Origin of the sequence: Spirulina subsalsa CS-330, assembly GCF_028330765.1 — a bacterium.
GTDB lineage: Bacteria > Cyanobacteriota > Cyanobacteriia > Cyanobacteriales > Spirulinaceae > Spirulina > Spirulina subsalsa_A.
Map to the genome: position 1 here is coordinate 1 of NZ_JAQMTY010000288.1, position 53,220 is coordinate 53,220.

Sequence of the window (53,220 nt, forward strand, 5' to 3'; positions counted from 1 at the left end):
AGGATAAATCAATGGCGTTAGTCGTTGAGCCTAGCAACCCTCTGCAACTCTCGTTGTTTGAGTGGATAAATGGTCAGGTAACTGGCTGTTCAGAATCTCCCACTATAGCCCGTAGGGTTTAGTGGGGGAGTATGTCAACGATGCGATCGCGAGGTTGAGGTGATGAATCTCCCCGCAACGTTATCCGGGGAAACGGTGCTACCGGGGTTGAGTATGACGTTGGAATGAGCCGATTTGGAGCGTCGTCACAATACCAAATCATCCAATTCGGCGTAGTCGGGAAGGGTGCGATCGCTGGGTTTGCCGTGGTGGAGGACGAGGCGATCGTGTTGCGATCGCGCCAACAATTCGCTATACCGACGGGCCGTAAAAATCACCAAATCCGCCGAGCGCCCCGGTTCTAAGCGGTTTGTGCCTAACCCTAAACTCTGGGAAGGCTGATCATTCACCGTCTGAATCCAATCGCCATAGGGATAGTCCAGATGGGCGATGCGCACCGACTGCGTCCAGACTTCGAGCATATCGTGATCCCCAAAGCCATAGAAGGGGTCGCGGCAATTGTCGCTGGCGAATGATAGTGCAATCCCGGCTTGGCGGGCTTCGTGGGCCAATGTCACCCCACGCCAGCGGGGGGTTGTGCCATCGGTGCGGCGATCCTGGAGGAACAGATTACACATCGGCAAGCTGACCAGATCAATCCCGGCATCGCGCACAAGATTAAGGGTTATTTCAACCTCGTTGGGGGGCTGCATCGCGAGGCTACAGCAATGGCCGCAGAGAATGTGACCCTGGAACCGATGGCGCAGGGCGGCTTGGGCAACGTGCCGCAAACTCATGGATGCGGGGTCTTTGGTTTCGTCAACGTGAAAATCTAACTGTTGGATCTGGCGATCGCTGGCCAGTTGAAAGACAGTATCGAGGTGGGCATCAAGATCGGGATGGGGATAGATCACAGCCCCTAAGACTGCGCCCAAGTCGGCAATTTGATCCGCGACGGCTACCCCGGTTGGAGTGCGGAAATCCTCTAGGCCGATGAGGGAAACGAGTTGCAGGGTGATGCGATCGCGCCATGCCTCCCGCAGTTGGGCCGCAACGGGTAAGCTGATCGCCGCCTGACCCCCGCCACAGTCGATATGGGTGCGGATTGCCGTCGTGCCGTGGGCCTCGCTACAGCGCAGCCCGAATTCCATCCGTCGCCGCACATCCTCGCGATGCCAATGGGTGGCGGCATCGGTGCGGGTGGCATGGAGGGCGCTGGTAAATGTGCCGTCGGGATTGGGCGATCGCTCCCAAATATGGCCCTTGTCGAGGTGGGTATGGCTATCCACAAACCCCGGTAACACCATGCGCCGCTCTAGATCCACTGTGGGCAAAGGATCAGAGGGAAGCACGGCGGCGGGTTGGAGGGCGACCAGTTGACCATCGGCAATGCAGAGATTGACGAGGGTTAAGCCAGTGCGATCGCCCCCATCGGGCCAATGGGCCGGGAGCAGTGTGACCGGACAATGGGCATTGAGCAGCCAGTACCGGTCATGGTGAAGCACCGCAGGATTAAGCATAGTAGGTGAGATCTCGATGGGGTTCCTAGGGTGACGATGAACGGGATGGAACCGGGAGGGTTGCAGAGGTTGGTGGGCTGACGGAGGGATTTAACGCCGCGATTAACTGTGCTTCACACCAGGCCAAGCCTTGATTGAGGGTGGTGAATTGTTGACAGGTGGCGCTAGAGTCGAGCGCGTCGCCCCGTTGTAGCACGGTGACGAGGTCATCGGTGAGACCAAGATAGACTAAACGGATGTCCTGCTGGGTGGCGAGTTTGCGGATTTTGGTGAAATTGAGCGTCGCTGAGGAATCAATGCCGCTGACGAGGTGAAAATCGAGGACAAGGTAGCGTAGGGGTGGGGTCTGCTCAAGGCGATCGCGCACTGCTTCTAACAAATGATTGGCCCGGCCGAAAAAGATAAAGCCATGGAGTTGCAAAATATGGATGGCTTCACCGTGACGATCGAGAATTTCCTGTTCCTCTGGGGTGCGGGCGATCGCGCTTTGTTGATGAATCCCGGAAAATTGATCACGGGTGGCATGAATCCGACTGTAGTTCACCACAAACAGCACCACCGACATCACCAACCCCACGAGCACCCCTTGCAGAAAGCCCACATGATTAATCACTACCATGATCAAGAGGATGGTTAAATAATCCGCCAAGGGAAGTTTAAACGCCGATTTGTAGATCCATTGAATGAGTAAATCAATGCCCAAATAGAGAAGCAAACTACCGAGAATGGGTTTCGGAAAATAGGCGAGAAAGTCTGAGCCTAAAATGAGGACGAGGAGACAGGGAACCGTTTTAAAGACCCCGGCTAAACGATGATTGGCCTGCATTTTATGCACCAGCAAGGTGCTAGGCAGGGCTTGATTCCCGGCCATGCCACAGCCTAGCCCGGCGGCAAGGTTGGCTAACCCCACGGCTTGGAGTTCTTGGTTGATGTCAATGTCTTTTTCGACGGCTAACTCAATGCCGTTGTTGGTGAGCACTAGAGACAGCAAACTAATAAACATCAGAGTTGCGATCGCGCCCCCTTGCCCTACAATCACCCCCCAATCCACCTGCTGTAACTCTTGCCAACCCAGAGGATGCCACAGCCCCCCTTGGGACGAGGATTGCAACAACCAACCCGCCTCGCGGGCCACATCAACCGGCGTTTGCGTCACCCACAGCGCCCCGTAGAACGTCAGCAACATCAACACCAAACTCCCCGGCAAAATCAGGTAATGGCCAATCTGTTTCGTGACCCCCAGCAAGGCCACGCCGAGGAACACCCCCACCCCCCAATGCCAGGCCAGGGTTGGCTGGATTAGTTGGGGCAGCGTCGCCAGCGTCACCGGGAGATCACTCATCACCTGCACACCCCCCCGCACCAGGAGCAACCCCGTCCCCGCCATGAACCCCCCCACCACGGGATAGGGGATAAAGCTCACGGCTTGGCCAAGTTTCAACCGCCCCAGGATGCATAAAAAGAGGCCCGTACAGAGGGAGCCAATGGCGATCGCCGCCACCACCGTCAGCACCATAATTTGGGGATCGCCTGCTGCCATTTGCGCAGCGATCGCCGCCGCCATCACCGCGAGCACGGCCGTCGGTGCGGCGAGGGGCGTGGCGATCATCCCCGGCAGGGAACTAAACAGGGCCACCATAATACTGATAGCGGCGGTGCTAAAAATGGCGATCCCAACACCCACATTCAGGTACGGGGTCAACGTCCCTGAAAAAATGAGGGCGGCGTAGGAAATGCCGCGAATAATGCCAATCATGCCGGTGACACCGCCCGCGATCGCACTCGATAGCAGATGTTTGGGGCGTAGCTCTGTGGCGATCGGGGCCGGTAAAGACCAAGAAGAGGAAGGCGAAGTCATTAATCTGACAGGTGCTGATAGCGATTGTAAACAGAAGATGTGTTGCGGTGGGACGGTGTCGCCACCATCACCCGAGGAATAGCTTGGAAGGCTGTTTTTAGGGTGTCTAGTCCTGATTCTAGTCCATTGATTTGCTCTGAAAAGGTAGCCAATTGTGCTAACTGGGCGGTGAGTTCGGCATAGTTTTGTTGCGTTTTATGATGATTTTGATCGGAGTCTACTTGATATTGGTGCAGGGTTTGGGTGAGGGCGGCCTGTTGCTCATTGAGGACAGTTTGAGCCTGTTGACTGTGGGCTTGGTGGTCGTGAAACTGCGATCGCACCTGATCGAGTTGAGCGTGTAACTGCGTCAATTGCGCCTGAAGAGTTCCCCGAATCTGATCAAGCTGTGGGGCTATGTCCTGAAACTGCTGCTGCTGGGCGGTGAGAGCCTGCTGGATCATGACCTGCTGCTGCTCTAGGCGGTGTTCCGTTTGTCGCAGGGTTTCGGGTAGATGGGTGGTGATGCTTTGGATTTGGTGTTGGAGGTCGGTCTGTTGCTGGTGCAGTTGATTGAGGTGGGTGCTGGTTTGGGTCAGTTGGCGCAGCAGGGCAGCCGGGCCATGGTGAGGATCGCGGGCTTGGGCGGTGAGCGGTTCCACTTGACCTTGGAGGGTTTGGATCTGGGCGGTGAGGGACTGAAGTTCGGTGGTAGTTTGGGTTTGGTGGGTATTCACCTGACTAAAACGCCGCTGGTGATCGTGCAGTTGGGTGTTGTGGTCTTGGGCTTGTTGCGCGAGGATGTCCAATTGAGGCGCGATCGCCGCCCCTTGTGCTTCAACCGCTTCAACCTTCCCTTGCAGATGCTGGATCGTCTCAGTAAGCTGCTCCAGGGCTTGGGCTTGATGCTCCTGCTGCTGATGGAACTCGTGGCGAAGCTGCTCCAGGGCTTGGGCTTGATGCTCTTGCTGCTGATGGAACTCGTGGTGAAGCTGCTCCAGGGCTTGGCGTTGCTCCATCGCTTGGGCCGTGACGGCTTGGTCTATTTGCTCCTGTACCTCCATCGTATTCAGCATCTGTTCAACATGGCTCAGGCGTTGGCTCACTTGGCTGAGAGTCGCCTCGAATGGAGCCATGGGATCAGGCTGTTGGGCGACGGGTTCGGGCTGGATCTGGGCCTTGAACAGCGATCGCAGTTCCTCTAATTCCTGCTGGAGAGAGGCGATCGCCGCCAAGGGCAGATCCGGGGCAGACTCAGGCGCGATCGCCCGCTGCCATTCCGGCAGTTGCGCTTCACCCTCCCGCTGCGCCGTCAAGCGTTGCACCTCAGCCCGCAATTGCGACAGTTGAAAAAGAAGATGCGATCGTTCTTGATCCGCCTGGGTGAGACACCCCATGATCCACTCCATCGCCTCCGACAACGGCTCCTCCGACGGCAACTGCGCCACCGGCCCAGACGCTTTCGGCGACAACTGCGCCACCGTCGGTTCAGGCTCAGGCAATGATTGCGCTGCTTGGAGTTCTGCAATCCGTCGTTTTTGATGCTGAACCGTTGTCCACATATGCCGGGCCCACGCCTCAAACTGCATCAATGCAGTCCCAGAGAGTTTATGTTCCAGTCGCACCGGCCCCAGACGAGAGAACCCAGAATTGGACAGTTGCCAACCGCAGACATGGCAACGCTCTACCCTGCCCCTGAGGTATTGAGCTTGACACACCGGACATTCCGCCATTTTGTCTTCTCTCCCGCATTCAAGTCATGCTTCAGCACTCAAGTCAACAATTGACCGTATCTAGACCAAGATATTTAAGTACAAATTGGCCCTCTAGTGTACCGTGATTTCCCCGTCAACCCAGGCAGTCAATAAATTTCTGTGAAGCCGGTTTAATTGAACCCTAATCGTGTTTCAACTGGGTCTTCTTTCCCGTTCAACTGGATTACATGGGTGCATCCCAGTTATGCAATCTCTCACCCAACCCTCTCCCGCAGGAGAGGGCTTTTGGCTCCTTTCTCCTGGGGGAGAAGGGCTGGGGATGAGGATGCTCCCTGGCGAGCTATGGGAATCTGCAAAGGTGGGATGCACCCGATTACCTCTACAGCAATTCAAAATATTTCTAGTGCATTTCCGCTCCATCGGCTCCCAAAAATGGGACGATAATGGGGGGCATTCTCTAAGTACTAGACATACTTCACCGGGCGATCGACCCGGCTAAAGAGAAAAAGTCCCCCCATTCCATCGCTCTACAATGAGGCGAAAACGTGTTAAATCCCGGTCAACAACTCTATACCAAGCTACGCCACGAAGTAGCAGAAACGGGTGTCTTCAAACCCGACTGGAAGCATCTCTTGCGCCGTCTCACACTGTACGGCACGTTGCATATCCTATCGTATCTCGGTCTATTCTTCTGTGCAGATAGTGGGTGGCGTTGGGCCGCCATTATCGGCTTGACAATCAGCAATCTTCAGTTTTATTTCCTTAGTCATGATGCCGGACATTATTCCCTCTCCCGCCATCGTAACGTGAATCTCTGGCTCGGTGAAATTGGTGATACGTTCATCGCTGGCGGTAGTTTTCGCTTCTGGCAATACAAGCACAACTTGCACCATCGCTACTGTAATGATGAAGCCTTAGATCCGGATATGAAAGGGGATTTCATCAAATTCTATGTTGATGATCCCACTGAGCGTCCGGCCTGGATTCGCTGGATGGTGCGGCAACAGTCCTATTTGCTGTGGGTGTTGGCGATGTTTCATAACTTTGAGTTCCAGCGCATTAGTTGGATTTACATGCTCAAAAATCCCAAGCAATGCCGCATTGAATTTTTGCTTGTCCCGCTTCATTTTGTGGTGTATTTAATCATCCCGATCGCGCTGCTGGGTTGGCCGATGGCTTTGGTCAATTATGGAATTGTGACGATGATGTCCGGTTTGATCTTGGCGAAACTCTTTGCGGTGAATCACATTGGGATGCCGTCGGTATCGGGTGACCATGGCATGTCGTTTATTGAGCAACAAGTTGTGACATCCCGCAATGTGATGATTCCGCGTTGGTTGGACGATTACTTTGGGGGATTGAATTACCAAATTGAGCATCATTTATTCCCCTGGATTCCGATTAGTCGCTATCGCCAGATTAGCCCTCTGGTGAAGTCATTTTGCCAGCAACATGCGATCGCCTATGTCGAAGAAGACCTGATCGCCTCCCTGCGCAGTGTGACCCGCCATCTCGATCGGGTGGGACAAACGGAACGTTAAGGCCCAGGGGAATCGGACGATTTTCACCGCCCCGGCCCTTTGGCTGGGGCGGTCTGTTGTGGGGCGATCAAGATCCGCCCGGGTTGTTCTACGATGTGGGACGATGGCCGGATAATGGTCTGGATTATGTAATCTCCAAAAATTCATCCCCCATGCTGTCTGATCTGCCCCCCCTGACGACCCAAACCATTTGGGACATTATTAATGATGTGGTCGATGATGCGATCGCCAATCAACTGGTCTGGCAAGCCCTCGGCTATCGCTATGATCCTGACCGCCAAGCGTGGAACACCGAGGCGGTTGACCCCAGTTGGCGCGACGACTACCCCGAACCGCCGGACTTCATCGCCCATCGTCCCCCCACCGTCAAACTCACCCGCTCCATCCCCCAACCCGATAAACAATTACTGAAAGAGGAGTTGGGGTTTAAGGGCTACAAGCTCGGAGAATTTGGCCCGCGCCAAACCCGCCGCGCCACCCTTGCCAACTGGTTGCTGAGTTACCGGAAACAACAAGCCGAAGCGGAATAACAGGATGCAGCAATCGAGGCCCTGCGGGGTCTTTGCTGCGATCGCCATTGCACAATTTTCAGACAACTCGTAGCCAATCAGACAAGACGAAATTCGGATCATGCGCTACGGTGCAACTATTGTTACACCCTGAGCACCCTCCAGACCGGTCTAGTGGGTTGGTGCAAACGTTCGTTATTTTATGAAACCGAGATTATGGTGACTGTTGCCACAAAACCATCCATCCAGTTAGTTGAATCTGCAACCCATGAGTTACTCGCATGGGCCAACGCAGTTGATCATTCCTCCCTCACCATCTTTGAAAAAGGCTTAAAACTTGCCACTCGTCTCGGTGCGCATTATCGAGAGGATGGACTCGTGGAAATTGGCTTTTGGACACCGCAACTGATGGCCCAAGTGATGCGGAAACTCGAAATCTACTTTGAAGTCCTCACCCCGATCAGTCCCATTGATGTCAGTGTGCCGGAACAGGTGGTGCAATTTCGGCGCGATCGCCTCAACCTGATGCCGCAGGGCGAATTTCACTGGGGTGTGATTGAAGGGATGACCCCCGGCAACCAGGATCAAATCGGCTCGTTTTATTGGTTACGCTACATCGATCAAAACGAACAACTCCAAGCCATCCGTGATCCCCTGGCCCATTCACTCCCCTACGGTATCTTCGCCCCGGCGGAACTCTACGATGTCAACGCCTTACAGCGCGATCGCACCGACCTCGACTATATTCGGCGCACCAGCGCCTCCTCCCTCCCCGAAAGCGAAGGCATCCACCTCTCCGCCGGAACCAACCGCATTCCCCGCGTCCGCGCCCCCCGCAACATCCTCCAATTGCACATCGGCACCGCCTCCCAAGAAGGCACCTTCGCCGGACTCACCCGCATCTACCAAACCATCTCCGACAAACTCGCCCAAGGGGAAACCCTCTCCCCCGTCGAAGAAGCCTACGTGGGCTATGATGCGGTGCAATTTTTACCCACCGAACCCACCATCGAATACCGTGACGAATACAGCCCCGAAAGTGAATTTTTCTCCTTCCTTGGCGAAGACGATGGCATCATCGACATCGAACTGACCAAACCCAACACCCAAGATTGGGGCTACGATGTCCCGATTCTGGGATCTAGCACCACCAACGCCGCCCTCCTCAGCAGCCTCCGCCCCAATGAAGTGATTGACTTGATCAGCACGCTGCATAACTTTTCCACGGGGCCCATTCAGGTGATTTATGACCTGGTGTACGGCCATGCTGACAACCAATCGGAATTGCTGCTGCCCCATCAGTTCCTCAAAGGCCCCAATATGTACGGGCAAGATCTTAACCATCAACTCCCGATGGTGCGGGCGATTTTCCTGGAAATGCAGCGCCGCAAGATTAACACCGGAGCCGATGGGATTCGGGTGGATGGGGGTCAGGATTTCCGCTTCTTTAATCCCCTGTCGGGGCGGGTTGAATATGATGATGCCTACTTGCTCGCCATGAGTGATTTGGTTCAGGAAATCGAAGGGTGTCAACGACTGCTCTTCACGATCTATGAAGATGGACGACCCTGGCCCCAAGAAGGCTGGGAAGAGATTTCCACCTATCGAGAACTCGTGGAGTTAAAACCGGAGGCTTACCAATGGGGGCCGTTGATTTTTGCCCACAATACGCCGACGCTCAATCATGTCTGGGAAAAAAAATGGCGGCGCGTGTGTGAGGTGATGTACGAAGGCGATCGCTGGATTACCGGCTGCGCCAACCACGACACCGTCCGGCGCGGTAATCAAGTGGACACCAATGCCGATATCAACTGGAATTTAGGTAAAACCCTGCCGGAAGTGCTACGCAAAGCCTACGACAATCCCGCCGTGACCCTGTGGGTCTACGGGTTTAGTCCGGGGTTGCCGATGGACTTTATCAACGCCACCCTGCACGCTCCCTGGATGTTCTTTCGGAATACCGACGAACGCTACGGGGTGAAGGTGGTGTCGGAAGAGGCGGGCTTTTTAGATTGGCAGGTGACCCCGGATCTGTTCAAGCGCAAACATGCGTTTCGTCGTCTCAAGTCCTTGGGCTTTAAGCATATTGAAGAATTGCGCGAGTTTAGCCAAGCGCTCAATACGGTCATGGAGGAAAAAGACTACAACATTTCTGAAGTGGTCGAGGCCATTCGCCTCTGTGTGGAAGGGCGCGGTGACAGTTGCGAGATGCCTAAAATCAGAGGGTTACGCCGTCCGGGGATGTTGCGTTTTCTCAGTAAGATGGATCTCGATCGCCTCAAGCAGTTTGCCCGCTGGTTTATGGAAGATTGCTATGAGGTGTGTAATGTCAGCCATTATCCCCGGATGGTGAATGCGGCACAGACTTCCCATAATCTCAGTCTCCGCCAGTTCCGCCATCGCTATCCCTGGCTGCGTCATAACCTGTCGGGGACGGATCGGTTTAATAAGATGAGCAGCGAGAAAACGACGGTATTCTATGGGGTGCGGAGCAATCCGGAACGCCCGGATGAGCAGATCGCGATGGTGGCTCATATGGGGGGCAGTTCGACACAGATTAAGCTGGGCGACTTGCTGCAATTGGAGGGCAAGGATTGGGAGATGGCGATCGCATCTCCCGGCCTAGAGATTAAGAACCTCGATGCCTTTGAGTTACAGGATACCCAAGGGGTCTTACTCACCCAAAAAGAGATCACTTAATACCAATTTTCTAAAGGGGAACTCCATAGAACGTGATGCAGGCAAGGGGCTTAAGCCCCTTGTTCCGTAGCCTGAAGGCAAGGGGCTTAAGCCCCTTGTTCCGTAGCCTGAATTTTGAGCGTTGGTATAAGCGATCATGGCAGGATTACTCGCCGTAGCGATCGCTCAACTCCGTCACCCAGGTTAAGGCGTGGGCGGCGCGGCTGAATTGGTCGGGAAACTGCTCCTCAAGGCGTTGGGCAATGTCCCCCAAACTGTCCCCCGCCGCCATGCCTGCGAGAGCCACCTGGGCCATCTGTCCCGCTCGGCTGAGGCTGGGGCGATGGGTGTGGCGACGTTTGGCGAGGCTGGCGGGGTTGATGGGGTCAGCGTTGAAGGTGGATTGACGAAACGTGGTGCGGCGATCGCCCCGCGTTAGGGTGCTGTGCCATTGCCAGAGGTAGCGTTGATTGACGAGATTGGCGCGGAGGTGGAGGGTGATGCGATCGCCCCGTTGCAAGTCCAGCGGTTCCGGCCAGGGAAAAAAGGCCTGACCATAGATCAACAGCGGTTGATCGGGCCCATTACTAAACCCCACCTCCGCCCATAGGGTCGTATCAAACCACAGTCCCACCCCATGACAGCGGCAATCCGTGGCAATGTCCCACTGTAGATCCCCCTGAACATCGGGGCTGTGGCGTTGGGGATAGTCCAGCGTCGCCCACTGTTGGGGGGGGACAAGGCAATCCTCCGGACGTAACCGCACCTTGCGCCAGCGGTTCGTGACGTAGGGGTGAGCGGCGGAAAAATCAAACCCGTAGGGCTGACTCTGCCAGGGCTGGTGATAATGCTGGTCGTAGATATCCGGGAGATGCACCAACGTCGCCCAGAGCCGATCCGCTTGGGGAATCAAGACCCCACCCGGTGCGAGGTGGCGATCGCGCACCTCGATGATTGTCGCCAAATGCGATCCAAACAGCGGCAACACCCCCCGCAGATCCGACACCACCACGTCGATCGGTTCTGAAAAATGGAGCGATCGCACATCCGCCTGATGGTATTCAATCACCGACCCATAGCCATTGGCCTCGGTAATTTGCCGGGCGATTTCCACCACTCCATCGGGTTCCACCCCATAGACCCGCCGCGCCCCCAACTGCGCCGCCATCAAACTATGAATCCCCGTCCCCGTGCCAATATCGAGAACAACCATACCGGGTTGAATCACAGCACTCAAGGCCTGATGGTAGGGAACCATCCGCCCCGCATCCATCATCATTTCGCCGTAGCCAAAAATGCTATACATGAAACCAGATATAACATGATTCCGTCGTTAAATCGGGTCTGAATCATGCCCTGGCTGATCCTGCACCATTCCCCCTTGTTCTGTTGCCTAATCCTCTATGACTCGCCTGTACGAACTCTTTCTCAAAGGGGGGCCAGTAATGTACCCCCTGCTGGTGTTATCGGTTTTCACTCTCTCCTGTGCGCTGGATCGGGTGTGGTTTTGGCTGCGGTTGTTACGCCAAGAGGATCAGGTGGCGCAGCGGATTTTAAAAACGGCGGCGGTGGATTTTAAGGAGGCGAAGGCGATCGCCCAGCGTTCCGATCACCTCCCCCTCGGTCGGTTTCTCCTCGCGCCGCTCCTGCTCAATCGCCCCAGCCCAGAAACCTTTCGCCTCGCCTTAGAAGCCGCTGGCGATAAGGAATTCATCAAAATGCGTCAGGGGGAAAAGTTCCTCGAAACCGTGGTGGCTGTTGCGCCGCTGTTGGGGCTGTTGGGGACGGTGACGGGGTTGATTACGACCTTTAATAACCTCAACATTGGCGGTGGGGGCAGTGCTGCCGAAGCCTCCCAAGCAGCGGTAGGGATTGGGGAAGCGTTGATCACCACAGCAGCGGGGATGATTGTGGCGATCGCTGCCCTGTTGGTGTTGCGGATTATGGTGTCGCTCCAAACCCAGCAAATGGACTATTTTGCCGCCGTGGGTAGCGAGTTGGAATTGCTCTATCGTCAAGTCTGGGAATTGCCGGGGGAGAGGGTGCGATCGCACCTCCCCCCCACCCCCTCATCCGAAGAATTGTCCACCCCCACCCCCAATCGAACCTGAAAACGCTAGTCTAGAGAGAATGTATTCTTGACCCGTAAAGACCCGGTATTGCCATGACCCGCCGTAGCCGTCCCACCTACGATCGCCCCCCCCAACGGAACTACGACCGCCCCCCTGCGGGCCGTCCCGGCGGCGGTGGTGGCGGCAACAAAAAATTTTTCCAGAACTTCAACTACGGCACCGTCGCCCTGCTCGGAGGGGTGTTTATCCTGGGGATTGGGGCCGGGATGGCGTTGAGCCTCTCCCCCGGTGACAATATCGCCAACGTGGCATCCCGTGAAGTGATCGATCGCAGCGCCCCCAACGCCGACATTTGCCTGCAATACGGCGCGAGTGCGATCGTCACCGACATGCGCGTCTTTGTCACCCTCAACCCCTTCAACGTCTACGTCACCCAACCCTTAATGCAGCCCGGCTGTGTCCTGCGTCGCAACAACTGGTCACTCCTGCAACAACGCAAACTCATTTCCAATGAACAGGTCAACGACTGCAAAAACCGGATGAATACCTTCGGCTTTACCGGAACCCTTGAAAGCAACTCACCGGACATCTCCTGCATCTATCAAAACGATGCCGCCGGCAATCTCTTCCTCAACAAACCCGGCATGGTCGGCTCGCCCCAGGAAACCGAAAATTTCTAACGCGGCACAGATCAACGGGGAAATCGGGTCGTGGTGTCTGGCTTACATCAAGGCCAAAGGTGGATCAATATGTTTCCGTAGGATCAAGCAGTTGTAATCCGGGGCCGGACGAACATACAGATATTCATCGGTGAGATTGTGAATCCACCGCAGGCCTCGGCCGCCCTCTTTACTGAGATCATCTTCCTGTTGAATGACCTCTTGAATTTTGCCCTTGAGATCAAACGGTTTGCCTTGATCCCAAACCCGCATTTCAATGTAATTCGGAAACAGCGTAAACCCCAGGGGAATCGGAGTCTGTTTCGGTAGGTCTTTGTGGGCATAGCGCACAACATTGGTGAACCATTCCACGAGGGCCGTTTGAGATTGCCAGTAAATCATCGAGGATAGACGCGATGCTGCAAATTGCTCGAACCGATCGAGGAGGTGTTCTACTTCAGCGAGATCACTTAGTAGGCAAAAATGCATTTGTTGAATGGGTTGTTGTTGCCTCACCAAACTAATATGCGTTAGACAGCACCACTCTTTTTGTTAAACAAAATTAATACGGTGCGGATGATCAACTTGACATCGTACCAGAGGCTCCATTGACTTTGATAACGTAGATCTAACTTAATCACATCTTCAAAGTTACGAATACTAGAACGTCCGTTCACTTGCCATTCACCAGTCATGCCGGGCTTCACATCTAACCGCTGCCATTCTGGGATTTGGTAAGCCTCGACTTCTTCAGGCGTGGGGGGACGAGTGCCCACGAGGCTCATTTCACCCCGCACAACATTGAGAAATTGGGGGAGTTCATCGAGACTTGTGCGCCGGAGAAAGCGCCCAACAGTGGTGACGCGGGGGTCATTATCATTTTTGAAAAAGGCACCGCTGGCTTGGTTTTGCACCTGCCGTTTAAGACGTTCGGCATCGGTACACATGGAACGAAATTTCCAGATCCGGAAACGTCGCCCCATCCAACCGCAGCGAACTTGTCCAAATAAGATCGGGCCTGGGCTATCGCGCTTGATTGCGATCGCGATCGGCACAAACAAAATCGCCGTAATACTTAATCCCACTAACCCCCCCACAATATCCATGGAGCGCTTCAGCCAAGACCGCACGGAAGGATGAGTTTCCGGAGGAAGACCATGGTTCACCACTGGCGGCGGCGCACCCTCTGGACGCGATTCAGCTTCGATCGTCAAGACTTTGTCCAGACTGGTCATCGCTAAGACGGCTCGTACCGGGGGTCTCACATTGCGTAACACCAGTTGAGCACCCTGTTCAGTGCTGGCCTTGAGATTACTCACTAGGGCACCGACACCACTACTGTCCATGAATTGAGTGGCTGTAAAATCTAGAATAATCCGTTCCGTTTGGGGTTGATCCCGTAAAAGCTGTTGGTATTGGGTTTTAAAATCCACAGCTTCCAAGACACTGAGGCGCGGCGGAATATAGACGATGGGCGTATTGTCGGTGAAGATAACAGTAAATTTATCTTCCGGTGAATTGCTAGCCATTAGCGTCCTACAGCGAGATTCGGAACAATGATGATGGCGGCTATACTCAGGTTCTCAGGAGCATGACCGTATCCGGACAGTTTAACTGTGCTAACCCTGAAAATGGATGAGGATAACGGGCCATTGTAAAGCTTGAGAGAGTGATGCAAGGGGCTGCATCCGTTGTTAGATCGGAGATAATCTCATCGAATCCCCCAATTTTAACAAAAATGTTGCGAAATTCCCCTTCTTCGCTGGCCCAGGGAGGGGATGGATCGCAAACCAATACGGTGCGCAACGGCGAGTCCTCTTTACGACCTATTTTTGAGATAGGACAAATCCAATGCGCCAAAATGGGTGCTCAGGGCCACATGAATATTTTCCATCGACTGCACGAGCCAGGGCACGCCCTCTTCTGTGGATGATTCGTAGTGACTGAATAAAATGGCAAAGCGTTTTTCGAGAGATGGCTTGACTTGGTGGCAGAGGAGCGTGATTTTGAGCAGCAGCATGATCGTGGGGGTTGCGCCTAAGTTGGTGACGAGATCCACAAACACGTAATGATTTGGGCGCTGGGGACTTTCCACCACCAGGAAATTGAGGAGATGGCTAGAGGTGCGCAGCAGTAGGGTGTTGTTGGGTTTTTGCAGGTCGTAACGGGACAGGGTGCTTTGGAGTTTTTCGTAGAGCTTGTCGTTGAATTTGCGCTTGCCGTACCGGGGATCAATGGACGCAATTAGATATTCATAGAGATCGTCTTTGAAGGTTCGGAAGGAGGGGGCCTGGAGGCTATGGGTGAGGAAGCTTTTGGCGAGGTCATCGGAGGTGCGATTGCCTTGCACCCGGCCGACGAAATGCCTGAGGGCGTAGTCTAGTTCGCGATCGCTCAACAGGGTTGGATTTTCCACCGGATGAATAATCCGACCGCGTTTTTTAGCCTCCTGAAGGCGCAGTTGATAGGTGACATAGTGGGACAGATCCAGTTCAAACTGCATTTGCAGTTGGTCGCGGATGTGGCGCACGGTTTGCTGATGCTCATAGCTGCTGTCTTGACTCAGCAAACAATGTTCGTAGAGGTAGGGATAGCGGTTGATCAGTTGTCCCACCAGGCGCTCGTTTTCGGCTTCGGCGGGGTTGTAGGGGCGGGGCCGTAATTTCCCTTGATTCTCACTGGTGTGTTTGATCACCGTTGCCAAGCGTTGCAGGGTGACATACTGCTCGGTCTTGAGGAAATCATGCATCAATTGCCGCAGTCGGCGCGGCCCGCGTGCGTAGGTGTTCCCGACCGGGGGCACTAACTTGAGTTGTTCGACGAGTTCAGGAATAGCCCAGCGGGCATTGGGTTGAACTTGCCAGCGGTTGACGAGGATATGACAGCAGCGATTGAGAAAAAATGGAAAGGTTTGATCCGCGTTTTTTTCGATCGCGATCGCTTCTAGGGACTGTCGCACGTCGAGCGGCTCGTAATGTCGTCCGCCAATAAAAAGACGACGAAACCGGTCTAGCAAGCTGTCCGGAGTTTCGGTTTGCACAGCATACAGCAGGTGGTCACACACCACCTGTTCATGATTGCCTGTTGAGGTTGGATAGGGATTGATCAACGCTGTCACCGAAACGTATTCCTCCCTGTCAGTTATAGCAAGTTCCGCTTGATTTTCCGATCGAATCTGAATCGGGAGACCCTACCGATTCCATGACAATGCCAGAACAAGAGCATCGCCGAGGACGGAGTGAGGCGGTTCTGCCCCGGTAAAACCTCCCGTTTTGCGGGTGAGTCGGGGCAGATCTAGGGTATCTCATTACGTTTGGGGGGGGTTAAAAACGCATACCCTGAGATGGATGCTAGGCCGCGATCGCCGCAGTCCATCAGCGCCTCGAAATCCGTGCAGATCCGAGGGAGGAGAGACGTTTGGGATGCGGGATAGATCATAGAGTTTCTTCGATCATAACGTTGAAACTGATCAACCATACTCCGAGCAACCACTGAAACTCAGCCGCGATCGCGCCCAACCGTTAATGCTCACCTTGATCCGGAGACGGGGTACTTTAAAATCAAAAAGCATCACAGAGTTAACAGTTAATAGTTGCAGGCGATAACTTTTATGACGGTGGACTTGGTACTCGGTCAACTGAACGCGATTTTAAACACCACACCGACGGGCGCAGGGGCGATCGCCGCCACGCCGATCACCGGCATCACGACGGACACCCGCAGCTTAGAACCGGGCAATCTGTTCGTGGCCTTGCAGGGGGAAAATTTCGACGGTCACACCTTTTTAGGGGTGGCTCAGGAGCGAGGGGCGATCGCTGCCATTGTCCAAACCCCCGTCCCCGATCTAACCATTCCGCAATTTCCCGTCACGAATACCCTCACCGCTTACCAAACCCTAGGGCGTTGGTGGCGGCAACAGTTCACGATCCCGATCATCGGGATTACCGGCTCCGTCGGCAAAACCACCACCAAGGAACTGATCGCCGCCGTCCTGGGCAACTATGGCCGCGTCCATAAAACCCAAAAGAACTACAACAATGAAATCGGTGTCCCGAAAACCCTCCTCCAACTCACCCCGGATCATGACTATGGCGTGATTGAAATGGCGATGCGCGGCCCCGGTGAAATCGCCGAATTAACGGAGATTGCCCTACCCACGATTGGGTTAATTACCAACGTTGGCACGGCCCATATTGGCCGCTTGGGTTCCGAGCAGGCGATCGCCAATGCCAAATGCGAACTCCTCGCCACCATGCCCCGCGACAGCATCGCCCTCCTCAACGCCGATAATCCCCGCCTGATGCGTACCGCCCCCCAATTTTGGCAGGGCAAAACCCTCACCTACGGCCTCCTGGGCGGCGACCTCCACGGCACATTAATCAATCCCCACACCCTGCGCGTCAACGGCCAAGATTTTCCCCTCCCCCTCCCCGGTCAACACAACGCCTCCAACTATCTCGCCGCCTTAGCTGTGGCCCAACTCCTCGGTTTAGATTGGCAACCCTTAGAAACTGGGGTGACGGTGGATCTGCCGGGGGGGCGATCGCGCCGCATTGATTTACCGGGAGATGTGGCGCTCCTCGATGAAACCTACAATGCCGGGTATGAATCCATGGTGGCTGCCCTCCAACTGCTCAAAGAAACCCCCGGATCGCGCCATATCGCCGTCCTCGGCACAATGAAAGAACTGGGTGACGCAGCGGCCCGCCTCCATCAGCAAGTGGGCCAAACCGCTGAAGAGTTGGGGATTGATCAGTTAATCGTGTTGGTGGATGACCCCGATGCTCAGGGGATTGTGACGGGGGCAGGTGCTGTACCCTGCCAGGTCTGCCACACCCACGGCGAGATTATCGATCAGTTAAAAACAATGATGCGGGGGGGCGATCGCATCCTCTTCAAAGCCTCCAATTCCGTCGGCCTCAATCAAGTGGTGGCGCAAGTTCAGGCTGCTTATTAAGCTCCCGCACTGAACGAATAGGCCATAATAAAAGATAGATTACGCATCAACATATCCAGACCGAAAAGCTAATTTTTGCAAACGGAAATTGATTTACAATGCTCGTCTTTTTTATTCATGGTGTTAACACTCAAAGCTCTAAATATGCTGATACTTTAATCAAAAATATCCGCAAGAATATCAAAACCCCAATTAACTTCTACTCAAGTTTTTGGGGAAATTTGTTTAATGACAAAAAACATCAAATTATTGGATACATCGAAAAAGATCATTCTCATGCTTGCAACCTACATCAAGAGTACCAAAATTATCACAGCGATACCTATAGATACAAGAAGCAAAGAAATGAGTTAATTAATGATTTTTTGGGTGACTTTCTTATTTATCAAAATTCTCAACGAGGCAAAATCATTCGTCAAACCATCAGTGAACAATTAAATCAATTTTTGAAAAACCATCCCCAAGATAATCAAATTCATGTGATCACTCATTCTTTTGGTAGTTTTATACTATGGGATCTTTTGTTTTCAAAAGAATTGCCTAATCATGATCCAGCCTTTACTTTTCGTGAAATCCTGAGTTCTATAAATATAGAAAGCATAACTACGATGGGATCTCCCTTATTATTTCTCAAGCAAATGCTAGATCTTGATTTTTCTATCATTCATGAAGCTCTTGAAAATCGGAGTCAAAAAAATATCAATGTTGCAGATGATTTAAGGTGGGTTAATGTCATTCATTCATCTGATTTAATTGCTTATCCTTTGAAGGCTGCAATAGACAATGAAATTAGTCGTAAATTAGATTTCTTTGATCAGTATATTTGGCAATGTGCCAACTCTTTTGAACAAACATTTATAAACTTGGGACAGTTAGATTTGGCGATGACCGTTGCAGCAAAAGATGCACACTCTTCGTATTTTCAGGGTAATATTGATGGTACCATTACTGCAAAAATTATTACTGATAATTTATTGGGAAATAGTAAAAGACTAAAAGATCGGTGCATTCATCCAAAATAGAAATAGTTACATAATTGAAATTCTGTGGATTTGCAAATCAATTGTTTACTAAAATCGCAGAGGTGGCCGAATATTGCAAAACCCTCGCTAACGCTAAGGAGAGTGATCGCAAAGAGTAGTTCCAAAAAACCAGTTTTTTTAGTACTTGAGGTGAACGAATATGCAGCAAACAGTAGAAACCGTCTATGAAAATGGTCTCTTCCGTCCCCTACAAGTTTTAGACTTGTCCGAAGGGCAAGAAGGAGAGTTAGTCATCAAATCCAAAAATCAAATTAGCCCTAGCCAAATGCTTCAGTTAGCATCCGCAGTCTATCAAGAATTTCCACTACACCACCGCCCACCAACTTTACACCCAACTCGGAGCCGCCAAAGAACGCGATCGCATCCAACAAGACTGGCAAAACCCCACCTAACCCCCAGAAACCGGGTTGCGTTAGTTGGCTCGTTTTTTGCCCCAATTGTCCCAAAAACCCGGTTTCTTACCCACCTAAACCCAAATCTCCCATGAACCAAAAATTTGGATGCAACACAGAGATGACTATCAGCACAATCGATCTACCCCTAGAAAAAATCACCAAATTTTGCCATCAATGGCAAGTGGTAGAATTTGCCCTCTTTGGGTCTGTTTTGCGTGACGATTTTCGCGCTGATAGCGACATTGATGTAATGGTAGAGTTTCACCCAGAAGCCCACCCCACATTTAGCACCCTCGACCAAATGGAAGCCCAACTCAAAACTATCTTTAATCGAGATGTTGATCTCATTACTCGTCAAGGTATTGAAAACAGCCGCAACTATTTGCGCCGTCATGAAATTCTTTCCTCCGCTCAGGTGATTTATGCAACGGGATCGTCAATTTTTGCTTGATATGCTTCAATCCGCAGACCTGATTATGACCTACACAGCTTCATGCTCAAAAGCTGAGTTCGTTGCCAATGTACAGCTTCAAGATTCGGTGATTCGGCGGTTGTTGGTCATTTAGGCTTGCTGGCTCACCCGCATTGAGCGTAAATGCAAAAGAGATAAAAATTCGGCCAGTTCCACAAGCCCCTCTGCTTCTTGTCGTTCTGCCTGAGAGAGTGTGTGACCCTCATCTTGATGATCTAAAAGCAATTGCAAACGTGCCTGAACCGCTTCAGGGAGCTGAAATTGGGTCAGTTCAATGGGAATCTCAATAACCTCAGGCATGGGCGAGTGATGGCAGGATAGGCTTTATTCTAACTCCCATTCTAGAAAACAAATGACGACAAGGCGCGATCGCGCCCTCTGTTCAAATGCGCCATAATAGAAGGCTGATGATTGTGTTGAATTCGGAATCGGCAAACGCCATGAATAAGGTCGTAGTGGGACTTTCGGGGGGCGTTGACAGTTCGGTAACTGCGGCGTTGCTCCATCACCAAGGATATGATGTGATCGGCTTGACCCTGTGGCTGATGAAGGGGAAGGGTCAATGCTGCTCCGATGGCATGGTGGATGCTGCCGCGCTCTGCGAACAGTTGGGCATTCCCTACCATGTGGTGGACAGTCGCGAGGTGTTTGAAGCCGAAATTGTCAACTATTTAGTGTCGGGGTATGAGGCGGGGATTACGCCGCTGCCCTGTTCCCAATGTAATCGGGCGGTGAAATTTGGCCCGATGGTGAACTATGCCCAGCAGGAATGGGGGTGCGATCGCATCGCCACCGGCCACTATGCCCGGATTCACTACGATGAGGCGAGCGATCGCTACCAACTGCGCCGCGCCGTCGATCTCAACAAAGACCAATCCTATTTCCTCTACGACCTCAGCCAGGAAATGCTCGCCCATACAATCTTTCCCCTCGGCGAAATCCCCAAAGAGGAAACCCGCCGCCTCGCGGCCCAGTACAACCTCCTCACCGCCGAAAAACCCGAAAGCCAAGACCTCTGCTTGATCGAAACCCACGGCTCCATGCAAGCCTTTCTTGACCAGTACATCAACCACACCGAAGGCGACATCGTTAGCCCCGACGGGACTGTCTTGGGCAAACATAGCGGCATTCATCACTACACCATCGGCCAACGCAAGGGCCTCGGCATCGCCGCCCCCCATCCCCTCTATGTGATGAAACTCGATCCGGTGCTGAATCGCGTTGTCGTCGGTAGCCGCGAGGAAGCAACCCAGCCAAGTTGTACCGTGAACCGGGTTAATTGGGTTTCGATCGCGCCCCCCACGGCCCCGATTCGCTGCCTCGGTCGGGTGCGCTATCGATCGCCCGCTGTGCCGGTGACGGCGATTCCGTTAGAGGGCGATCGCCTCAAACTCGTCTTTGACGACCCCCAATTCAGCATCACCCCCGGCCAGGCGGCCGTGCTGTACGATGGCGACCTCGTTCTCGGCGGCGGGATTATTGAGCGATTTGCGGAATCAGCGTGAGGACGTGGATCGTTGTGATCGTTGCGAGGGGAAAACAGGAGGGGCAATGCGATCGCCTCCCTCCTCCTCAAAAAATGAGGAATAACATTACAAAATATTAACGATTCACAACGAACGTCAACACAATGCCGCAAAATAAATCCGGAAGGTTGCTGGTGAACTGATTCGCAGCATCTCAACCGAATATATCAAGCCGGTTTTAATCGAACCTGGTTAATTTTTTTGTTGGAGGAATCCAAAGAATGAGTATCGTCACGAAATCCATCGTGAATGCTGATGCAGAAGCTCGCTACCTCAGCCCCGGTGAGTTAGGCCGCATCAAAGCATTCGTCACCAGTGGTGAAGCCCGTCTGCGCATTGCTCAGACCCTATCCGAATCTCGCGAACGCATCGTTAAAGAAGCAGGCGACAAACTGTTCCAACAACGCCCTGACGTGGTTTCCCCCGGTGGAAATGCGTACGGCGAAGAAATGACCGCCACCTGCCTGCGGGACTTGGACTACTACCTCCGCCTCGTGACCTACGGAGTCGTTGCTGGCGATACCACCCCGATCGAAGAAATCGGTTTGGTTGGTGCTCTTGAAATGTACAAATCCTTGGGCACTCCCGTTGCAGCCGTTGCCTTGGGCATCACCAAGATGAAGGAAGTTGCTTCTGGAATGATGTCTGCGGACGATGCTGCTGAAGCTTCGGCCTACTTCGACTACGTTGTCGGTGCAATGCAATAGAGCGATGACCGGCTAGCGAGCGAGGCTCTCTAGTTTCATCTATCTATTTCATTGAAAGACTCTTAACTTAATCGATCCAGACTTAGGAAACAAACGATGCAAGACGCAATTACTTCTGTTATCAATTCTGCTGACGTTCAAGGTAAGTACCTTGACGGCTCCGCAATGGACAAGCTCAAAGGCTACTTCGCTAGTGGTCAACTCCGGGTTCGCGCCGCTGGCGTAATCAGCGCCAACGCTGCTGGCATCGTCAAAGAAGCTGTGGCCAAGTCCCTGCTGTACTCTGACATCACCCGTCCCGGCGGCAACATGTACACCACCCGTCGTTATGCTGCCTGCATTCGCGACTTGGACTACTACCTCCGCTATTCCACCTACGCCATGTTGGCGGGCGATCCTTCCATCCTCGATGAGCGCGTGCTCAACGGTTTGAAAGAAACCTACAACTCCTTGGGCGTTCCCGTGGGTGCAACGGTGCAAGCTATCCAAGCCATGAAAGAAGTGACCGCTAGCTTGGTCGGTGCTGACGCTGGTAAAGAAATGGGCGTGTACTTCGACTACATCTGCTCTGGCTTAAGCTAATTCACCGCATCCGAACAGATGGTTCGGATCATTGAGTTCGAGAGCTTAGTGAGCGAGTGCTAGGGTGAAAAGCTTGTCTATCTGGCTCAGGATGAGTTTTAACGATCTAGTATTGGCTGACAACCTCTCGAACTTTGGTGTATAAAAACTGCATTTCACCCCTTTAATACGGAAAATTTGACCTATGCGTATGTTTCGAGTGACGGCTTGTGTTCCAAGCCAAACCCGCATCCGGACTCAAAGAGAATTACAGAATACATACTTTACTAAGCTGGTTCCCTACGATAATTGGTTCCGTGAGCAACAGCGGATCATGAAAATGGGCGGCAAAATCGTCAAAGTTGAACTGGCAACGGGCAAGCAAGGCACCAACACCGGTTTGAAGTAACGAATTGGGAATGGATAGCTTAATTCCCGGTTATGGGACGACCATCATGAACTGATGGTCGTTTTAGTTTGGCGAGATGGGATGAGGGGGGCGATCGCACCCAATCCTCACCCCCTGAACCCTCAAAAATAAATATCTGCTCACATCTGCTGCGCTTCACCCTCAAGAGAAATGATAGAATGGTCAATCTCTATTGCAGTTGATCATCCATTACCTTTTCGATAACTTCATGACCATTACCCAAGACCGAAAACAGCAACTCATCGTCGAATACCAAGCCCACGAAACCGACACCGGCTGCTCTGATATTCAAATCGCGGTGATGACGGAACGGATTAATAATCTCACCACCCATCTCAAAACCAACAAGAAAGACCACTCCTCCCGCCGCGGCCTACTGAAGCTGATTGGTAAACGTCGTCGCCTCCTCAACTACATCCAATCCCACGACTATGCCCACTACCAACAATTGATTGGTCGTCTCGGTATCCGTCGTTAACCCTCATTGCAGCAGCCTAATGTCTGAAGATTCTCAACGTAAGACCCTCCCGTTTGAGCCTCGTCGCAAGCGAAACAAGGCCGCGAAACCCGTCGCTCCCGTGGTCACACCCGAAAGCCGCCAAGCGGCTTCACTCTCGGCCATTCCCGATGTTGTGAGCCGCCGGATGATTCGGCGCATGGCATTGTTTTGTGGCGTGCCTTCGGGGTTAGGGGTGGCCAGCTTTTTTATTTTTTACTGGGTGGTCAGCCATGATTGGTTTGATATTCCACCCTATGCCGTGTTTGCGGCAACCTTGGGGCTGTTTGGCTTGGGGGTCGTTGGGTTGAGTTATGGCATTCTTTCGACATCGTGGGATGAAAACCGGGTGGGTGGCTGGTTCGGTTGGCAAGAATTCACCCTGAATGCAAAACGGTTGTTTGAGGCCTGGCGCGAAGCTCGTCGCAGTACCCGGTCTGCCAAAAATCCAGACCCCTCTTGATGGGTCTAGGTCGTAATGACTGAGGGACTGAGGGGGGGTAGGGATTGCGATCGCCCCTGCATCCCCCCGCCCCACTCCTCAGCATTGGTTTTGTAAAGACTTGAAACGTCCGCCCGCTGTCGAAGTGAAAATGGCACAATGGGCGGTAGAAAACTTATTTATTTGTGAACTCCTAAGCTCCAGATTGGAAGGAATCCTACATGATTGTTGTAATGCGCATCGGTTCACCGGAAGCAGAAGTGAATCGTCTCTGTGAAGATTTTGAAGAGTGGGGCCTGACTCCTGAAAAAATCGTCGGTAAACATAAAGTCGTCATTGGCCTCGTTGGTGACACAGCGGATCTTGACGAACAGCAGATCCAAGAACGCAGCCAATGGATTGAAACCGTGCTGCGGGTTGAACGCCCCTACAAGCGAGCGAGCCGCGAATTCCGCCATGGTGAAGCTAGCGAAGTCTGGGTTAGCACTCCCGATGGTCAGGTGGCGATCGGTGAACATCATCCCGTTGTGGTGGTGGCCGGCCCCTGTTCTGTGGAAAACGAAGAGATGATCATCGCGACGGCGAAAGCGGTGAAGGCTGCCGGCGCTCAATTCCTGCGCGGCGGTGCGTACAAGCCCCGCACGTCCCCCTATGCGTTCCAGGGCCACGGAGAAAGTGCCCTGGGTCTTTTGGCCGCTGCCCGTGAAGCCTCTGGTTTGGGAATCATTACGGAAGTGATGGATACGGCGGATGTGGAAAAGGTGAGTGAAGTGGCGGATGTGGTGCAAGTGGGCGCTCGCAATATGCAAAACTTCTCGCTCCTCAAGAAGGTGGGGGCCCAAGATAAGCCTGTTCTTCTGAAGCGCGGGATGTCCTCGACGATTGATGAATGGTTGATGGCGGCGGAATATGTGCTGGCGGCGGGGAATCCGAATGTGATTCTCTGTGAACGGGGTCTGCGCACCTTTGACCGCTCCTATACCCGCAACACGTTAGATGTTTCGGTCGTGCCAGTGTTGCGATCGCTCACTCACCTGCCGATCATGCTCGACCCCAGCCACGGCACGGGCAGTTCTGCCTATGTTCCGGCGATGGCGAAGGCCTGTATTGCAGCGGGAACCGATTCCCTGATGATCGAAGTTCACCCCAATCCGGCAAAAGCCCTCTCCGATGGGCCGCAATCCCTCACCCCTGAACGGTTTGCCGCCCTGATGCAAGAGCTATCCGTGATCGGTAATGCCGTGCAACGTTGGTCTGTACCAGAAGCAGCCCTAGTGTAAGCGTTAACAAATTCCCCACAAAGCCCCCGCATTTTTAAATGCGGGGGCTTTGCTTTTGTTGAGGTCTGTTTAGGCTTGATTCGTCAGAATGCAGGCAGATTGGGGGGGAAGGGTAATTTGATCCTCAGTTTGGGGCGCACCATAGACCACGGGCCAATGTTGCATTGCGGTGGGGCGTGGCATGGCGATCGCCTCCCGTCCCACATTGACCGCGATCAAGAGTTGAGCGGGGCCAAGACTGCGGGTAAAGGCGTAGAGGGAGCCGTTAGCCTCGACGACGCGATAGTCTCCGGTGCGAAGGGCGGGAAAGCGATCGCGCAAGGCAATCAACGCTTGATGTTGGGCGAGCATTGCCTGATTCCACTCGGACTCTGGCGGGAAGACGCGCCGACAATCGGGGTCCATCGCCCCACTTAAGCCCACCTCATTGCCGTAGTAAATACAAGGTGCGCCCGGAAACGTAAACATCAACAGCGTCGCTAACTGGAACGCCTGGGCATCTTCCCCCAAAACCGTCAGGGCGCGGGGCGTGTCGTGACTGTCCAACAGATTAAGCTGGGTCAGTTCAATTTCCCAGGGATAGAGGGCGATCAGGGCCTCCATTTTGGCGGCGTATTGGGCGGCATCCATGGGCGGATAGACATCATAGTCCGGGCGTTCCACCATGGCGGGGTCAATGCGATCGCCCCCCACAAAGGCCAACGTCGGCCCCGTAAATAGATAATTCATCACCCCATCAAACTGCGTCCCATCCAGCCATTGGCGGGAATCGCGCCACACTTCCCCGACAATATAGGCCTCTGGATTAATCGCCTTCACCCGCTGGCGAAACTCCTGCCAAAACCCCGGTGTTGTCACTTCAAACGGCACATCCAACCGCCAGCCATCAATGCCTTGGCGCAACCAATATTCCCCCACCTGCATAATGTATTCCCGCACATCGGGGTTATCGTGGTTGAACTGGGGCAGGGCGCGATTGCCCACCCAGCTTTCATAATTGGCCGGATAGTTGCCATCGTAGGCAGAGAGGGGCCATTTTTGAATTTTGAACCAATCGAGCCAGGGGGAATGGGGGCCGTTTTCTAAAATGTCGTTGAAATAGAAAAAGCCGCGACTGGCATGGTTAAACACGCCATCCAAGACGAGTTTGATCCCGCGTGCTTGGGTTTCTTGCCGCAACGCTCGAAAAGCGGCATCGCCGCCGAGGAGGGGGTCAACCTGATAGTAATCATGGGTGTGATAGCGGTGGTTACAAGCGGACTGAAAAATCGGGGTGAAGTAGAGGGCGGTGATCCCCAAGTCCTGGAGATAGTCGAGCTTTTCTAAAACACCCCACAGATCGCCCCCTTTATAGCCCTGATCAGTGGGTGGACTGTGCCAGGATTCGAGAGCGCCGCGCCAAGACGATTGATGAGGGTGTTGGCCTTGGGCGAAGCGATCGGGAAAAATTTGGTAGAAAACAGCGTGTTTAACCCAGTCTGGGGTGTGAATCGCGATCGTCATAGAACTGATGATAAAATCCTCGGCTTGACTAGGCCAATCTTAGGGGGTATCCGCCGTCTGCCCAAATTTTGCCCCGGAAATCCCACAAGATTGGGGCGCGATCGCACCGGAAACCCAAAAAAAACAAGAGAGGCTTGAACATCAAACCCCTCTTGCTTCGGCTCACACCTCGCCCTGATCCAGCGGTGAAGTGAGTCTCCTTAACGATTGATTTCTGCAAAAATAGCGGCAAGAATTTCCCCTGCCCCCTGTTCTTTGAGCATCGCAGCAAGATTTGCCCCCAGTTGCTCGGCTTGGTCTACCGGGCCGCTGATCGTATCTTTAATCAATTGCTGACCGTCCAAACTCGCCACCATCCCGACGAGGGTGAGGGTGTTCCCTTCAATGCGACTATTCACCCCAATGGGAACTTGGCAACCGCCTTCGAGTTCCCGCAATAGGGATCGTTCCGCGAGGGTGCAGGCTTTACTGGGGGCGTGTTCGAGGGCGGCGAGAATATCGAGGATTTCTTGATCACCCTCACGACATTCAATGCCTAACGCCCCTTGGCCGACGGCATGGAGGGAAATTTCACCGGGAATGACTTGATGGATGCGATCGCTCATCTCCAACCGCTCTAACCCCGCCACCGCCAGAATAATCGCGTCGTATTCGCCATTATCGAGCTTCTGTAAACGAGTATTCAGATTGCCGCGAATATCTTTGAATTCCAAATGGGGAAAATGGTGGCGCAACTGCGCCAAGCGCCGCAGCGATGACGTGCCAATCACAGTACCTGGGGGCAACGTGGCCAGTTGCTTATCCTGATGCTGGGCATGAACCACCAGCGCATCCGCCGGTTCAACCCGTTCCGTCACACAGCCCAACATCAACCCATCGGGCAAGCGGGTCGGTAAATCTTTGAGGGAATGCACCGCAAAATCAGCGGTATTGTTGAGCAAGCCGACTTCGAGTTCCTTGGTAAACAGACCCTTATCCCCAATTTTGGAAAGCGCCACATCGAGAATCTTATCCCCTTGAGTACTCATGGTTTCGACTTCAAAGGTGATGTGGGGAAAATGCTGTTCAAGTTGTGCTTTAACCCAATAGGTTTGCACCAATGCCAATTGGCTTTTCCGTGAGGCGAGGCGCACAGTGCGGGTGGGGGTTGAGACGGATGCGGTCATAGACTGTCAGCGTGAATGCGTAAATTGCAGTTGAACATTTGAGTTGCCTAACCTAGAGTATCGCAGGGATTACCCCCGCTGAAAATAGATTCAGAAAATTCCGGGGCGGCGCTGGAATTTGGCAGGCCAAGGAAGGGAGGGTAAAGCCTGTTGAGAAATCATCATGTCTAGATCAGCAGCCCCTCGCCCCGTGGGAGAGGGGTTTGGGGTGAGGGTCATGGGTGAACAAGCTGTAACCGTTGCGATCGCCCAACATTCATCGTTCTTTTTGAATAAAAGTTACGAAAAACAAAGGAATGTAAACAGAGGCGCTCATTCTGTAACGTTGTTACCGAGTCATGATGATTTTAGGCAGCAACAGATTCAAAATTTCCTATCATAAAAAGGGATAAATACAGCACTAAACATGAATCAACGTCCTGCCTTTTACCTCGGCCTGTTGAGCGTAGCCACTGCCTCACTGCTGGGATCTGCGGCTCAGGCACAATCCGTATTTCCCACCATGGAACCCACCAATTTGCACATCTTTGAAGGGGTTGGGTACGGCAACGACACCGCAGATACCAATTGGGTGAACGTCCTCGAACCGGAACAAATGGGTAACCTCCAATGTATCGCCGTGGGCAACACCAACCAAGTGCGCTGCTACGGCGAACAAGACTACAACTTGACCATCTTGCCTGCCACTGCACAACTGCCGGGCATTAGTGAATTCAAAATTGACGATAAAGATGTTCATTTTCGTTTTGGGCATTCTGACCGCATTGGCGCTATGCTCCGCACCCATCCCTCAGAATCCAACACCAGCGCCATCTTAGAACTCGGCATTCAACTCGATTGAATCCTCCGCACCCCCGTTGAAACGGCCATGGGATCTCACCGTCAGATCTCATTTTCGTTCGCAATCGTGCTATGATCAGCAATGCAATATTCGGCGGCATAGCCAAGTGGTAAGGCAGAGGTCTGCAAAATCTTTATCCCCGGTTCAAATCCGGGTGCCGCCTTTTCATCATGCTTAGACAGTCACCAAACCCATCCCATCGCAACAAGAATGCTCTATAATTGTTGCCCTTGGATTTTGGTCGTTTTCAATGGATTGCATTATTTGTTCAGGATAAATTTAGTCAGAAAACAGACTACACTGGACTGTCTAGGCATATTTCGGATTGGCATTGCGGGAGATTGAACACCCATGAAACACACATTATCTGTCTTGGTCGAAGATGAGGCCGGAGTCCTGACCCGAATCGCAGGACTCTTTGCCCGACGGGGCTTCAATATTGAGAGCTTGGCAGTGGGCCCGGCTGAACAACTGGGTATTTCTCGGATCACTATGGTTGTACCCGGTGATGATCAAATTATTGAGCAACTCACGAAACAACTTTACAAGTTAATTAACGTTTTAAAAGTTCAAGACATTACCCAAACGCCCTGTGTCGAGCGGGAATTAATGTTGGTTAAGGTGAATGCTTCGGCCTCCAATCGGGCGGAAGTGATTGAACTCACTCAGGTTTTCCGGGCGCGAATTGTGGATATTTCCGATGAGACCCTCACGATTGAAGTGGTGGGCGATCCCGGTAAGCTGGTGGCGTTGATTCAAATGTTGAATAAGTTCGGCCTGCGGGAAGTGTCCCGGACGGGAAAAATTGCCCTCACCCGTGAATCTGGGGTGAATACGGAATATTTGAAGTTGCTCGAAGCCAAGGTTTAGGGGACTTCGCAGCGAATGTTCCGCCACTGTCCTATCCGTATCGATCGGCGCTGCATGGGGAGTGTCCAAGTTTGGCCGCGAACCATCGGTAACAGTGGGACGCTCCCGCTGACTGTACTGTTCGATCAGGCTGGGGGCATCGTGACGCTGCGGTTGTGATCCCTGGGGGCAAGAACGTTAAAGCAACCATTTTGGCGAGGTGAGCAGAAAGAGTTCCGCGTTGCCGATGGGGTTGCCGTTGGGGTTGAGGCGAAGGCCGATGATGCCGGCTTTTTTGACGGTGAGGCGATCGCTAGTATTTCCCCATACCAGTTGCTCGGCCCATTGCCCTAGATCCGGTTGATGGCCGACGAGGGCGATCGCATTCAATGATTGCACCGTATACCAATTGACCCACAAATTAAGATCCCCCTCCGGTGCTAACGGGGGAAACAGATCAACACTAGGGGCCAGTCCTGCCTGTTGGAAAATTTCCGCCGTTTGATGGGCCCGCACCAACGGACTAGAGAGCAGCACATCCACGGTGATGCCCAACTGGATGAGTCGTTGGGCGACCTGTTGGGTTTTTTTGCGTCCTTTCTCCGTGAGGGGACGCTCGGCATCCTGAGAATAACGGGCGCGATCGGCGGCTATCCCATGACGAATCAGGTAAAGACGCATTTAACTCCGTTTGATGGACACCGGCAGCGGTTCCGATGCCCAAGCGGGATCGATGGCTTCCGGTGTGGGCAAGGTGACATAAAAATACAGCAATCGCGCTAGGAAGGGCGACAGTTCCACGGTCGGAACAAAGGTGCGAATCCCACTGCGAAAGGTGGGGTAATTGCGTTTAGGGTTGGGAAGGTCGAGGGTGGGACGGGGTTTCACCGTTTGGGGTTGGCTCAGGAGGAGCAGGTTAGCCGTGGGGGGAGTGGCGCGATCGCTGTCCTCACCTTCCCCATCGGATGAGGGCGCAACCTGAGACGGGGTGAGGGCTTCGGGTTCTGTGGCTGTTGCTAGATCAACCGCCGTTATGCTTTCCGTTATGCTCTCGGTGTCCTGTGCAGCTTCGGGGTCAGACGCTAAATCAAGGGTTAACTCAGCCTCTAACGGATTGTCAGCCTCTCCCTGAATGGCTGATTCATCGGTTAACCCGTGCTCAAGGTCTTCTAATTCAAGGTCTTCTAATTCAAGGTCTGATGGTTCGGTGAACTCAGGTTCAACATCCAGCGCGGCCGTTGAATCTTGCCCATGGTCTAACCCAGTTCCCCATTCATTCCCGTCTACGTTAACCGCCTTGCAGTCAATGGCGCGATCCGCTTCACCATCAAGGGCTTCACCAGAGGGGTCAACGTCTTCGGGACGATTGGCGATCGCGCCCTCATTCAGGTCTGCGGGTTCCATTGCTAAGGATTCGCTGATCTCATCGACCGCAGTGGGGGAAACTTGGGGAGGGGCCGTAACATCAAGATAGGCAAACGATCGCAATCGAGCGATCATCCCTTCACCATTGGCAGTCCCTGGGCCAATCTGGGCCAACTGTCGCCACCGTTGTACCCCAGGGGCGACGGGGGGAAGGGATACCGGGGGGGCGGATGGTGTGGTCGTAAACACGGGTAACTCGGCCGCCGCTGGTTCATTCACCGCTGCATCCGATTCAACGCTGCTGATGTTCATGTACCATTCCGGCAATTTGCGGCAAATAATCCGCTCAAAATCCCCGGTGAAATGAGGAGAGGGGCGACCCCGCTTTTGCCAAAGACTGAGAATATGCTCTACAGAAACGGCTTTATACCGTCCTTGGTAGAGGGCTTCGATAATCGCGGTGCGAATCCAATCCGCTTCGTAAGCATCAAGCCAATGGCCCATCCGTTCCGCCGTCGTGTGGGGTTTGGTGTCAAACCCATAGTGACTCAGCAGCATGATGGCTTGCGCGATGAGTGTCCGTCTGGCAGAACCGGGAATTGTCATGGGTGTCAAAGGGAGGCTAGGCGAGCAATCAGAATGAGGAAGTTGTTTCTTCTCTTCATGTTATACGGTATCTTCAAGTTTCTAAAGTAAAACGAATGGAGATGGGGATAACTGGGGGGATTCATTGGTAAAACTGGGCTTGGGCGTGGAAGAGACGGGCATAGATTCCCCCCTGGGCGAGAAGTTCGGGGTGGGTTCCCTGTTCGGTGATGCGGCCGTGAGCGAGGACATAGATGCGATCGCAATCTTTCACCGTAGACAGGCGATGGCTAATCATCAGGGTGGTGCGATCGCGGCTTAAGGCTCGAAACTGAGCGACCAGATCCGCCTCGGCTTGGGGGTCAATGGCACTGGTCGGCTCGTCTAAAATCAACACCGGAGCCGAACGCACCAACGCCCGCAACAGCCCCATTTTTTGCCACTCCCCCACACTCAACTCCTCCCCCGCCACACTCTGATTACCCAAAATCGTCTCGTACTGCTGGGGAAACCCCATAATTTTCCCATCGAGTCCCAACTGAGCCGCCCAGCGGCGCACGGTTGATAATTCTGCCGCTGGATCGGCTAACGTCCCATTCTCCAACACCGTCAGGTTATAGCGCCCATAGTCCTGAAACACCGTCCCCAACTGCCGCCGCCAGTCCCGCACCCTAAAACACCGCAGATCCACCCCATCAACGGTAATCGCCCCCGCCGTCGGTTCGTAGAGGCGACAGAGGAGCTTAATTAACGTTGTTTTTCCGGCCCCATTTGCCCCCACAAGGGCCACCGTCTGCCCGGCTGGAATCTCAAAATTCAACCCCGCTAACACCGGCTCGGTATGGTTGGGGTAGTGAAAGGTCACGTTTTCAAATTTGATGCCCTTGGTGATGAGGGTGGGGACGGGTTGGGGCTGGCTGGGTTCGTGAATTTGGGTGGGGAGGGCGAGAAAGTCTTGAAAGCTGATCAAGAAGCGGCTGTGCTCGTAGAGGCTGGCCAGGCTTTTCAGGAACGTCCGTAGGCTGTCCTGGCCGCGATTGAGGGCTTGGTAGTAGAGGACGAAACTGCCGAGGCTGAGGTGGCCTTGGGCGGTGCGGAGGGTGAGGAATGCGATCAGGGCGAAGATGGCGATCGCTGCCCCGCCTTGGGTGATAATTTCCGCCTTGGCCCGCCGTTGGGACAAGTGCAGTTTTTCTAGGCGGACTCTGCGCCGCAGTTGGGCAAAGCGGTGTTGAATGCGATCGCCCAGATCGTAAAGGCGGATCTCTTTGGCGTGGCTGCCAGCGGTGAGGAGGTGGCTGAAATAGTTGGCGCGGTGTTCTTGCTGTAACCACTGTCGCCAATGGTGCAGGAGTTGGCGGCTGTGGTGGGTGCGGGCGATCGCAAAGGGCAACACCGTGAGCACCAACAGCGGCGCGATCGCCCCATGGAGCGACACCAACAACCCCGCAATGATCCCCAACCCCAACCCCTGCTGCACCAAACTGGTGAGGTGATTCATCATGGCAGTCGGACGGTAGGGGGCTTCCCGTTGGGCGGCGTGGAGGCTCTCGTAATAGTGGGCGTTTTCGTAATATTCCAGGTCTAGGGCGATCGATTTCGTATGCAACAGATCCTGCACATAGTCGGTGATCTGTTGCTGTTGTGCCTCACTCACCACCCCCGCCACAGTGCTACCAGCCGCCGTCACCAGTTGCACCACCCCCAACCCAAACACGAGCCACCCCAACCCGCCCAGCTTCGGCTCCGGCCGGGTCAAGGTGTCGATCAATTGCTGGATCAGCAGCAAGCTGACAAAGGGTAAGAGTCCTTGGAGCAGCGCCAAACTCAGTTGAGCGATCGCCCAGCCTTTGCCACTGTGCCAGATCAGAAGTAGGGCCTGTTGTACAACGTGCCACCGGGGGCGGATGGACTGGAACAAGGGTTTATAACACCTGGAACGAATTCACCACCGCTTGAAAGCGATCGCGCCACCGTTGCCAACGTCGCTCTGGCGTAGACAGGTTAAACGTGTAGAGTTTTTGGTTGTGGATCACCACATCGGCGAGATTATGGCGCTGTTGACCATCGGGAAACGTGACCGCATATTCCAGCCGATAATAGGTTTCCCCCGCGTTTTCCGCTGCCTCGGCGTTGATAAATTCCACCTGACGTTTGAGGGGATTCTCTTTTGCTGCTTGAAAAAAGCGATAGCCCACCTCCGTCGGCGTGCCAAGGCTGGCGAGGCTTTGCCCAGCGGGAACATCACTAATAATCAAACTGACATTTTCCGTGCGTTCCACCATGTCCCGCAGCACCAGCACCACCCCCGGCGACGCATTCTGCACATCCACTTCCACCCAGCCCCTAGGATACAGGAACTGATATTGACCATTACGGTAGGGTTGCAATCCAGCGATCGCGCTGGTGCAACCCGTACAGCACAGGATCACAGCCAGCAAGAAACCTAAAAATCGGACAGGTCGAAACATGGTGAATCGTGCGATTAGTTGGACTGTCTTGATTGTACCAAGGGCAGATCATGCCATATCCTCAGATCGCCCCCGCAACCCAGAGCCATACGTTACCCTAAAAACGTGATTTTCAGAGGATGGGATCGTGGCGGCTCAATATCGTTTGTCTTGGCATAGTCATCTCGCGGAAATTCCCCAAGCCGCCTGGGATGCCCTCGCCTTACCCTTGGCGACACCGTTTTTAGAGTGGGAGTGGCTGCATAATCTCGAAACCTCCGGCAGTGTGACGGCGCGGGCAGGCTGGCAACCCTGTCACCTGACCCTATGGCGCGATCGCACTCTGATCGGCGCGGCTCCCCTCTATATCAAAGGCCATAGTTATGGCGAATTTGTCTTTGACCATCAATGGGCGGATCTGTGCCATCGTCTAGGCGGCTCCTACTATCCGAAACTGGTGGGCATGACTCCGATCACCCCGACGGTGGGCTATCGGTTTTTAATCGCCCCCGGTGAGGATGAGGCAGCGGTGACGGCTCAAATGATGCGCGAAATTGATCGGTTTTGCGATCGCAATCAACTCTCTGGGGTCAATTTTCTCTTCGTTGATCCCGATTGGCGACCCCTCGCGGAACAATGCGGCCTCAGTGCCTGGCTCCACCACAGCTACATTTGGAACAGCCACGACTTTCAAAGCTTCGATGACTATCTCAAAATCTTCAACTCCAACCAACGCAAAAACATCAAACGCGAACGCAAAGCCGTCCAAAAAGCCAATCTCCGCATCGAGACCCTGACCGGCGACGCAATTCCCCACCACCTCTATCCGACGATCTACAGTTTTTACAGCAGCACTTGCGAAAAGTTTTATTGGGGCAGCAAATACCTAACGCGCAAATTTTTCGAGCAATTGTATCCAAACTACAGCGATCGCATCGTCCTCTTCGTCGCCTATCCCGCCGACCAAATCGACCCCAAACCCGTCGGAATGTCGTTCTGTCTCCGCAAAGGAACCCAAATGTACGGGCGGTATTGGGGCTGCTTTGCAGAATACGACTGTCTCCACTTTGAAACCTGCTATTACAAACCGATTGAATGGGCGATCAGCCATGGTGTAACCCTGTACGATCCCGGTGCTGGCGGTCGCCACAAACGGCGGCGCGGCTTTCCCGCCACCCCCAACCACAGCCTCCACCGCTTCTACGACCCCCGCATGAGCCAAATCCTCCGCGCCTACATCCCCGAAATCAACGACATGGAACAACAGGAAATCGACGCAATCAACAACGATCTCCCCTTCAACAAACAAGAAATCAAACTAAACATTTAAATTAGATGCTTTTAAAGCATCCATAATTGAGGATAGTCACAGAATAAACCGATGGACGATCAAGAGTTAATCGCACTTCTCAATGATCTAGAGTCTGATCGAGTAGAACGCAAAGCCTCGCCTTCAGACAGCAAAAAAATCAGACAGGCAATTTGTGCCTTTGCCAATGATTTACCCAATCATCAAAAACCTGGCATTCTTTTTATTGGTGTCAATGATGATGGAACTTGTGCTCATTTATCCATTACTGATGATCTGCTGCTCAGTCTTGCTAATCTACGGTCTGATGGCAAAATCTTGCCGTTTCCAGCCCTCCAAGTCAATAAGCGAGGTCTGAACCATTGTGAATTAGCTGTTGTGATTGTGGAACCCTCAGATGCTCCACCCGTCAGATTTGATGGGCGAACCTGGGTACGGGTTGGGCCAAGGCGAGCGAGCGCGACCCCTGAAGAAGAACGCCGCCTCAACGAAAAACGACGTGTTAAAGACTTACCCTTTGATTTATATCCGTTGACGAATGCATTGATTGAGGATCTTAATTTAGATAGTTTTCAACGTGACTATTTAACCTCAGCATTAGCTCCGGATGTTCTCGAAGCAAATCAGCGATCGCTCACTCAACAACTCATCTCTGTTCGTTTTACAACACCTGAACCGGAATGTCATCCCACGGTATTGGGAATTCTCGTCATTGGCAACGACGCTAGACAATTCATCCCTGGAAATTACATCCAATTCCTGAGAATTGACGGCACTGAACTCGGTGATCCCATTCGAGATCAAAAAGAAATCACCGGCTCATTACTGGATATCTTACGAGTGTTAGATGAAACCATCAAAATCAACATTTCTATTGCCTCAGATATCACCAGTTACGCCCGTGAAATCCAAAAACCTGACTATCCGATTGAAGCCCTCTGGCAACTCACGCGCAATGCGATCATGCATCGTTCCTACGATCAAACGAATGCGCCAGTGAAGGTGTACTGGTTTAGCGATCGCATTGAAATTTCTAACCCAGGCGGTTTATTTGGACAGGTCACACCTGAAAATTTTGGTCAGGGTGTAACCGACTATCGCAATCCTCATCTCGCCGGAGTGATGAAAGATTTAGGTTACGTACAACGCTTTGGTTATGGGATTCCATCCGCGAAACGTGCCTTAACAAAAAATGGGAATCCAGCCCCAGAGTTTGTGCTCGAAACTTCATACACATCTGTGATTGTGAGGAAGCCAGTATGAACCCACCCATCATTGCATTTTTTAATAATAAAGGTGGTGTTGGTAAAACATCCCTGGTCTATCATTTAGCCTGGATGTATGCTGATTTAGGCTTGAGCGTCATTGCTGCTGATTTAGATCCACAAGCCAACTTAACCGCCGCATTTTTAGACGAGGAGCGACTCGAAGAAATTTGGGAAAATAATCATGGCGATCGCTACGATACTATTTTTCGATGTGTTCAGCCTTTAATTAGTGGCATCGGTGACATTAATACCCCAACTCTTGAAAAAATAGATGATGATCTGAATCTTCTGATTGGAGACTTAAAGCTCTCAGGATTTGAAGATGATTTATCGTCTCAATGGTCTGATTGTTTGGATCGAAAAGAGCGATCGTTTCGTGTAATTTCAGCATTTTGGCGCATTTTAAGCCAGCCAGCCCAAGCAAAACATGTTGATGTTATTTTAGTTGATCTAGGGCCTAATTTAGGCGCGATTAACCGAGCAGCCTTGATTGCATCAGACTATGTTGTGATCCCCCTTTCTCCAGATTTATTTTCATTACAAGGACTCAAGAATTTGGGGCCGACAGTGAGGCGGTGGCGAAGAGAATGGCAAGAACGGATTCCGAAAAATCCAGTCCCTCAGCACCTCGATCTACCCACCGGTAAAATGCAACCCGTTGGATACGTTATCTTGCAACATGGGGTTCGTTTTGATCGTCCAGTGCAGGCGGTTCAAAAATGGATTGAGCGCATTCCAAGTACCTATCAATTCGATGTGCTGCATCATCAGGTACAAGAATTTCAAAACCCATCCCATGATTCCCATCGTCTAGCACTGCTCAAGCATTATCAAAGCTTGATGCCAATGGCTCAAGAGTCTCATAAACCCATGTTCCATCTCAAGCCTGCGGATGGCGCGATTGGGTCTCATCTGGCAGCGGTCAAAAATGTGTATCACGATTTCAAATCCTTAGCTCAGATCATTGCAGAGCGCATCGATCTAGAATTACCCACATTTTAAGTTGAACTGAACTACGCGACGCGGGAGAGGCGGGATTCTTGGAGGCGGCGGAGCCAGGTTTTGAGGTAGGCGCGGTTGGCGGCTTTTTCCGTGGGGTCATTGGTAGAAAAGGGGTGGGGGGCGAGGCCTTGGATGGCGGCGGTGGTGACGCAGAACATGGATTTTTGGAAACTTTCGCAGATTTGGACGCGCAGATCGTCTTCTTGGCGGAGGCGATCGCGATAGATGGCGTGGAGATAGTCCGGGAGATAATGCCGCATGTCTTGCATGAGGAGGGTGGGGGGAATGCCGGAGCCACCGATGGGGAGGGGGTCGGCATAGAGCGCACCGTAGGCAAATTGGTCTTGGTCTTGGGGGATTTGGTAGGCTTGGGCGTTGTAGGAAATCGTGCCGGGGAAGGGAGTGCCTCGGAAGAAGACGGCTTCGACGTAGGGGACGGCGGTGTCCATCAGGAAGGTGAGACCCTGGGAGGGGGGCAGGATGTCGTAGGTTTGGCCCCGGAGTTCGACGCGGTAGGTGATCGGGCGACTGGCATCGGCGACGAGGCCGTTGAGGATGAGGGCCACCACATCCGGGACGGTGTGGATTTCGCCGTGATCGTAGGCATCGGATAGGTCGATGAAAATATCGCTCATGACGCGCCAAAACTGGCCGAGGGCGCTGTAGTAGCAGAGTTGCCGTACCTGTTCGGGGAGGTAGTCGGGGAAGAGTTTGTGGAGGGTGAGCATGGCGGGGTTGCCGCGCCAGCGGGCTTGGATGGCGGCGGCGGCGAGGGTGGCGAATTCGGGGGTGTCGAGGAAGGCATCGAGGCGGCCGCCGCCGTGCCAGAACATGGCTTTCATGCAGTATTCGGCGTATTCGTAGTTGATCCGATCGTGCCACCAATGTTTGAGGAGGCGGGGGAGGCTGCGATCGCCGTTGACATATTTAAAAAACGGAAAGAGGCGTAAAAACTGATGATTGGCAATATAAATCAGGTTGCGGGAATAGGCATCGAGAACAATGCCGTAACTTTTCAACACCCCCACGACTTCGATCACGTTTTCCGGGCTGTCATGGAGGAGAGCTTGGCCCTGTTCGAGGCGGGCGATGAAGTCGTTGATGTTGGGTTGAAAGGGAATTGGGGGAGCAGTGAGCATGGGCTTAGTCGGAGGAAAGGGTAGGAGAGATCGCAGGGGCGACCAGGGAAGGAGCTGAGAGGGGCGATCGCACGGCTGTACCGAGGGTCGGGCGGCGCAGTTCCGGACTCACAACAAAATCCGTGGCTTGATTTTCACTCCAGCGCACCACCCAAGCGGGTTGTAACCCAAAGATCACCAGCAATGCCGTCAAGACTAAGGAGGGTAAATGATCCTGAAATGCCACCCTGGGAATGGCTGCCAAGTTGTCGGGTAAGCGTCCAAAAAAGACCCGATTCACCATCAATAAAAAGTACACCGCCGTTAAGCCGGTTCCGACCAAGCAAATCAGGGTCGGAATTGTAAAAATGGCGAAGGTGGCCCGAAATACCATGAATTCGGCGATGAACCCGACCATGCCGGGTAATCCTGCACTGGCCATCACCCCAATAATCATTAAACTGCCGGTAATCGGTAAGCCTCGCTCTGGGTTGAGCAGGCCCCGCAGGATCGTCACGTCTCGCGTGCCGGTTTTCTGATACACCACCCCAACCAACACAAAGAGCAGGGCAGAAATTAAACCGTGGCTCACCATTTGAAAAACGGCGGCGGTCATGCTGAGGGGGGTACAGGCGGCGGCGGCGAGCAGAATATAGGCCATGTGGGCGATGGAGGAGTAGGCGACGACTTTTTTCATGTCCTGCTGGGCGATCGCACTAAAGGCCCCATAGAGGGCGCTGATCGTCGCTAGGATCGCCAAACCCGGAGCCAAAATGATCCAGGCTTTGAAAAAGAGGCCCACACCAAATTTAATCAGCCCATAGGTTCCCAACTTCAGCAACACCCCCGCGAGGAGCACAGAAACCGGGGTCGAGGCTTCCACATGGGCATCGGGGAGCCAGGTATGGAAGGGAAAAATCGGAATTTTGATGAATAGGCCGATCAAGAGCATGATCAGCAATGCCATTTCCACTTCCATGGGAAGGGAGTGATGGCGCAGGGGTTCGTAGTCGAAGGTTTTCGCCCCACTGGCCCACACCAACCCCAAAAACGAGGCGAGGACGAGGATGCCCGACAGGGCCGTGTAGATCAAAAATTTCATCGCTGCGTAGCCGCGCCGACCGCCGCCCCAGATCGCGATCAGGAAGTAGAGGGGGATGATTTCTACTTCATAGAAGAGGAAGAATAGGAGTAAATCTTGGGCCAGGAAGGCTCCGGCGGCTCCGGCACTGAGGAGCAAAATGAGGCTGAAGTAGAAGCGGGGTCGATCAATCTCGGCGCGGGTGCAGAAGATGGCGACGAGGGTTAAAAAGCCGTTGAGGAGAACGAGGGGAAAGGAAAGGCCGTCGAGGCCGAGGTGATAATTCAGGCCCAGCACGCCAATCCAGGGCAGATATTCACTGAATTGGGCTTCGAGGTGGTCGGGGTTGAAGCCGAGGGTGATCGGGATTAAGAGGAGCAGGACGAGGAGGGCGATCGCTAACGCCATCCGTCGCGCCCAGAGATTGGGTACGGATTGCGGCAGGAGAGCGATCGCGATCGCCCCCAACACCGGAATCCAAATCAAAGCACTCAACAGCATGGTTAACCAATCTCCATCTAAAACAGCACCAATCCCCGATCAACCGCCCGCAAACCACAGTGACCACACCGAAGTGACGATCGACCACTGGCCACTAAAAATCAACCAGAACAAGGCCGCTACCCCCAGAAAAATCGTCAGTAAATAGAACTGAGATTGCCCGGAGGTGTTGTATTTCAAGGTATTGCCCCCGAAAATCGTCGCCAAGCCCACTAAATTCACCACGCCATCGACAATGTAGCGATCGCACCACACCGCCAACCGCGACAGACTCGCCACCAGATTCATCACCGTCAGTTTATAGATCTGTTCGATATAAAAATCATAGGCAAACAGGTCTTGGAAAAAGCGCAGTCCCATTTGGGTGGGTCGAGCGGTGGTGCGCTGGAGGGGAATCCAGAAACCGCAGAGCAGCCCGATCACCCCGGAGGCGATCAGGATCGGCAATCCCCAGGTAATCGTCCAAGGGGGGGGGACTTGGAGCATCGGTGCGCCCGCACTGAGCCAGAGCGTCCACCGGATCGGAACTGTGGGAATCAATAGGGCAACCAACGTCAGGGTCACAAGCGGAAACGCCATTGGCCAGGGGACTTCTGGAGCGCGGCGGGTTTTCGGCTGTTTGGGGCCGAGAAAGACGAGGCGAAAGACCCGCACCAAATTCATGGCGCTGAGAATATTCACAAAGCCCAGAATCACCAATAGCCAGGGGGGAATCGGCCAAGCCCCATCGAGCCAACGGCGCATTGTCCAAAATTCACCGAGGGGAAAGGCGGTGATCAAACTGGCGGCTCCCACGACATAGGCGGTGGTGGTGGCGGGCATCCGCGACCAGAGGCCGCCCATTTCGGTGATGTTTTGGTTGCTGGTGGTGAGGATGATGCTGCCGACGCTCATGAAGAGGAGGGCTTTGGCGATCGCATGGGTAAAGAGCAACAACAGCGCAATATCCACATGGTTCAGACCCACCGCAATAAACACCAAGCCAATATAGGCACTGGTGGAATGGGACATGGTGCGCTTAATGTCGATTTGGGCGATCGCCATCAGCGAACCCCCCACCGCCGTCACCGTCCCCAACGTAATCAGCACAATTTCCGACACCGGCGACAGGGTAAACACCGGCTGCAACTGGATCAGCACATAGGCCCCCGCACTCACCACCACGGAATTCCGCATAATCCCCGCCGGATTTGGCCCCTCCATCGCCTCATCCAACCAAAGATTGAGGGGAAACTGCGCACATTTTCCCGTCGGCCCCGCAATCAACGCCAACCCCAACAAGGTCGCCGTCAATGGCGGTAACGTTGAGTCATCCGCCCAACTCGCCAACTGACTAAAATCCAACCCTTCTCCATAATTCGACAGCGCCACAATCCCCATCAGCAGCAAAATATCCCCGACCCGCTTCGTTAAAAACGCATCCCGCGCCGCCGTCACCACCAAGGGCTGAGCATACCAAAATCCCACGAGCAGATAGGTTGAAAGGGTGAGAATTTCGAGCAAGCCATAGCTCATCAACAGAGAATCACTAATCGCCAACCCACTTAACGCCGCTTCAAACAGCCCCATCAAGCCATAAAACCGCGCCAGGGAGGCATCTTTTTCCATATAGCCCAAGGCATAGAGTTGCACCAAGAGACTAATCCCGGTGATCACTTCCAACGCCCCCAAACTAATCGGCGAAATATTGATTTTGAGCGTCAGGGTCAGATCCGCCACCTGTAACCATTGCCACATCACCTGTCGGGCGGGATGCGTCCAAATGGCGTTAAAGGCGATCGAGCCATGGAGAAAGGAAAGCAGCGTCATCAAAAGATTGACGTAGGCTGCTGGCCGGGGGCCCGTGCGGCGGATGAAGCCGAAAGACCAGGGCAGGGTAAGGATTGCCCCGATCAACCCATAAATCGGGATCAGCCAGATATTTTGGAGCAGCAACTCAACCATAGGGACGGGATAACTTGGGCAGCATCATGAATGAAAAATTCTGGTCATGGTGGAACGCGATCGCAGGGATTCAACCGGGATAGTCTGACCGTGAATCGGCCTGAGTCCCATCCCTCCCCCGTGAGCGTTCCCATCGGACGGCCGAGGATAGCCGTAGGACATCGGATGGTCGGCATTGCGATCGGTGGAACTGTCCCGCTGGCAAATCTGGCAGATCTACCACAAGCAAGGGCCGATCGGTGGAACAGCCGAGCCAGAATTTTCAACTGGACGACTCGACGGTCAAGCCGAGAACGCACCACCACTCCGTTTGCGAACCACATCGATCATGTGGTCTCTCCAGAGCTAAAAAAATTATAAAGCACCCTGTCCCGTTCCCCTCAGAGCTTGGCCAGACAGGATTGGCACGAGGTTGACAAAAACGGCAACCACATTAATTTTTATTAACTATAAGATTTAAAAAAATCATAAAGATTTATATTGTCAAAGGTGCAAAGGTTTCCTATGCTTTTGAGTAGGTCAAGAATTGAAGATATTCTAAACGGACACCCCCGTCTCTATTTGGCTCTGCTAACTAGGGCGAGTTTGATCTGGATAACACCAAGATTCTTGGCTCGCAATCCTAACCTCAAGAATCTCATTCTCAAGAATTGTATCGACAGGCTGATGATTGAATTCGTTGGAATTTCAGTCAAGCAGCGTGTTGGTCACGCTCGCAGGTCTGTGCCTGTCCAACGGATGCGCCTCACTTGATTGCCAAGAGAATTTTGAGTCCACCTCGCAGTTCTTCGGAGTTGTGGGACTATTGCCCATTCTAAATACATTTTTATGTACGTGCGTACTAAGGAGACTAACTAATGTCCATTGCAGTAGGAATGATTGAAACCCTTGGCTTTCCGGCCGTTGTAGAAGCTGCTGATGCGATGGTCAAAGCGGCACGGGTGACCCTGGTGGGTTACGAAAAGATTGGTTCAGGTCGTGTGACGGTCATCGTCCGGGGTGATGTCTCGGAAGTGCAAGCGTCGGTGGCGGCAGGGAAAGAAAATGTGACCCGTGTCAACGGTGGTCAAGTGCTGTCAACCCATATCATTGCGCGTCCTCACGAAAACTTGGAGTATGTCCTTCCCATTCGCTACACCGAAGAAGTGGAACAGTTCCGCACCTATTAATGTGCTGCTGAATTTCGTTCCTCTCCATCGTTTGTGAAACTCTCTTTATTGATATCTGGAGCATAATTATTATGTCGATTGCTGTTGGAATGGTTGAAACCTTGGGTTTTCCGGCTGTGGTAGAAGCAGCGGATGCGATGGTGAAAGCCGCTCGTGTGACCCTGGTGGGCTATGAAAAAATCGGGACTGGACGGGTCACCGTGATTGTGCGGGGCGATGTTTCCGAGGTACAGGCTTCTGTGTCGGCGGGGGTTGAAAATGTGAAGCGTGTGGATGGCGGTCAAGTGCTGTCTACCCACATCATTGCGCGTCCCCATGAAAACTTGGAGTATGTGCTCCCGATTCGCTACACCGAAGCGGTTGAGCAATTCCGTGAAAGTGTGAATCCTCCGATGCGTCGAGTTTAGGATGCAACTCGCGCAAGTGATGGGCACGGTGGTGAGTACCCAAAAGCTCCCCACAATGACGGGGATTAAGTTGCTGTTGTTGCAAATGATTGACCATGACGGTAACTTGTTGCCCCGCTATGAAGTCGCTGCTGACCAAGTGGGTGCAGGGATGGGGGAGTGGGTGCTGGTGAGTCGCCGTGCGATCGCCCCCAATCCTGCGGGAGACCAAGACCAACGACCGATTGATGCCCTCGTCGTTGGCATTATTGACACCGTATCGGTAGATAAAGGCTTGCTCTACAGCAAGAAAGACGAATACCGTCGCTGAAGGCATCGGTGTTTAACACCTTAAATAGTATTCATTCAACTTTAGAGGAAAAGGACTATGGTCGTTCGTCGGCGGGCGGCTCCCCCTACCCCGTGGTCTAGAGATTTAGCCGAACCAGATATCGATCAATCTGCTTACGTTCACTCCTTTTCAAACATCATTGGTGATGTGAAAATAGGGGCAAATGTGCTGATTTCCCCTGGGACATCGATTCGGGCAGATGAAGGCTTTCCCTTCCACATTGGAGCGAGCACTAACATTCAAGATGGTGTGGTCGTCCATGGCCTCGAAAAAGGCCGGGTTTTGGGAGATGATGGTCAAAGCTACTCCGCCTGGATTGGTGAGGATACTTGTATCACCCACATGGCCTTGATCCATGGGCCGGTGTATATCGGAAATAATTGCTTTATTGGTTTTCGTTCAACGGTCTTTAATGCCCGTGTGGGACATGGCTGCATTGTGATGATGCATGCCTTGATTCAGGATGTGGAAATTCCTGCGGGCAAATATGTGCCGTCGGGGGCTGTGATCACGAATCAACAGCAGGCAGATCGCTTGCCTGATGTCCATGAAGATGATCGGGCGTTTGCCCATCATGTGGTTGAGGTGAATGAGGCCTTATTGACGGGCTATCGCTGTGCGGAAGACCCTTCTTGCATTTTGCCAATTCGCAACGAAGTGGATGCACTGCACTCTAAACCGGGGAATGGATATTCTCCCACTGCTGACGATCATGATTTGGTAGGAACTATGAGCTTGAGTCCAGAAACAATTGAACAGGTGCGATCGCTGCTGAGCCAAGGCTATAGCCTGGGACTAGAACATGCTGATGCGCGGCGTTATCGCTCGAAGTCATGGCTGACGGCGGAATCAATCCAAGGCCGTCGTGATGATCAGGTATTGGCTGAACTTGAATCCCGCCTCCGGGAATTTCCGGGGGAATATGTGCGTTTGATTGGTGTGGATACCCATGCGAAACGCCGGGTTCTCGAAGCCATCATTCAACGTCCCGATGGTACGTCCCCTGTCCATAAGCGCCAGAAAAGCGTCGTTGTGTCATCTCGGCCGACGGGTCGAGGGGCCGGGGCTGTGGCGGTGGGTGCATTATCGGGTGATGTCGCGACCCAAGTCCGTGACTTGTTGCGCCAAGGCTATCGGATTGGCACTGAGCATGCGGATGCGCGTCGCTATCGCTCGAAATCTTGGCAGACCTGTCCGCAAATCAAGGCGACACGGGAGGCAGATGCGATCGCAGAACTCAATCATTGTCTCCAAGACCACCAAGGCGAATATGTTCGCCTGATTGGCATTGATGCCAACGCCAAACGGCGCGTCCTCGAAACCATCATCCAACGCCCCGATGACGTACCCGGTGCCACAAAAGCCAACGGTAAAGTCAACGGCAAAGCCAGCATCAGCCTCAACGGCAGTGCCAACGGCAGCGGTGACCTGACCCAACAAGTTCGGCAACTGCTCAGTCAAGGTCTAGCGATTCGCGCCGAACATGCCAGCAAGCGCCGCTATCGCTCGAAATCTTGGCTCACCTGTGAAGGCTTGAGCGGCACCAGTGAAGCCCAAGTCATGGCCCAACTGTCGCAAATTTTGAGCGACTGCCCAGGGGAATATGTCCGTTTAATCGGGGTTGATCTTGAGGCGAATCGCCGCATCAAAGAGGTGATGATTCAACGCCCCGACGACAGCACCGCCCCCAAAGCCAGCAGCAACGGGAAAGCCAGCGCCTTCAGTGCCCCCGCTAGCAACGGCTACAGCCGCACGGGAGCCAGCACCAGCACCCAACTCGATCCAGCAGTCCAAGATCAAGTGCGGAATCTGTTGCGTCAAGGCTACACCATTAGCACCGAACATGCCGACAAACGCCACTTCCGCGCCAAGTCCTGGAAACCCTGTGCTCCCATTTCAGCCACCCGCGAAGCCGAAGTGTTCAACCACTTAGAAGGGTGTTTAGCCGAACATGCCGGGGAATACGTGCGGTTACTCGGAATTGATGCCAAAGCGAAGCGGCGTGTGTTGGAACAGATCATCCAACGCCCTTAAGCCTCGTCCTAACCAAAGTCAGCCGCGCTGACTTTGGTGTTTTGCAATTTTTTCCACCGTGGTCATGCCTTTGCAACCTTTGCACCTTTGTTCACTGCCCCATGTCCGGGTTGTCGGTGATGTCATTATTCATCCCAGTGCGGCGATCGCTCCCGGTGCAATTTTGCTAGCAGCCCCCCCAGGTCGGATTGAAATTGCAGCCGGAGCCTGTATCGGCATGGGCGTGATCCTCAACGCCGGCAACGGTGAAATCACGATCGCCGAAGGAGCCAGTCTTGGCCCAGGAGTTTTAATTGTTGGCCCCTGTCACATTGGCACCAACAGTTGTATTGGTGGACTGTCCACCCTCTACGCCACCTCCGTCGCCGCCATGAATGTCGTCCTCGCCGGCAGCCTCCTCGGTGCGCCCCCCGATCAAAATCGGCCCCCTCACCCCGTTGCTGCATCTGCATCGTCCCCAGAGCAGCAGGCTTCAGAGGTTGAATCCGATCCTTGGTCTCTTGAGGCAGCGCCACCGGAACCAACACCTAGCCCACCCCCTGAACCGCCCCCTGTTCCCGAACCGCTGAACCATCATCCTGAATCTTCACCTCATGTTGATCAGTCTGCTGCGATCGCAACGCCGGATGAACCCACCCAGCAACAATCGGAGCGATTGAAGAAGAGTAAAGTCATGATTAATCAATTACTGATTACCCTGTTTCCCCACGATGAACAGATTCAGAGTCGTCAGCAGGAACAGCCTTAAGATCGGGTCTATAGTTATTGTTTTTTTTGAGAAAAACGAGAGTCAATACTATCAAGATCGTAAACATTTGTAACCATAAATTACGATCAATCTGAGCATCATCGTGGGACACTCCTCGCGATACCCATCAGCCTCTTCTCAGAACCCTAGAGTTTGGATTAGTCTACGCAAGATTGTCCTAACTCATTCTGTTATGGAACACCAGCAACTTAGCTCAAACCCTTAGGCAGCGAGGATTTGAGCAATTTTCTGCATTCATAAAAATGCCTGTCGTCTTTCCTTAACAAAGTATTAATTTTTTTAATGTGTCCGAAAAGGAATCACAATTATCAGATTCATAAAATTGCCTAGACTTTTCCTAAAAAGGTTGAGCCTTCGTGATAAGCTAAAACGTGACATAAACAACTTGTCATTAAACAGAAATTCTTTGAACGCCAACTTGGGCTGAGTTGTTACTGTTTGATACGGAAACGAATAAAAGGTTCCGCTTTGATGCCCCTCCCTTCGTCACGTCACAGTCACGCCAACCGGCCCGCAGTTGTGAGTAGAAATCACTGTTAAACGTAAGCCTCACCACGACTTATTAAAGGAGGAATTTGAGGATATGGTACAAACCAAACCTGGGTTTGAGGCGGGCGTAAAGGACTATCGTCTGACCTATTACACCCCCGATTACACCCCCAAGGACACTGACCTGCTCGCATGCTTCCGGATGACCCCGCAACCGGGCGTTCCTCCTGAAGAAGCTGGTGCGGCTGTGGCAGCAGAATCATCCACCGGAACCTGGACCACGGTATGGACGGATGGTTTGACCGACCTGGATCGCTACAAAGGTCGTTGCTATGACCTCGAAGCGGTTCCGGGTGAAGATAACCAGTACTTTTGCTTCGTGGCCTATCCCCTCGACCTGTTTGAAGAAGGGTCGGTCACCAACGTGTTGACCTCCATTGTTGGTAACGTGTTCGGGTTTAAAGCCCTGCGTGCCCTGCGTTTGGAAGATATTCGTTTCCCCGTAGCGTTGATCAAAACCTTTGAAGGCCCGCCCCACGGGATTACCGTTGAGCGCGACAAACTGAACAAGTATGGTCGTCCCCTTTTGGGTTGTACGATTAAGCCCAAATTGGGTCTGTCTGCCAAGAACTACGGTCGTGCAGTCTATGAATGTCTGCGCGGTGGTTTGGACTTCACCAAAGACGACGAAAACATTAACTCTCAGCCCTTCATGCGGTGGCGCGATCGCTTCCTCTTCGTCCAAGAGGCGATCGAGAAAGCCCAAGCCGAAACCAACGAAATCAAAGGGCACTACCTCAACGTCACCGCTCCCACCTGCGAGCAAATGATGGAACGGGCCGAATTCGCCAAAGAAATCGGCACTCCGATCATCATGCATGACTTCTTCACCAGTGGCTTCACCGCCAACACCAGCCTATCCAAATGGTGTCGTCGTAACGGTGTGTTGCTGCACATCCACCGCGCCATGCACGCTGTGGTTGACCGTCAACGGAACCACGGGATTCACTTCCGCGTGTTGGCCAAATGTCTCCGCCTCTCCGGTGGGGATCACCTCCACTCCGGTACCGTCGTCGGTAAACTCGAAGGCGAACGCGGCATCACCATGGGCTTTGTTGACCTGATGCGCGAAGACTACGTGGAAGAAGATCGTTCACGCGGTATTTTCTTCACCCAAGACTACGCCTCCCTCCCCAGCACCATGCCCGTGGCATCCGGTGGGATTCACGTCTGGCACATGCCCGCCTTGGTGGAAATCTTCGGCGATGATTCTTGCTTACAGTTCGGGGGTGGTACCCTCGGTCACCCTTGGGGGAATGCACCGGGTGCAACCGCCAACCGGGTTGCCTTAGAAGCCTGTGTTCAAGCTCGTAACGAAGGTCGTAACCTCGCTCGCGAAGGCAACGACGTGATCCGCGAAGCCTGCCGCTGGAGTCCTGAATTGGCTGCGGCTTGCGAACTGTGGAAAGAAATCAAGTTCGAGTTTGAAGCAATGGATACCATCTAGGTTGGCAAACAGGATAAACGAACGGGTAAAACCGTTACCGTTTATCCTGAGTATTTCCACCTACAATCGGTCGGGTCGGAACCAGTTTTGCCCATGAACCCTAAAGATGTTGCCCAAGATACGGTGCAGATGCTGCAAAGCTACCTCACCTACCAGGCAGTGCGAGAAATCATCAATCAACTGACCGAGACCAACCCCCCCCAAGCCATTTGGCTGACTCATTATTCCGCTGGCAAACTCCAAGATGGGGAAGCCTATCTACAGGGGTTAATGCTGGAGCATAAAGAGTTAGTGTTACGGATTTTGACGGTGCGGGCTGACTTAACGGAGCAGATTGTTGATTTTTTACCGGGGATGGTTCGTGATGCGATTCAACTCTCGAACATGGAACATCGCCGCCAAGTTTTGGAACGCTTAACACGGTCTGACCCTGACCCGTCCGCTTCAACCGAATCTCCCTCTGATTAGGGATTTTTTGCACCCATCTTTACTTTAATGAGGTCTTAACCCATGGCAATGAAGACGTTACCCAAAGAGAAGCGTTACGAAACTCTTTCTTATCTTCCCCCGTTGACGGATCAGCAAATTGCGCTGCAAATCCAATACATGTTGGATCAAGGCTATATCCCGGCGGTTGAGTTTGAAAAAGATCCGAAGCCCAGCGATCACCACTGGACGATGTGGAAGCTGCCTTTGTTTGGTGCGAGCAGCCCCCAAGATGTGCTGAACGAAGTGCGCGAATGCCGTCAAGAGTATGCTGACTCTTACATTCGTGTGGTGGGTTTCGACAACATCAAGCAATGCCAAACGGTGAGCTTCATCGTGTACAAGCCCGGTGTCAGCCGCTTCTAGGTTGAACCGCGTTTGAATTGATTGTGTTGAATTAATCTAAAAAGGAACTGAGTTGATCGGTTCCTTTTTTGCTGAGCGATTGAATGTCCTACTGGCGGGTAAGATATGCCCGCACGCCTTAACTCCTTGGATATGACTGGAGTGGGAGCGTCTCGCTCCCTTCGTTCCCTAGCTGTTTGGTGATGCTCCCTAGCTGGTTAGTGATGATGTTGATCCGGATTTCGTATGACTACTACAGAGTCAAGACTTAATATTCGGATTGTATTGAATGTCCAACGCTCAACGTGACGGTGCGTTACGCTTCGCTAACAGCACCCTACAAACATCCTAATTCTTGGCATTGACGCTGCACTACTCTGATATGTGCTGCTCTAGCTGATCCAGAATCTGAGTTAACCAAGCTCTGGCCGCTGCCTCGGTCTCGAAATGTCGATTCGCATAGTCGGCGATCGCTTCCCACGGGAAAAGTTGGGCGGCCAAGGCGGCCCGCCCTTCTGCAATAACGGTGCGATGCCATGGCTGAAGTTGGGGAGCAAGGCAGTTTCGCAGCACGGCTTCATCCGTGAGTCCCTCCCAATCCGCTTCAGCAAACTCAGCAGATAAGAAGCTATAGAGGGATTCATAGTCTGGTGAACCGCTCATGCTTAACGGGTCGGATAGGACGTGAGCAACAAGCAACGACCATGAGCCGTTTTGGTCATCACAGCCCGCAGACTGTTGCTGCTGGCAATATTGCGCAAGGCCGCCGGACGGCTAGCGACTCGGCCCACCACAGTCCCCGCTGCATAGTCCACGACTCGTTTTTCACCGACGGCGGCCCCGCTCACCCAGTTGTTCAACGCTGTAGCCTGGGCGGTGAGGGCGGCTTGGATGTGGGTGGTGGCAGTTGCCAGATTTGGATAGGTACTGGCGGCACTGATGGGGCTATTGTTGAGGCGATCAACCAGTTGTTGATCCGTGTGGCCCACATGACGGGCGATCGTGTGACCGCCTTGGGCTTCTTGTTGTTGTAACCAATTTTGAGGAAATGCGGTGGGGACACATTGAGCCAGAACCGCTGTGCTGGCCGCTCCCATCGACAGAAGCGAAAAAGCAACCGACAGTCCAACGGCCCGAACCGCTGAGGCTAGGGGATTTTGATGTGGGGTAGGCATAGACTAAAAACCTCTAGGCTGACCCCGCCATTTTACCACTCACCCCCGATGATCATGTTTGGGGTGAGGTGGGGGCGAGCATGAGATTCACCCCGGCAATGATCAAGGCCATGATCAGGAGCATTAGAGGTGCGATCGCTGCCCCGAAAAAGAGCAACGACAGCAACGCCACAAAAATCGGCACGAAACTATAGATAATGCAGGCGGTGCGGGTCGCTCCGATCGCAATCACGGAAAGATTGTATTGCAGATAGCCGAGGCCCGATGCACCAATGCCCATGTAGAGGATGCCGAGTTGGGAGGCGATCGCGCTGGTGCGCAGTTGCTCGATGGGATGTTCCGGGGCGGCGAGCAAGAGGAGAAAGATCACGCCAAAGAGGGCGGCGTAGTAGGTGAGGGTGAAGCCAGAGTAACGGCGGGAGAGGCGTTTCAGCAGCAGCGAATAGGCGACCCAACAAAATACCGCCAGCAGCATCAGGGCATCGCCTTGGTTGAATTGGAGGGTGATCAGGTTTTGAAGATTGCCGCCAGTGAGGAGGAGGATCACGCCGAGGAAGGCGATCGCACCCCCCAAGTAGTTTTTGAATGCCAGGGTTTCCCCCAGGATCAGCGCCGCCGCAATGCTAGTGATGATCGGATTGGTGGCGTTAATGATCGCGGTGTTAATTACGGCGGTATAGCGCAGACTACTAAAGAAAAAATAATGGTAGCCCACAATCCCCGACAGACCCAGCAAACTTAAGGGCAGCAGATCCCGCCGTGCCACCGTTAAACTGAGACCGGGCAACCGCCACGCCATCACTGTGAGAAACAGGAGTGCCACCAGATACCGCCAGAGGGACGTGGTGAGGGGCAGCAGATCGGCGGTGGTGTATTTACCCGCGATAAAACTCCCGGCAAACAGCAAACTAGCGCCGAGGGGCAGGGCGATCGGCGGAATTTTCAGGGGCATCGGGGATAGAGCCATGAAGGTGAACGATGAAATCTGATCCTGATCATCACGAAGAAACAAGGGGCTTAAGCCCCTTGCCTGGGATGGCGGCAGCCTTGATTTACTGCCAAGCCTGTTGCAGCGTCGTGACAAAATCGGGGTAGGAAATGGCGGCGGCTTCGGCGCGGTAGATGTGGGTTGTGCCGCTGGCGTTGAGGGCGGCGATCGCTAAACTCATGGCGATCCGGTGGTCGGTGTGGCTGTCTAGATCTGTGCCTTTGAGGGGAGTGCCGCCGGTGATTTCGAGGCCGTCGGGGTGTTCTGTCACCGTTGCGCCCATGCGACTCAGTTCCGCTGCGATTACGGCGAGGCGATCGCTTTCCTTGACCCGCAATTCTTCAGCATCTTTAATCACCGTCGTCCCCGTGGCAAACACCGCCGCCACCGCTAGGATCGGCACTTCATCAATGAGACGCGGGATGATATCGCCTGCGATCGTGCAACCCTTTAACGCAGAGTGACGCACCCGCAAATCCGCCACCGGTTCCCCCGTTACGGTGCGGGGATTTTCTTCCGTAATATCCGCCCCCATCATCGCCAAGGCTTCTAATACTCCCGTCCGGGTCGGGTTCATCCCCACATTTTCAATCAACAGATCCGAACCGGGAGTAATCGCCGCCGCCACCAACCAAAACGCCGCCGAACTAATATCCCCCGGCACAATCACCGTCTGCCCGGTGAGTTTTCCACTGTGCCCCGTCACCGTCACACTGAGCCGCTCCGGATCGACGGTGAGATCTGCCCCAAAGGCTTTGAGCATCCGTTCACTGTGATCGCGGGAGAGGGCGGGTTCGATCACGGTGGTTTGCCCCGCAGCGGAGAGGCCGGCGAGGAGAATGCAGGATTTCACCTGGGCGGAGGCGATGGGAGAATGGTAGGTCATGCCCTGGAGATGTTGACCGTAGACGGCGAGGGGGGCGAGGTTGTGATTGTTGCGGCCCCAAATTTGCGCCCCCATTTGGCTGAGGGGTTTGATGACGCGGGACATGGGGCGCGATCGCAATGACCCATCCCCCGTTACTGTAAACAATCGTTCTGGATGGGAGGCGAGCAGACCGAGCATGAGGCGCAGGGTTGTCCCGGAATTGCCCGCATTGAGCACATCAACGGGTTCATCCAGCTTTCCCAGCCCGACACCCTCCACGGTGACGGTATCGGTATTCAGGTCAGAAATTCGCGCCCCCATGGCCCGAAAACAGGCCGCCGTACTGCGGGGATCTTCCCCCAATAAAAGACCGTGAATGGTGGTGGTTCCGGAGGCGATCGCCCCCAACATTAACGCCCGATGGGAAATCGATTTATCGCCGGGAATCGTGATCGTGCCCTGAAGGGATGCTGTGGCGGGGGGCGTGATGGTGAGGGTTTGGTGATCAGCGATCGCAGTCAGGGCAACGGTGGACATAGTTTAAGGGCAGCAATTTTAAGTCTTTTGATTGTACCAGTCTGCGATCGCGACCTCATCCCCCAGCCCCTTCCCCCTAGGAAGAAGGAGCGTCATGGATTCCCCTCGCCCGGTGGGCTACTGCTTATACACAAACTGCTCTTAACGATGTTCACCTTCTCTCGATCCCCCCTAGCCCCCCTTAAAAAGGGGGGAACGCAAAAAAGTCCCCCTTTTTAAGGGGGATTTAGGGGGATCAAACGCAGACGAGGCC

The 53,220-nt window shown here is 53.4% G+C and carries 50 protein-coding genes, 1 tRNA gene and 1 pseudogene; 31 read left to right on the forward strand and 21 right to left on the reverse strand.

The window, feature by feature from the left end:
* Positions 1 to 245: 245 nt before the first annotated feature.
* Genes PN477_RS19585 through PN477_RS19595 form a run of 3 tightly spaced genes read right to left on the reverse strand, consistent with a single transcriptional unit; the run spans position 246 to position 5,129 of the window.
* Positions 246 to 1,559, reverse strand: coding sequence for a cytosine deaminase (locus tag PN477_RS19585; protein WP_272118943.1), 1,314 nt, complete (start codon positions 1,557 to 1,559; stop codon positions 246 to 248).
* A 25-nt stretch (positions 1,560 to 1,584) separates the two neighbouring features.
* Positions 1,585 to 3,417, reverse strand: coding sequence for a SulP family inorganic anion transporter (locus PN477_RS19590; RefSeq protein WP_272118945.1), 1,833 nt, complete (start codon positions 3,415 to 3,417; stop codon positions 1,585 to 1,587).
* Entirely contained in the window at positions 3,417 to 5,129 is a 1,713-nt protein-coding gene (locus PN477_RS19595; RefSeq protein ID WP_272118947.1) for a coiled-coil domain-containing protein, read from the reverse strand. Before PN477_RS19595 ends, PN477_RS19590 begins: the two co-directional genes overlap by 1 nt.
* A gap of 527 nt (positions 5,130 to 5,656) precedes the next feature.
* Between PN477_RS19595 and PN477_RS19600 the strand changes: the two genes are divergently transcribed.
* The 3 genes from PN477_RS19600 (at position 5,657) to gghA (ending at position 9,861) form a co-directional block, all read left to right on the forward strand.
* The gene (locus tag PN477_RS19600; protein WP_272118949.1) at positions 5,657 to 6,652 is read left to right on the forward strand and encodes a fatty acid desaturase family protein; all 996 of its coding nucleotides are present in this window, start codon (positions 5,657 to 5,659) and stop codon (positions 6,650 to 6,652) included.
* 155 nt (positions 6,653 to 6,807) lie between these two features.
* Positions 6,808 to 7,182 carry a DUF1823 family protein gene (locus tag PN477_RS19605; RefSeq protein ID WP_417158864.1) on the forward strand — a complete coding sequence of 125 codons (375 nt, stop codon included), beginning with the start codon at positions 6,808 to 6,810 and terminating at the stop codon, positions 7,180 to 7,182.
* Positions 7,183 to 7,380: 198 nt separating this feature from the next.
* Complete coding sequence (gghA, locus tag PN477_RS19610) at positions 7,381 to 9,861, forward strand: glucosylglycerol hydrolase (protein WP_417158865.1); 2,481 nt, start codon at positions 7,381 to 7,383, stop codon at positions 9,859 to 9,861.
* A 145-nt stretch (positions 9,862 to 10,006) separates the two neighbouring features.
* Here the strand turns inward: gghA and PN477_RS19615 are convergent, their stop codons facing one another.
* Positions 10,007 to 11,146 (reverse strand): methyltransferase domain-containing protein, encoded by a 1,140-nt coding sequence (locus PN477_RS19615; RefSeq protein WP_272118954.1) that lies wholly within the window; start codon positions 11,144 to 11,146, stop codon positions 10,007 to 10,009.
* A 97-nt stretch (positions 11,147 to 11,243) separates the two neighbouring features.
* Between PN477_RS19615 and PN477_RS19620 the strand changes: the two genes are divergently transcribed.
* Together PN477_RS19620 and PN477_RS19625 are read left to right on the forward strand one after the other, a co-directional pair.
* Positions 11,244 to 11,951, forward strand: coding sequence for a MotA/TolQ/ExbB proton channel family protein (locus PN477_RS19620; protein ID WP_272118956.1), 708 nt, complete (start codon positions 11,244 to 11,246; stop codon positions 11,949 to 11,951).
* Between the two features lie 53 nt (positions 11,952 to 12,004).
* Positions 12,005 to 12,592, forward strand: a complete 588-nt coding sequence (locus PN477_RS19625; RefSeq protein WP_272118957.1) for a DUF3172 domain-containing protein — start codon at positions 12,005 to 12,007, stop codon at positions 12,590 to 12,592.
* A gap of 42 nt (positions 12,593 to 12,634) precedes the next feature.
* Here the strand turns inward: PN477_RS19625 and PN477_RS19630 are convergent, their stop codons facing one another.
* The 3 genes from PN477_RS19630 to PN477_RS19640 form a co-directional block, all read right to left on the reverse strand.
* Positions 12,635 to 13,060, reverse strand: coding sequence for an ATP-binding protein (locus tag PN477_RS19630; protein ID WP_084669064.1), 426 nt, complete (start codon positions 13,058 to 13,060; stop codon positions 12,635 to 12,637).
* Between the two features lie 41 nt (positions 13,061 to 13,101).
* Complete coding sequence (locus PN477_RS19635) at positions 13,102 to 14,100, reverse strand: sugar transferase (protein ID WP_272118961.1); 999 nt, start codon at positions 14,098 to 14,100, stop codon at positions 13,102 to 13,104.
* Positions 14,101 to 14,390: 290 nt separating this feature from the next.
* Positions 14,391 to 15,689 carry a hypothetical protein gene (locus PN477_RS19640; RefSeq protein ID WP_272118963.1) on the reverse strand — a complete coding sequence of 433 codons (1,299 nt, stop codon included), beginning with the start codon at positions 15,687 to 15,689 and terminating at the stop codon, positions 14,391 to 14,393.
* Between the two features lie 492 nt (positions 15,690 to 16,181).
* Between PN477_RS19640 and PN477_RS19645 the strand changes: the two genes are divergently transcribed.
* The 5 genes and pseudogenes from PN477_RS19645 to PN477_RS20980 all read left to right on the forward strand — a co-directional run.
* Entirely contained in the window at positions 16,182 to 17,528 is a 1,347-nt protein-coding gene (locus PN477_RS19645) for a UDP-N-acetylmuramoyl-tripeptide--D-alanyl-D-alanine ligase (protein ID WP_272118964.1), read from the forward strand.
* Positions 17,529 to 17,626: 98 nt separating this feature from the next.
* Entirely contained in the window at positions 17,627 to 18,550 is a 924-nt protein-coding gene (locus tag PN477_RS19650) for a hypothetical protein (protein ID WP_272118966.1), read from the forward strand.
* A 160-nt stretch (positions 18,551 to 18,710) separates the two neighbouring features.
* Complete coding sequence (locus tag PN477_RS20975) at positions 18,711 to 19,058, forward strand: antitoxin family protein (protein ID WP_417158863.1); 348 nt, start codon at positions 18,711 to 18,713, stop codon at positions 19,056 to 19,058.
* Between the two features lie 26 nt (positions 19,059 to 19,084).
* A complete protein-coding gene (locus tag PN477_RS19655; RefSeq protein WP_272118967.1) occupies positions 19,085 to 19,417 on the forward strand; it encodes a nucleotidyltransferase family protein in 333 nt (110 codons plus the stop codon).
* Positions 19,389 to 19,529: pseudogene (locus PN477_RS20980) on the forward strand (HepT-like ribonuclease domain-containing protein); the annotation flags it as partial. The gene PN477_RS19655 and the pseudogene PN477_RS20980, both read left to right, overlap by 29 nt.
* Here PN477_RS20980 and PN477_RS19660 read toward each other — a convergent pair.
* A complete protein-coding gene (locus PN477_RS19660; protein ID WP_272118969.1) occupies positions 19,529 to 19,738 on the reverse strand; it encodes a hypothetical protein in 210 nt (69 codons plus the stop codon). The pseudogene PN477_RS20980 and the gene PN477_RS19660 sit on opposite strands and share 1 nt — an antisense overlap.
* 140 nt (positions 19,739 to 19,878) lie before the next feature.
* Here PN477_RS19660 and mnmA point away from each other — a divergent pair, with 140 nt between their 5' ends.
* The 7 genes from mnmA to aroF all read left to right on the forward strand — a co-directional run bounded on the left by mnmA (position 19,879) and on the right by aroF (position 24,880).
* A complete protein-coding gene (mnmA, locus tag PN477_RS19665; RefSeq protein ID WP_272118971.1) occupies positions 19,879 to 20,943 on the forward strand; it encodes a tRNA 2-thiouridine(34) synthase MnmA in 1,065 nt (354 codons plus the stop codon).
* Positions 20,944 to 21,185: 242 nt separating this feature from the next.
* Positions 21,186 to 21,671 carry a globin family protein gene (locus PN477_RS19670; RefSeq protein ID WP_072621863.1) on the forward strand — a complete coding sequence of 162 codons (486 nt, stop codon included), beginning with the start codon at positions 21,186 to 21,188 and terminating at the stop codon, positions 21,669 to 21,671.
* 96 nt (positions 21,672 to 21,767) lie between these two features.
* Complete coding sequence (gene apcB / locus PN477_RS19675) at positions 21,768 to 22,253, forward strand: allophycocyanin subunit beta (protein ID WP_072621864.1); 486 nt, start codon at positions 21,768 to 21,770, stop codon at positions 22,251 to 22,253.
* Between the two features lie 184 nt (positions 22,254 to 22,437).
* Positions 22,438 to 22,641 (forward strand): phycobilisome linker polypeptide, encoded by a 204-nt coding sequence (locus PN477_RS19680; RefSeq protein WP_072621865.1) that lies wholly within the window; start codon positions 22,438 to 22,440, stop codon positions 22,639 to 22,641.
* Between the two features lie 229 nt (positions 22,642 to 22,870).
* Positions 22,871 to 23,140 (forward strand): 30S ribosomal protein S15, encoded by a 270-nt coding sequence (rpsO, locus tag PN477_RS19685; protein ID WP_272118977.1) that lies wholly within the window; start codon positions 22,871 to 22,873, stop codon positions 23,138 to 23,140.
* 19 nt (positions 23,141 to 23,159) lie between these two features.
* Positions 23,160 to 23,621: a PAM68 family protein gene (locus tag PN477_RS19690; protein ID WP_272118979.1), complete on the forward strand. Its 462-nt coding sequence runs from the start codon at positions 23,160 to 23,162 to the stop codon at positions 23,619 to 23,621.
* Positions 23,622 to 23,821: 200 nt separating this feature from the next.
* Complete coding sequence (gene aroF, locus PN477_RS19695; RefSeq protein ID WP_272118981.1) at positions 23,822 to 24,880, forward strand: 3-deoxy-7-phosphoheptulonate synthase; 1,059 nt, start codon at positions 23,822 to 23,824, stop codon at positions 24,878 to 24,880.
* Positions 24,881 to 24,949: 69 nt separating this feature from the next.
* Here the strand turns inward: aroF and PN477_RS19700 are convergent, their stop codons facing one another.
* On the reverse strand, positions 24,950 to 26,377 hold the full coding sequence (locus PN477_RS19700) for a glycoside hydrolase family 13 protein (RefSeq protein WP_417158866.1): 1,428 nt from the start codon (positions 26,375 to 26,377) through the stop codon (positions 24,950 to 24,952).
* A 206-nt stretch (positions 26,378 to 26,583) separates the two neighbouring features.
* Positions 26,584 to 27,549 (reverse strand): hydroxymethylbilane synthase, encoded by a 966-nt coding sequence (gene hemC / locus PN477_RS19705; protein WP_272118985.1) that lies wholly within the window; start codon positions 27,547 to 27,549, stop codon positions 26,584 to 26,586.
* 406 nt (positions 27,550 to 27,955) lie between these two features.
* On the opposite strand from hemC, the gene PN477_RS19710 reads away from it, so the two are divergent.
* From PN477_RS19710 to ilvN, 3 genes are all read left to right on the forward strand, one after another.
* The gene (locus PN477_RS19710; RefSeq protein WP_272118987.1) at positions 27,956 to 28,390 is read left to right on the forward strand and encodes a hypothetical protein; all 435 of its coding nucleotides are present in this window, start codon (positions 27,956 to 27,958) and stop codon (positions 28,388 to 28,390) included.
* 92 nt (positions 28,391 to 28,482) lie between these two features.
* A tRNA-Cys gene (locus tag PN477_RS19715) sits at positions 28,483 to 28,553 on the forward strand.
* Between the two features lie 188 nt (positions 28,554 to 28,741).
* On the forward strand, positions 28,742 to 29,260 hold the full coding sequence (gene ilvN, locus PN477_RS19720) for an acetolactate synthase small subunit (RefSeq protein ID WP_072621870.1): 519 nt from the start codon (positions 28,742 to 28,744) through the stop codon (positions 29,258 to 29,260).
* Positions 29,261 to 29,437: 177 nt separating this feature from the next.
* Here the strand turns inward: ilvN and sixA are convergent, their stop codons facing one another.
* The 4 genes from sixA to psbP all read right to left on the reverse strand — a co-directional run bounded on the left by sixA (position 29,438) and on the right by psbP (position 33,660).
* Entirely contained in the window at positions 29,438 to 29,920 is a 483-nt protein-coding gene (sixA, locus tag PN477_RS19725; RefSeq protein WP_272118990.1) for a phosphohistidine phosphatase SixA, read from the reverse strand.
* Positions 29,921 to 31,210 carry a hypothetical protein gene (locus PN477_RS19730; RefSeq protein ID WP_272147573.1) on the reverse strand — a complete coding sequence of 430 codons (1,290 nt, stop codon included), beginning with the start codon at positions 31,208 to 31,210 and terminating at the stop codon, positions 29,921 to 29,923.
* 121 nt (positions 31,211 to 31,331) lie between these two features.
* Positions 31,332 to 33,110, reverse strand: a complete 1,779-nt coding sequence (locus PN477_RS19735; RefSeq protein WP_272118994.1) for an ABC transporter ATP-binding protein — start codon at positions 33,108 to 33,110, stop codon at positions 31,332 to 31,334.
* A gap of 4 nt (positions 33,111 to 33,114) precedes the next feature.
* Positions 33,115 to 33,660 (reverse strand): photosystem II reaction center PsbP, encoded by a 546-nt coding sequence (gene psbP / locus PN477_RS19740; RefSeq protein WP_272118996.1) that lies wholly within the window; start codon positions 33,658 to 33,660, stop codon positions 33,115 to 33,117.
* 127 nt (positions 33,661 to 33,787) lie between these two features.
* On the opposite strand from psbP, the gene PN477_RS19745 reads away from it, so the two are divergent.
* Genes PN477_RS19745 through PN477_RS19755 form a run of 3 tightly spaced genes read left to right on the forward strand, consistent with a single transcriptional unit; the run spans position 33,788 to position 37,218 of the window.
* On the forward strand, positions 33,788 to 34,969 hold the full coding sequence (locus tag PN477_RS19745) for a GNAT family N-acetyltransferase (protein WP_272118998.1): 1,182 nt from the start codon (positions 33,788 to 33,790) through the stop codon (positions 34,967 to 34,969).
* A 51-nt stretch (positions 34,970 to 35,020) separates the two neighbouring features.
* A complete protein-coding gene (locus tag PN477_RS19750) occupies positions 35,021 to 36,211 on the forward strand; it encodes an ATP-binding protein (RefSeq protein ID WP_272119000.1) in 1,191 nt (396 codons plus the stop codon).
* Positions 36,208 to 37,218, forward strand: coding sequence for a ParA family protein (locus tag PN477_RS19755; RefSeq protein ID WP_272119002.1), 1,011 nt, complete (start codon positions 36,208 to 36,210; stop codon positions 37,216 to 37,218). The genes PN477_RS19750 and PN477_RS19755 overlap by 4 nt, the downstream gene beginning before the upstream one ends.
* Before the next feature lie 11 nt (positions 37,219 to 37,229).
* Here the strand turns inward: PN477_RS19755 and PN477_RS19760 are convergent, their stop codons facing one another.
* From PN477_RS19760 to PN477_RS19770, 3 genes are read right to left on the reverse strand one after another with little or no spacing between them, the layout of a single operon-like run.
* Positions 37,230 to 38,357: a CO2 hydration protein gene (locus PN477_RS19760; RefSeq protein ID WP_272119004.1), complete on the reverse strand. Its 1,128-nt coding sequence runs from the start codon at positions 38,355 to 38,357 to the stop codon at positions 37,230 to 37,232.
* Positions 38,358 to 38,361: 4 nt separating this feature from the next.
* The gene (locus PN477_RS19765; protein WP_417158867.1) at positions 38,362 to 39,915 is read right to left on the reverse strand and encodes an NADH-quinone oxidoreductase subunit M; all 1,554 of its coding nucleotides are present in this window, start codon (positions 39,913 to 39,915) and stop codon (positions 38,362 to 38,364) included.
* 42 nt (positions 39,916 to 39,957) lie between these two features.
* Positions 39,958 to 41,862: an NAD(P)H-quinone oxidoreductase subunit F gene (locus PN477_RS19770; RefSeq protein ID WP_272119008.1), complete on the reverse strand. Its 1,905-nt coding sequence runs from the start codon at positions 41,860 to 41,862 to the stop codon at positions 39,958 to 39,960.
* An 857-nt stretch (positions 41,863 to 42,719) separates the two neighbouring features.
* Between PN477_RS19770 and PN477_RS19775 the strand changes: the two genes are divergently transcribed.
* The 8 genes from PN477_RS19775 to PN477_RS19810 all read left to right on the forward strand — a co-directional run bounded on the left by PN477_RS19775 (position 42,720) and on the right by PN477_RS19810 (position 49,420).
* On the forward strand, positions 42,720 to 43,031 hold the full coding sequence (locus PN477_RS19775) for a carbon dioxide-concentrating mechanism protein CcmK (RefSeq protein ID WP_072621224.1): 312 nt from the start codon (positions 42,720 to 42,722) through the stop codon (positions 43,029 to 43,031).
* Between the two features lie 71 nt (positions 43,032 to 43,102).
* Positions 43,103 to 43,438, forward strand: coding sequence for a carbon dioxide-concentrating mechanism protein CcmK (locus PN477_RS19780; protein WP_272119012.1), 336 nt, complete (start codon positions 43,103 to 43,105; stop codon positions 43,436 to 43,438).
* Between the two features lies 1 nt (position 43,439).
* Complete coding sequence (locus PN477_RS19785) at positions 43,440 to 43,748, forward strand: EutN/CcmL family microcompartment protein (protein ID WP_272119014.1); 309 nt, start codon at positions 43,440 to 43,442, stop codon at positions 43,746 to 43,748.
* Between the two features lie 57 nt (positions 43,749 to 43,805).
* The gene (locus PN477_RS19790) at positions 43,806 to 45,803 is read left to right on the forward strand and encodes a ribulose bisphosphate carboxylase small subunit (protein WP_272119016.1); all 1,998 of its coding nucleotides are present in this window, start codon (positions 43,806 to 43,808) and stop codon (positions 45,801 to 45,803) included.
* A 64-nt stretch (positions 45,804 to 45,867) separates the two neighbouring features.
* Positions 45,868 to 46,551 (forward strand): LbetaH domain-containing protein, encoded by a 684-nt coding sequence (locus PN477_RS19795; RefSeq protein WP_272119018.1) that lies wholly within the window; start codon positions 45,868 to 45,870, stop codon positions 46,549 to 46,551.
* A gap of 604 nt (positions 46,552 to 47,155) precedes the next feature.
* Positions 47,156 to 48,568 (forward strand): form I ribulose bisphosphate carboxylase large subunit, encoded by a 1,413-nt coding sequence (locus tag PN477_RS19800; protein ID WP_072621219.1) that lies wholly within the window; start codon positions 47,156 to 47,158, stop codon positions 48,566 to 48,568.
* Positions 48,569 to 48,661: 93 nt separating this feature from the next.
* The gene (gene rcbX, locus PN477_RS19805) at positions 48,662 to 49,036 is read left to right on the forward strand and encodes a RuBisCO chaperone RbcX (RefSeq protein ID WP_272119022.1); all 375 of its coding nucleotides are present in this window, start codon (positions 48,662 to 48,664) and stop codon (positions 49,034 to 49,036) included.
* Positions 49,037 to 49,084: 48 nt separating this feature from the next.
* Positions 49,085 to 49,420 carry a ribulose bisphosphate carboxylase small subunit gene (locus PN477_RS19810; protein ID WP_417158868.1) on the forward strand — a complete coding sequence of 112 codons (336 nt, stop codon included), beginning with the start codon at positions 49,085 to 49,087 and terminating at the stop codon, positions 49,418 to 49,420.
* A 351-nt stretch (positions 49,421 to 49,771) separates the two neighbouring features.
* Here the strand turns inward: PN477_RS19810 and PN477_RS19815 are convergent, their stop codons facing one another.
* From PN477_RS19815 to aroA, 4 genes are all read right to left on the reverse strand, one after another.
* Positions 49,772 to 50,062, reverse strand: coding sequence for a hypothetical protein (locus PN477_RS19815; protein WP_272119025.1), 291 nt, complete (start codon positions 50,060 to 50,062; stop codon positions 49,772 to 49,774).
* A gap of 2 nt (positions 50,063 to 50,064) precedes the next feature.
* Entirely contained in the window at positions 50,065 to 50,574 is a 510-nt protein-coding gene (locus PN477_RS19820) for an RNase A-like domain-containing protein (RefSeq protein ID WP_272119027.1), read from the reverse strand.
* 52 nt (positions 50,575 to 50,626) lie between these two features.
* Positions 50,627 to 51,541: a DMT family transporter gene (locus PN477_RS19825; protein WP_272119029.1), complete on the reverse strand. Its 915-nt coding sequence runs from the start codon at positions 51,539 to 51,541 to the stop codon at positions 50,627 to 50,629.
* A gap of 85 nt (positions 51,542 to 51,626) precedes the next feature.
* A complete protein-coding gene (gene aroA / locus PN477_RS19830) occupies positions 51,627 to 52,967 on the reverse strand; it encodes a 3-phosphoshikimate 1-carboxyvinyltransferase (protein ID WP_272119031.1) in 1,341 nt (446 codons plus the stop codon).
* Positions 52,968 to 53,220 lie beyond the last annotated feature (253 nt).

Coding starts and splice junctions, on each gene's coding strand:
- aroA (WP_272119031.1), bottom strand. CDS start 52,967: ATGTCCACCGTTGCCCTGACTGCGATCGCTGATCACCAAACCCTCACC.
- PN477_RS19645 (WP_272118964.1), top strand. CDS start 16,182: ATGACGGTGGACTTGGTACTCGGTCAACTGAACGCGATTTTAAACACC.
- hemC (WP_272118985.1), bottom strand. CDS start 27,549: ATGACCGCATCCGTCTCAACCCCCACCCGCACTGTGCGCCTCGCCTCA.
- PN477_RS19795 (WP_272119018.1), top strand. CDS start 45,868: ATGCCTTTGCAACCTTTGCACCTTTGTTCACTGCCCCATGTCCGGGTT.
- PN477_RS19710 (WP_272118987.1), top strand. CDS start 27,956: ATGAATCAACGTCCTGCCTTTTACCTCGGCCTGTTGAGCGTAGCCACT.
- PN477_RS19780 (WP_272119012.1), top strand. CDS start 43,103: ATGTCGATTGCTGTTGGAATGGTTGAAACCTTGGGTTTTCCGGCTGTG.
- PN477_RS19650 (WP_272118966.1), top strand. CDS start 17,627: ATGCTCGTCTTTTTTATTCATGGTGTTAACACTCAAAGCTCTAAATAT.
- PN477_RS19660 (WP_272118969.1), bottom strand. CDS start 19,738: ATGCCTGAGGTTATTGAGATTCCCATTGAACTGACCCAATTTCAGCTC.
- PN477_RS20975 (WP_417158863.1), top strand. CDS start 18,711: ATGCAGCAAACAGTAGAAACCGTCTATGAAAATGGTCTCTTCCGTCCC.
- PN477_RS19790 (WP_272119016.1), top strand. CDS start 43,806: ATGGTCGTTCGTCGGCGGGCGGCTCCCCCTACCCCGTGGTCTAGAGAT.
- PN477_RS19630 (WP_084669064.1), bottom strand. CDS start 13,060: ATGCATTTTTGCCTACTAAGTGATCTCGCTGAAGTAGAACACCTCCTC.
- PN477_RS19625 (WP_272118957.1), top strand. CDS start 12,005: ATGACCCGCCGTAGCCGTCCCACCTACGATCGCCCCCCCCAACGGAAC.
- PN477_RS19680 (WP_072621865.1), top strand. CDS start 22,438: ATGCGTATGTTTCGAGTGACGGCTTGTGTTCCAAGCCAAACCCGCATC.
- PN477_RS19670 (WP_072621863.1), top strand. CDS start 21,186: ATGAGTATCGTCACGAAATCCATCGTGAATGCTGATGCAGAAGCTCGC.
- rcbX (WP_272119022.1), top strand. CDS start 48,662: ATGAACCCTAAAGATGTTGCCCAAGATACGGTGCAGATGCTGCAAAGC.
- PN477_RS19775 (WP_072621224.1), top strand. CDS start 42,720: ATGTCCATTGCAGTAGGAATGATTGAAACCCTTGGCTTTCCGGCCGTT.
- PN477_RS19785 (WP_272119014.1), top strand. CDS start 43,440: ATGCAACTCGCGCAAGTGATGGGCACGGTGGTGAGTACCCAAAAGCTC.
- PN477_RS19585 (WP_272118943.1), bottom strand. CDS start 1,559: ATGCTTAATCCTGCGGTGCTTCACCATGACCGGTACTGGCTGCTCAAT.
- PN477_RS19655 (WP_272118967.1), top strand. CDS start 19,085: ATGACTATCAGCACAATCGATCTACCCCTAGAAAAAATCACCAAATTT.
- PN477_RS19825 (WP_272119029.1), bottom strand. CDS start 51,541: ATGGCTCTATCCCCGATGCCCCTGAAAATTCCGCCGATCGCCCTGCCC.
- PN477_RS19590 (WP_272118945.1), bottom strand. CDS start 3,417: ATGACTTCGCCTTCCTCTTCTTGGTCTTTACCGGCCCCGATCGCCACA.
- PN477_RS19760 (WP_272119004.1), bottom strand. CDS start 38,357: ATGCTCACTGCTCCCCCAATTCCCTTTCAACCCAACATCAACGACTTC.
- psbP (WP_272118996.1), bottom strand. CDS start 33,660: ATGTTTCGACCTGTCCGATTTTTAGGTTTCTTGCTGGCTGTGATCCTG.
- mnmA (WP_272118971.1), top strand. CDS start 19,879: ATGAATAAGGTCGTAGTGGGACTTTCGGGGGGCGTTGACAGTTCGGTA.
- PN477_RS19615 (WP_272118954.1), bottom strand. CDS start 11,146: ATGTATAGCATTTTTGGCTACGGCGAAATGATGATGGATGCGGGGCGG.
- PN477_RS19755 (WP_272119002.1), top strand. CDS start 36,208: ATGAACCCACCCATCATTGCATTTTTTAATAATAAAGGTGGTGTTGGT.
- PN477_RS19620 (WP_272118956.1), top strand. CDS start 11,244: ATGACTCGCCTGTACGAACTCTTTCTCAAAGGGGGGCCAGTAATGTAC.
- PN477_RS19770 (WP_272119008.1), bottom strand. CDS start 41,862: ATGGTTGAGTTGCTGCTCCAAAATATCTGGCTGATCCCGATTTATGGG.
- PN477_RS19815 (WP_272119025.1), bottom strand. CDS start 50,062: ATGAGCGGTTCACCAGACTATGAATCCCTCTATAGCTTCTTATCTGCT.
- PN477_RS19635 (WP_272118961.1), bottom strand. CDS start 14,100: ATGGCTAGCAATTCACCGGAAGATAAATTTACTGTTATCTTCACCGAC.
- ilvN (WP_072621870.1), top strand. CDS start 28,742: ATGAAACACACATTATCTGTCTTGGTCGAAGATGAGGCCGGAGTCCTG.
- rpsO (WP_272118977.1), top strand. CDS start 22,871: ATGACCATTACCCAAGACCGAAAACAGCAACTCATCGTCGAATACCAA.
- PN477_RS19820 (WP_272119027.1), bottom strand. CDS start 50,574: ATGCCTACCCCACATCAAAATCCCCTAGCCTCAGCGGTTCGGGCCGTT.
- PN477_RS19730 (WP_272147573.1), bottom strand. CDS start 31,210: ATGACAATTCCCGGTTCTGCCAGACGGACACTCATCGCGCAAGCCATC.
- PN477_RS19595 (WP_272118947.1), bottom strand. CDS start 5,129: ATGGCGGAATGTCCGGTGTGTCAAGCTCAATACCTCAGGGGCAGGGTA.
- apcB (WP_072621864.1), top strand. CDS start 21,768: ATGCAAGACGCAATTACTTCTGTTATCAATTCTGCTGACGTTCAAGGT.
- sixA (WP_272118990.1), bottom strand. CDS start 29,920: ATGCGTCTTTACCTGATTCGTCATGGGATAGCCGCCGATCGCGCCCGT.
- PN477_RS19690 (WP_272118979.1), top strand. CDS start 23,160: ATGTCTGAAGATTCTCAACGTAAGACCCTCCCGTTTGAGCCTCGTCGC.
- PN477_RS19750 (WP_272119000.1), top strand. CDS start 35,021: ATGGACGATCAAGAGTTAATCGCACTTCTCAATGATCTAGAGTCTGAT.
- PN477_RS19810 (WP_417158868.1), top strand. CDS start 49,085: ATGAAGACGTTACCCAAAGAGAAGCGTTACGAAACTCTTTCTTATCTT.
- aroF (WP_272118981.1), top strand. CDS start 23,822: ATGATTGTTGTAATGCGCATCGGTTCACCGGAAGCAGAAGTGAATCGT.
- PN477_RS19800 (WP_072621219.1), top strand. CDS start 47,156: ATGGTACAAACCAAACCTGGGTTTGAGGCGGGCGTAAAGGACTATCGT.